Below are 57,671 nucleotides of genomic sequence, written 5' to 3' on the forward strand. Positions count from 1 at the left end.
CCCACCGCCGGCAACGGCACCTGCTACATCGACGCCGACGTACTGACCGCCGCAGGAATCACCGACCTATCCCACTACGCCCACGACAACGCCAGCGAGCAAGACCTCGCACCCGACCTATTCATCTAGGCGGCGTGGCCCCACGGGCGGCTCCACCTGGCTTGATCCGACTCGAGCTTGATTTTCGAAAATCGAGGATTATGGTGGTGATCTGAGTAACAGACGGAGACGGTGACGATAGTGATGCGAATCGGCGAAACGGGCGACGTCCAGACGATCGGTCTGACAGGCTGCAACCCTGGTATCGGTGTGGAGGAGCAAAACGGTGTTGATGGCTGATCCGGATGGCGCCACTGCCCGCGCGCTGCAGACGCGGGATCCCGTCGCGCAACGCATCCTGTCGGTTCTCGAAGCCTGTGCAGCACTGAAGCGCCCCATGACGATGATGGAGCTCGTCGATGCAACAGGGTTGGCGAAGACGACCGTGCATCGCATGTGCTGGAAGCTCGTCGAACTCGGACTGCTCGAGCACTCAGCAGATGGCTTCTCAATCGGCACAAAGATGTTCGCGCTGGCCAACGCCAACCCGATCATCAGAGAGATCCGCGCGGCGGCCATGCCGTACCTGCTCGACCTCCAGCGTGTCACTGGGGCGTCGGACTTGGCTGTTCTGAGCGGTGGAAAGGCATTGATAATCGACGGGCTGTTCACACAGGAATTGCGGTCAGTACCGCTTATCGGTGTTGCTGTCCCACTGCACTGCACCGCGGTCGGCAAGGCTATCGCGGCAAGTCTTGATCGTGAGCAACGCGAAAAGCTACTTGGGCCCGGTGTGCTGCCAGCAATTACGCGGCGGACGATCGTTCATCCCGCGTTGATCAGGCGCCACCTTGACGGTGTTGTGGCTCAGGGTGTGGCGGTCTCCCACGAGGAGTTCCATTTGGGCACCGCTGGGGTCGCCGCAGCCGTCAAGGTTCCCGGCGGTGTAACGGCCGCCATCGGCTGTGTCGGACCATGGAACAGCTCCGCGCTTAAGCGGTCGTCAGCTCAGGTCGCAGCGGCTGCCGCCGGCCTTCAACGCGCTTTGGCGGTCACTGCAAAGTCGGCCTGTTGACGCCTTCCGAACGATTTGGCCCCACCGACTTCGGCCAGCGATTCCTCCAGTTGTGAGGTAAGCAACCCGACCGCCAACCATCATTGAAGTGAGCGCGCTAGACGCCCTGCTGGGGCAACAGAACCACCTTTCCAACAATTGCTCGAGACTCAAAAGCCCGATGGGCATCCGCAATTTCGCTGAGGGGATAGGCATTGTCGACCCGGACGGTCAGCTCGCCGCGCTCAATCGCCGCGAAAAGTTCTTTCGCGCGGTGCAAAAGCTCCTCCCGCGATGCAATGAAATGAGTCAGGCCCGGGCGAACAAGATACACCGAGCCGGCGGTGAAGAACCGGCGTAGATCTACCGGCTCTAGGGGTCCGCCCGCGTTTCCGTAGACAACGAGCATCCCGCGGCGCCGAACGCAGGCAAGGCTCGTGTCGAACGTCGGTGCGCCAACACCGTCGAAGACGACGTCCACGCCGCCGCCCGTCATCTCCCCTACGGCGGCCTCGACCTCGGGATAACACACGGCACGTTCGGCTCCGGCAGCCAGCGCCGCCTCGGCCTTGGCCTCACTGGATATCGCCGCGATGACGCGTACACCCTTGGCGGCGAGCATTTGTGTGAGAAGCCGGCCCACACCTCCGGCGGCGGCCCAGACCAGCGCGCTGTCGCCGGCCGCCATTATGCGCAGGGAGTTCGCAAGATAGTGCGCGGTAAGTCCTTGCACACATACCGCAGCTGCGTCCGTCGCGCTTAACCATGGCGGAAGCGGCATGGTCTCCGCAGCCGGCACCTCGACCAGTTGCGCGTGACTTCCCGGAATATGTGCCCACATCACGCGATCCCCGACAGCCAGCTCTGGAACGTCGGCCGCCGCCGCGACCACCGTCCCCGCTCCTTCGACGCCGGCGCGCATCGGCGGCGGCGGCTGGTCCGGAAGGCGCCCTCGGCGTTCGATGATGTCCCAGAAGTTCAGGCCAGCCGCCTCGACCCTCACGAGGACATTGCCCGGCCGCGGTGTGGGGCTTTCCACATCGCGCACAACGAGGTTCTCTGGTCCGCCGTAGGCGGTAATGACTGCAGCCCGCATGACTCAGACTTCCTTGTGTTAGGCGCATCCTCGACACCCCTAGCTTGAGACCCGGTGGAGGATTCACGGGAAGCCGCGGGTCCGCCCAGCGGAACTATGGGCTCGCCTGCCCACCGTGGTGCGCGTAACAACAACGCATGCGTTGTGAGGAATGCCGCAGTTCGGTGAAGGACTGGCATCCCACCGCGAATCGAGTTGCTGATGTCTGCCCTGCCCACCGCGTGATCAGTTCACGCTCCGAAGATGGGAAGTCTGCGAATGTTGCCTCCGGTTGACCTGCGCCCACCGTTCAACATCACCCGGGCTAGCCACGTCCGGCTGGCGGTCGCCGACGTGTCGGAGAGTCGCAACTTCTACGCCAACGTCATGGGTCTGATCGTTACGGAAGAGGACGCCGACACTTGTTATCTGCGTGGCTTATCCGAGGTATGCCACCACAGCCTCGTCCTCGAGCAGTCCGAGGATGCCGGCACCTCGCGACGACTCGGTTTTCGGGTGTTCTTCGACGAGGACCTCGACGTCGCCTACCGCTACTTCGCGGAGCGGGGCCTGCCCGCCGAGTGGGTCGATAAGCCGCATCAAGATCGGACTTTGCATGTCAGCGATCCCGCCGGCACACCGCTAGAGCTGTGCGCAACGATGGAGACTCGGCCCCGGATGTACAACGAAGTCCGGCTGTTCCGGGGCGCCATGGCCCAGCAGTTCGATCATTTTCAGATCCTCGCGCCCGATCCCCTGCTGCTGGTCGAGTTCTACAGCGCCCTGGGCTTTCGAATCTCCGAATACATCGCTCACGGCGACGATTTGGCCGCGGTGTTCATGTATCGCAAGGGCACGACGCTGGACTTGGCGATCGTGAAGGGCACTGGGCCGCGCATGCATCATTTCGCCTACGTCGTGCCGGAATCCAGAGACATCTTCAACGCCTGCGATTGGGCGGGGCGGCTGAACTACAAGGAGTCGGTCGAGCGAGGGCCCGGCCGGCACGGTCCTGGTGGAATCTTGTTCGTGTACCTTCGCGACCCTGACGGACACCGGGTCGAGGGATTCATCAACCACGCCCAGTCGATCGACCTCGAAATCGAGCCGGTTCGCTGGGATGCGGCCTCCTTGAACACCGCCGACCGCTGGGGGCTACCCGCGTTGGAGAAATGGTACTTCGAGGCATCGCAGTTCACCGGTGTCGAGCTCATGGCGCCCGGCACCCCGCCACGGCCCATGACGCTCGAACGCTACGTCCTCGAACACTCGGCCCGCTGACCATCACCTGAATCACCGTGGAGCCGAAGCGATATGGGTGACCAACCCGTGTCGACGATTTCTTATCACTAACCGGCAAATTGCACGGCACACAGGTCAAGGAGGACGACGATGTCACGCACAATGCGCGCTGCGCGCCTGCACACGGTCGGCGAACCGTTGCGCATAGATGAGATCGAGGTGCCGGTCCCACGGCCCACTGATGTCCTGGTCGAAGTGAAAGCGTGCGGAATCGTGCCCAACCTGGGCAACGTGTTGAATCGCTTGTACGACTTTCCAATCCTCACCATGCCGAAACTGCCGGCGATTTTCGGCCTGGACACCACCGGTGTCGTTGTCGAGAAGGGCGCCCAAGCGCACGGCATCGACGTAGGAGATCGGGTGTACGTGAACCCCGCGCGGTATTGCGGCGGCTGCCGAGAGTGCCGGGTCGGCCAGCCGCTGTCCTGCTCTACGTTCACGTTCAATGGCTATTTCGGGTTCAGCAAGGACTCTCAGGTCTTGTTCGACGATTACCCGTACGGCGGACTGAGCGAGTTCATGACGGCTCCGATGTACAGCCTCGTCAAGCTGCCCGACAACGTCCCATACGAGACGGCAGCACGCTGGGGGTATCTGGGCACCGGCTATCGGGCCGTTCGCCGCGCCGGAGTAGGGCCCGGAAGCACCCTGCTGGTCAACGGCATCAGCGGAACGCTGGGGCTAGGAGTTGCCTTGTTCGCACTAGCGCTAGGTGCTCGGCGCATTCTCGGAACGGGGCGTGACCGCGCGCTGCTCGAGCGGGTCCGAGCCATTGATCCGGAGCGAATCGAGGTCCACTCCGTCGACAACGAGGAGCCTGTTGCGGACTGGGCGCGCAGGATCACCGACGGTGACGGAGTGTCCGCTGTCATTGACGCCCTCTACACGGGGACGCCGAAGGAGCCACTGCTTGCCGCAATGAGCACACTGCGCCGAGGCGGCATTCACGTCAACATCGGTGGGGTCACGGAGCACGTGCCGATCGATCTTTTCGCGGCGATGTCGAGGGACCATTCGTTCATCGGAAGCACATGGTTCACCACCGCAGATGGACAAGAGATGGCCGACATGGCCGCCACCGGGCAAGTTGACCTGTCGGTCTTCGAGCACGAGATCTTCAAACTCGCCGACGTGAACGACGCTTTGGCACTATTGAAGAACCGCCACGGCGGTTTCAGCAACTACGTCATCTGTCCCTGACTCCACATGCTCAGAAGGAAACCCACGATCATGACGCCAACCGAAGTGGTTCAGACGTTCATCGAGCGCTTGAACCAGAACCGCATTGACGATGCCGCCGAGTTGCTCGCCGAAGATGTCTTCTACCACAACATCCCCATGGAGCCCCTTCGTGGGCGTGAGGCCTGGCGCGTGTTCAACGACGAGTTCGGCATCGGCACTCGGCTTCGTGTCAACTGGGAGATACTGGCGATTGCCCAGTCAGACGACGTGGTGCTCACGGAACGAATCGACGAGTTCTACAACGCCGAGGGCAGACGCATCGCCATTCCCGTCATGGGCAGTTTCCGCGTGCGCGACGGCGTCATCGCCGAGTGGAGCGACTATTTCGACATGGGTGACCTCGTGACCGAGTTCGGCAAGCTCAACAATCCGACCGACCACCCCGGAATCGAACACCACGTCGGGCAACAGCTCCAAAGTCGCGATGAACCACCTCGCAGCTGAATCGCCGGTCTAAGCGCCGGCTTTAGCGTTGCATCAACGGTGTTGTGTCCCTGCTGCTTTGCAGCGTCTACTCGGGCTGGCCGTAGACGGCCACTACGACGGTTCGGTCCAGACTGTTCTCTGACCACACACCGATGGCCGTGTGCGCGCAGTCTTGCATGATGGCGAGGTAAGCAGGGTTGTAATACCACTGGTTGAGGATCTCGATCCCGCTGATCGCCAGTGCCGGGTTGATCGCCACGGTTTCGGCCACTTGGCCGCGGAAACCGGCAGCGTTGGCCCGGTCTTGCGGCGTTGACCCGTCCGAACCGAGGTCGCCGTCAAGGCTCCGGTTGTTCAGCACATCGAGGGTGTGCCATTGGGCGGCAAGTTGCAGTCGCGGGTCGATCTTGATCTTGGTAGTGCAGCCTGCCTGGTGCTGGATGGTGTAGACGTTGGTCACCACACTGTTGTTCAGCCGCTTGTTGTCGGCGTGTGCGGCTGGCATGGTTAGTACCGTCGCCGCGACCATGGCAAGCAGCGATGACGTCACCGCCGCGAGACGGTATCGGTGGATCATAGTGGCATCCTTTCGTTCTGCCCCTTACTGGTACTCAGGCCGCCACCGAACGCAAGCGCCACCGCGGAGGCGGCCCGAGTTAGATCGGCTCGAACTGTGAGACGAGCCATTTCTCACCGATTTTCTCGAGGGTGACGCGCACGCTAGATGCGGTGGCGCTCGGCGGATCGTTGCCAATGGTGGTCGTCTGGTCGACGAAAACCAAGACAACGGCGTGCTTTTCGGTGGCTGAAAGCGACGCGGCCGCCGGAACGGTCGCCACCGCGGAGATTCGCTTTTCCTTGGCGCCAGGTATTACCACTTCGTTGATGAGGCGTGTGTACGAATCGCGGAACGCGCCGGTCAAGCGGTCCATCGCCTTGGTCAGGTCTTTGTCGACACTATCGGGGCGATAGGACAGCATCGTGATCGTGTCCTCGGTTGCCGCACGCACCGATTGTGCGGCCGCCACTTGCGAGCCCCGGACACTGGAGTCCAGCCACTTCAGGTATCCCGATGCCGCTGCTAGCAATATCGCCACGGCCGGAAGAATGCCAAATGCGAGAACACGTTGCCACGATCGGCGCCGATCCCGCTGCGGCTCAACGGTTTCGACGTCCACAGCATCGTCGGATTTGCCGGCATCAGCTTCGTCGAAAGTCTTTGGATGCTCGCGGATTGTCGAGTCGGTTATCGGGGAGTCGTCATCGATTCGGACACCCACAGGCATCGCCTTCCCTGTTGTCATCGGTATCGGCATGCTCATGGCACGAACTGGACGTTAGAGACTTTCGCGCTGTCGCCGATCTTCTGCACTTCCACGCGCATCCGCCATGCCCGTGGTTGTTCCTGCGCCACACCGGCATTGGACATCTTCACCGAAACGACAACGAGCACCTGTGCTGTGTCGCCTTGCATCGATTCCAGGCCGGCCTCGGTGATCGAGCCCTCGGTGGTGGATTGCGCCTGCTTGACAACGTCGATGAACGGCTGCGAGCGATTGCGAAAATCATCGTGGAATCCCCCGGTCGACGAATCGAGGATTCGTTGCACATCGGCATCGACGTGCGTGTAATTGATCGTCGTTAGATTGAGCGCTGCTTGCCGACCGACCTGAAGGAACAATCCTCGTTTTTGCTGATCGTGTTGTGCCTGGCTTTGCCTGAATCCAAGCCAGCCAACGAGTCCGGCCAAGGCCGCAATGATCAGGAGGCCGACGAAGAGTCCCAGTCGCACAGTCGTGCGGGTGGCTTTTGTTGTCTCACTTGGCTTTTCCTGGAAAGGCAGTTCGGCACCGGGTTCGCCATCCTCTGCCGAAGTGTCGCACTCTGGTGCATCGGCGGGTACGGACTCGGTGTCGAGTGCCATACGTGCTCCTTGTGGTTTGGTCGGGTCCGCTGGACGCTCAGGGCGTCTGTGGCGGCACCAGCATGCTCTGCCATGTCTGGCTGTCGCGTGCACTCTGACTGAGGTTGCTCTGGGTGTAAATTCGCCCGTCGGGTCCGATGTAACGTCCGGTCGCCGGATCGTATTGGGCTGCCGCTATCGGCGGTGGTGCGGGACCGGAGCCGGCGCCTGCCGCAGGGGCGGGGGGGGTTTGGGCACCTGCCGACGCCTGCGCCGACTCCGGAGGCAATTGGGGGATGTCCTGGCCGGACAACGTGGCGTTCGGGTCGCCCTTCCAGTTGTAGCCGTCGTTGAGCGGCACATAGTTCTCGTCGCTCTCGCACATCTTCACCGTGGGAGCCCGCTTTCCCGGCCGCGTGATGCAGGGAAGGTTGCGCGCTCCGCGGACGTTCCACATCGAGTCCTGCGGGATTCTGCAGTACAAGTCACCCGCCGGACGGTCCGGGTGCTCAGTTACGCTGGGGGATAGCATTTGCTGCGGCGGTAGGAAGCCGGTGGAACACGGCCGCGGTAGGTTCAGGTTCTGGGTGAAGTTCAGCTGTAGGCCCGGGGAGCCGGTGTCCTTACCGGCCACAGTGGAGCCCTGCAGTTCCGCCACACTCATGGGCAGCAGGACCAACAACTGTTCGATGCTCGGCTGGTATGTGACCAGCACAGGCGCCACGCTGACGAGGTTGGCCAGTACGATCGGCAGGGTCGGCTGGAACCGATCGAGCAGCTGACGCGACTCGTCGGCTGCCCCTGGGCCGTTTTTGAGAATCCCCTGCACGTCGTTGTCGCGGGTTTGAAACTGGCTGGTGATGGTGGCCAGGTGTGCGGCCCAGGCCTGGACCGACTCCGATGTGTCGGTCTGGGTGTCCAGCAGCGGCGCGGAGTTGTCCGTCAGATTGATCAAGTCGCCCAGGTGCTTTCGGGCTTCGGTCGCCAGAGCGCTCGAACCTTTGACAAGCCGGGCGATTTCGGGACCCAACCCCCCGAAGGCGGTGTAGGACTCGTCGATCACGGTCTTGAGATTGTCCCCCGGGATGGCCTGCAGGCCCCGGTTGGTCGCATCGAGCAGCGAGTTGACATCCGGTGGCACCGATGTCCGATCCCGTGGGATCACATCACCGCTTTTCAGTGGCGGCGAGGTGTTATTGCGCGGCCGCAGCTCCACATACTGCTCACCAATCGCCGTCTGGCTGTGCACGTCGGCGTCGAGATCAGATGGAATCGCGACGTTTGACTGCAGCGACAGGACAGCCTGCACACCGTTGTCGGTGAGGCGGACGTCCTTCACTTCACCCACTTCGCTGCCCAGGTATGTGACGTTGCCCCGCGGGTACAGGCCGCCCGACTCGGGCAACTCCACGGTGACGTCATAGTGGCCGGCGTCGAACGCGAGATCAGGCAAGCGGATGTATCCCAGTGCCAGAATCGTCGAAGACGCCAGGGAGACAGCGACAAAGACCGCCAGCTGGACTGCGGTTCTCTTTCTTACATGCAATCTACGCATCTAGGGCCCCTGGTCGAAGTGGTAGGGAGCGACCAATGGATTACCGGCGGTGTAAGGGCTCGGTATCTGGCCGATGGTGCGGCCCCACTGCAATTCGAGCTTGGTGAGGTCGCCCTCGAAGCGGGTGCCAGTAAGTAAGTTCACGTCGAGCCGGCTGAGCGTCAGGTCGAAGACCGGGCTGAGGTTGGCCAAGTCGCCCCGGAACCAGTTTGCGACGGTCTCCTTCGGCCACGGGTACGTGGCGAACAAGCTCAGCGATCGAGTGAGCGCCGGGCCGGAGTCGGCCAGCGATTGCAGCACCGGTCCCAGCTGGTTGAGCTCCTTGACGATGCTGTCTTTGGTTTGGTTCACCGAGTCAGCGGTCAAGGCACTGAACTTGCCAACCGAGTCGAACGCCTCGGCCAGGTTTTGACGCTGGTCCTTGAGGACGGCTAGTGCATCGGGGATAGTCTTGAGCGCTTTGTCGAGAACCGGTTTTTGCTCAGCGATCTGGCCGGCCAGGTTGTTCAGGCTGTCGGTGGCGGCGATTATGTCATCGATCTGGTCGTTGACGTAGGCCGCGAACTTCTTCAGCTGCTCAATGAGGCTGCGCAGATCGTTCTCGCGGCCGGCGAACGCGGTACTCAGTGCCTGCGTGATGTCTTGGATCTGGCCGATCCCGCCGCCGTTGAACAACAGCGATACCGCGGCAAGGGTCTGTTCTGTTGTCGGATAGGCACTTCCGGACGACAACGGGATCAGCGACCCGGCGTGCAGCGTGCCCTCCGGAGAAGCATTCTTGGCCGGCTTGAGCTCGATGTGCTTGGACCCCAGTAGGCTGGTTTGCCCGATCGTGGCGGTGGAGTTGGCCGGAAGATGCACGTCACCGTTGATGGTCATCGTCACCAGCGCATGCCAGCCCTGCCGTTCGATTTTGGTCACGGTGCCGACGGTGACATCCCCGACCTGAACACGGGAATTGCGCTGAATGTTGTCGACGTCGGGCAGCTGCGCCTGAATCGTGTAGGAACCCGGGCCACGGCCCTCGGTCCCCGGTAACGGCAGCGTGTTCGCCCCGCGCCAGCCGCAGCCCGACAGCGCGAGAACGATCACCAGTCCGAGTGCGGCCACACCGGCTGCCGACCGCCGGATCATGATCCCGCTCCGGATGGAATCATCATGCCCTGCAAGCCATCCGCCGGATTGGTCTGGTGTGCCTCGGGAAATTGTTGCGCCTCCGCGGGTAGGGGTGGTGCGTCGGGTGGCGGTGGCATGTTGGCCGACTGCGCCGCGCCCGCCGGCTGGGGCGGGACATAATCGGGACGCAACCAGTCCTCGCTGTAGGTCAACTCGTTCGGACGCGCAGTCGCGCCGACAAACAGGTTGAAACCCAAAGGCGGGAAGTTGTACTGGCGGTTCTTGAAGATCGGCGCCAGATACTGTGCGCACAGCTTCGCTGACTGCTCGGCACCCATGCGCGACGCAGCCTGGATGGCGCCGCACAGGAACGTGATCGGGCTCGCAAAGGTATTCAGCACGGCTGCACCGTCTATGCCGGCCTCTGCCGGGTGATAGATGTTGATGAAATTCTGGGCCGTGTTCGGGGCGACGTGAAGCGTCTGCTTGATGTCGTCGAGGCTCTCCACCAGCGCGGTGCTCACCGACGCCAGCTTGTCTGACGTGGTCCCCAGCGTTTCCCTATTCGCGGCGACGAATTGCTGCACATCGCCGACCACGGCATTGATGTCGCGTACCGCATTGCCGATCTCGTTAGGACTGTTGGACAGAAGGGTCGTCGAGGTGGCCAGATTCACGTTCAGCTGACGGATGACGTCGGTGCTGCTCCGTAGCGCTGACACCAGGATCGATAGGTTCTTGATTGTGCTGAAGATGTCGTTGCTGTGATCACCCAACGCCGAAAATGCTTGTGACAGTTCAATGATGGTTTGTCGGATGTTGGCGCCTTGACCGCGCAGGTTATCCGCCGCGGTGTTGACGAAGGCGCCCAATGTGCTGACACCACCGGGTTGCGTCGGTTCGAGCGTCGCCGTGAGTTTTTGGAGTTGTGCGCGTAGGTCGTCCCATTCCACCGGAACCGCCGTGCGGTCCTGCGGGATCACGGCGCCCTCAGCCATCACGGGTCCGCCGGTATAGGCCGGAGTCAGTTGAATGGCGCGCGCAGGCACCAGCGCCGGCGACAGCACGACGGCTTTCGCGTCGGCCGGCACCTTCTGACTGCCGTCGTACCAAAACCCGATCTTGACGCGGGTGCCCTGGGGCTCGATCTGGTCGATCTTGCCCACGGGAATGCCGAGGATCCGCACGTCGTCGCCGACGAAAATGCCTGTGCTGTTGGCGAAGTACCCCGCCACGTGGATGCGATTGAACTCGCCACCTGGCCTCAGCACAACGAACAACCCGGCTATCAACGCCAGCACCAAAGCGGTGGCCAGACCGAATCTGAAGCGTCGTGTCCTCACTGTTGAGCTCCTTCAGGTGCCGGCGGCGCTAACGCGGGCGGCCCTGGCGGCGGTCCGCCAGGAGGCGGTGCGGGCAGCGGTTCCCGATAGGGATAGCAACCAGGACCGGGTAACGGCAAGCCGGGCAACCCGCACGGACGGTCGGCGGGGTTGCCGGTGATCGCATCTGGGATCGTCAACCGTGGCTCACCGCCCTGACCGGTCCGTGGATATGGCACCGGAAGTGCCGGCGTCGCTCGCTGGCCCACCTGCGGATCGGTGAGCTGCGAGGGCATCAGGACGTTGGGGTCCAAGCCGAGATCGGAGAACGCGGCATCGACAAACGGCTGCAAGAACTGCCCGGGCAGGAGATTGGCGATGTAGGCGTTGAAAAATGGCCCCGAGGACGCCGATTCGCCCAGCGACAACGTGTATGCATTCAGCATTTTGATGATCTTCTGCAGCACCGCTTTGCGGTTGTCGAGGATCGTGAGGACGCCGTTGAGTTTGTCGAAAGCAGGTTTGAAGGTGTCACGGTTTTCGGCAATGAAGCCTTTGATCTGGCCGGCAAACGCCGACACGTTGTTGGAGATCTGGTCTAGTGCCGCGCTTTGCTCTTGCAGGTCAGCCAAGAGTGCGTTCGTGTCAGCGACCAGGCTGACCACCTGATCACTGCGCTCAGCCAAAACCGCTGTTGTCTTGTTCGCATTGACCAACAGCTCGCGCAGCTGCTGGTCTCGACGGTTCAGGGTGTTCGAGAATTGGGTAACTCCTTGCAGCGCCACTTTCAGCGCGGGCGGGGTGTCTTTGAACGTCTCAGACAGCGTCGCCAGAGACTGGGACAACTGCTCGGTGTTGAGTCCGCTGATGGTCAGCGCCAGATCACCGAGGGCATCGGGCAGCTGATAGGGCGACTGTGTCCGGTCGAGCGGGATCGGTCCGGGCAGTTGGCCCTCGCCACGTGGGGTGAGCTCGACGATCTTGGCGCCCAGCACGGTGCGGGTCTTGATGGCCGCCTCGCTGCGGTCACCGAGCCGAATATCTTTGTCGACGTTGAATTTGACCAGAACCCGAGGCCCGTCCAGGCCCAGGCTCTCCACCTGACCCACACGCATCCCCGAAACCTGCACCGCCGCACCCGCATTCAAGCCGCCGGCTTCGGCGAAGTAGGCCGAGTACTGCTTCTCCTGGGTGATGAACGGCACTTTGTCGTAATTCAGCGCCGCCACGACGATAGCGGCCGTCAATCCAAGCCCGATCGCGCCGATGACGAAGGGGCTACGTTCAGAAAATGACTTCACTTCGGTGCGCACCGCCCACTCGGCTGACTGATGACCTTGATGATCACTGGCTGGCCCCCCTTGCCGTTGACTTTCAGCGATAGGTTGCACAGATAGAAGCCGAAGAAGTCTCCATACAGTCCCTGCCGACTGAGTGCCTGGTAGGCCTCGGGAAGCGTCGCGATGAGATTGTCGACATAGTCGTGATCGGCCACGACGATTCCTGAGCTGCGGTCGGTTTCATGGACGACCTTTTGCAGGGGCGGGCGCGACTGCGACAGCAGATCGGCGATGGAGCCCGCGGCGGCGTTGGTGTACGCCACCGAATTGCTGATGTCCTGCTTGCGCTCGGCCAGGGTGGAAACCAGGTGCGACAACGAGTCGACCGCCTTGGCGAACTGGGTGTTCTGGTCGCTTAGCGAGCCCAGCACCGTGTTCAGGTTGGTGATGACCTGTCCGATGAGCTGATCGCGGTTCGCGAGCTGGGTGGTCAGGGCGGCGGTCTGCTCGAAAAACCCGCTGATCGTTTCACCCTGGCCTTCGAAGGCATCGATCAGCTGGCCCGACAATGCGTTGACCTGATTGGGATCCAGCGCGCGGAACAGCGGCCGGAAGCCGCCGACCAGCGCATCTATGTCCAAGGCCGGTGAGGTGTTCGCGAGCGGGATGGTGGCACCGCGCTTGAGCGCGGCGGTACTGCCGGCGCCTTCCTCTAGCGCCAGGTAGCGCCCGCCGACCAGGTCGTCGTAGCGGATGACGGCCCGGGTGCCCGCCGTCAGCACCACAGAGTCGTCGGTACTGAACTGCACAGAGACCGATGTGTCTGGACGCAGCGAAAGGTGTTTGACTTTACCGACTTCCACGCCGGCGACGCGGACGAAGTTGCCCTCCTCAAGCCCGGACACATTGGAAAACTCTGCCGTGTACAGGGTTTCGCGCTGGAAGCGCAGCTGGGCGAATATCGCGAACATCGCGCCCAGGAAGAACAGACACACCGCAACGAAGATGCCCGCGCGCCACATGGCGCCTGCCAGTTTGTTTCTCATTACTGTTGCCCGCTCATTACTGGTGGCCCTTCACTAGCGCCCGGGTCTGATGCAAGTGGTGCTGGCTGCGACGGTGGCGGCGCCACCGGCGGTGCAGGCGGTTGCGCACCTGGGGGTGGGTGTGACGGATCCGGCGGCGGTGAATCCGAGGGCACCCCCGGTGGCAGGCCCGGAAACAGCGGTGTGCCGTCCGGCGCGTACCACGGAGCGCCGTAGGGCGGCCCGCCCGGGTAAGCCGGTGCCGGACCGGGCGCGGGGCCGCCGAGATAGCGGATGCTCGGCGGCTCAGGCACCGCGCGAGTGACCGGAAAATAATTCGCCCAGCCGGGAAAACCGATACCCGGGTTGGGCCGCCAATCCATCCCGGTACCAAAGCCGGTGTTGGTGACCAATTGGCGGACCGGAAAGTTCTTGGAGACATCGGGCAACGAACCACACCCCGGTTTGCCGCCCGGACCACCCTTGGCTCCGATGATCGGCAGATTGTCCGGGTACCGGTACGGGTCATGGCCCCACACGACGCTCGCCGAGGAGACCCCGGAGAACCCATTTCCTCCGGTGACGTCGTAGAGGTGGTAGTCGGTGAGGGATTTGTGAGCGCCCACCAACGTGCAGGTGTACTCGGGGTTGTACTTGAGCAGCAATGCCGTCGTGGGTTCAAGATCGTTGACCCCGTGGACGAAGTTGTCCTTGTTGGGGCCGAACAGGGTGATACCGCTGTGCGACAACCCAATGATATTGAGCAACAACGCATCCAGTTCAGCCGCATGGCTGGTGACGGTTGTACTGGTGGTGCTGGCGGCGTCGAGCACCGTCATGATGTTCTTGGCTGCGGCGCTGTAAGTGTCGCTGAAACCCTTCAACGATCGCCAGTCGCGCCGAATCGTCTCCGAGCGCGGGTTCAGCTCCAACAGAACCTGGTTCGCGTCGGTGATCGCCTCGCCGAGCGATTGTCCTTGCCCGCGCAGACCCTCAGAGAACGCCGCGAGGACGGCGTTGAGTTTGGCCGGGTCGATTTGTTTCAGTAAGCCAACGAGGTTTTGGAAGACGGTGTTCACCTCGCTCGTCACGTTTTGCGACTTGATGACCGCACCAGCGGCCAGGCGCTTGGGGCTGGGATCGTCGGGATAGATGAGGTCCACGTATTTTGCGCCGAATACGGTGGTGGCCCGGATCTGTGCCGCCACGTTGGCGGGGATGTACTTGAGTTGATCGGGGTAGATCTCGAGGTTGAGACGCACCGAGTCATCGGCGGAGCGAATGCGGCTGACCTTGCCTACTTGCACGCCCCGCAGCTTGACCTTCGCGTCGGGCTCCATCACGAGCCCTGCCCGATCCGAGGTCAACACGACCGGCACCATGGAGTCGAATGTGCCGGTAAACCGCGCCAGTGTGGCAAAGAGGAACACGGCCACCAGAGCAACGAGAAGCAGTGCCCACCACGCAGGGTGCAGCCGATGTCTTTTTGTCGTATTCATGCCGTCATCCCGAAAGGTGGAAGTTGCCGGTTGGGCCGTAAATGGCCAGCGAGACGAACAGCGTGACGGCAACCACCGCGACCAGTGAGGTGCGCACTGCGCGTCCCACGGCGTCGCCGACACCGGCCGGGCCGCCGGTGGCGGTGAACCCGTAGTAGGTGTGCACCAGCATCACGACGATGCCGAGGATCACCGCTTGCAGCAAAGACCAGAGAATGTCAGAAGGATTGAGAAACGTGTTGAAGTAGTGATCGTAGACGCCGGTTGATTGTCCGTAGATGGCCGTCGTCCCGACTCGGGTAGCGGTATAGGCCGCCAGCACCGCGACGCAATACAGCGGCGTGACCACGATGACCCCGGCCACCAGTCGGGTGGAACACAGATAGGAGACCGCCCGGATGCTCATCACCTCGAGCGCGTCGATCTCCTCGCTGATTCGCATGGCGCCCAATTGCGCCGTCGCGCCGGCGCCGATCGTGGCGGCCAGACCGATACCGGCCACCAATGGGCCGAGGTAGCGAGTGTTGAGCAGGGCCGAGGTGAACCCGGCCAAAGCATCGACACCGACGACCTGCAGCTGGGGGTAGAGCTGAATCGCGATCAGTGAACCCGTCGACAACGTCAGGAAGCCGATGATGACCGTTGCGCCACCGATCAACGCCAGCGCGCCGACTCCGAGGCTCATTTCGGCGATCAGCCGCAGCAATTCGCTCGGATAGTTGACGATCGCATGCCAACTACCGCGAATAGTCTCGGCGTAGAACCGGACCTGCGTGCCGAGCCGAATCCAGCCCTCAGCCAAGTTAACAACGGGCCTGCGAAGCCCGGGATGAAGTGTGCTCGGTGCTGATTGGGTCACATCGTTGCCTTCACTCCGACGGCCGTGGCGAGGACGTTGATCACGAACAGCGCCAGGAACGTGTAGACAACGGTCTCGTTTACGGCGTTACCGACTCCGGCCGGTCCGCCGCCCACCGACAGGCCCTTGTAACACCCGATCAGGCTGCCCGCCAGACCGAAGATCGCGGCCTTGATCAGGCATATGACCACCTCTGGCACACCGACGAGCACCGTCAGGCCCGCGACAAACGCCCCGGGGGTGATGTGCTGCAGGAAGACTGAGAAAAGGAATGCGCAGATGAGCCCGACCATGGTGACCACCGATGCGAGCAGAATCGAAACCAGCGTCGCGGCCAGTACGCGGGGAACGACCAGCGCTTGGATCGGGTTGATGCCCAGCACGCGCATCGCATCGAGCTCTTCACGAATAGTGCGGGCGCCAAGATCGGCGCACATCGCGGTCGCGGCCGCCCCGGAGATCACCAGAACTGTCACGATCGGGCCGCCCTGCGTCACCGCCCCCCACGCCAGACCCGCTCCGGAGAAGTCACCCGCGCCGAATTCGACGAGCAGAATGTTCAGCGTGTAGGACCCGAGCACGACGAATGGGATGGCCATCAGGATGGCCGGCGCGAAAGACACGCGGGCCACGAACCACGTCTGAAGGACGAACTCCCGCCACGCCCAAGGCGGCCGGAACATCAAGACAAAAGTGTCTAGACACATGGCGAAGAAGCCGCCGACCACACGGACCGGAGTCGCAATGCCGACGGGGATTGTCATGGCGTAACCCCCGACGCTGCGTACCTGACCGACGGTGTCCGAGCCGAACTCTGGCCGGCCCAGCGTGCGAACCGGTTGGGAGCAACCAACTTCGGTGATCGGGGCGCCTCGACGTCGGTCACCACCACTTCGTGGAGCGTCACTGCCCTACCTCCTTTTGGAAACGTCGTCTTCGCGCGACTTCGACCGCCAAGCCGATCGTTGGTCAGGCACCGGGTATGGGGTCGTCGCCGAGTTCGAGGATCAGGGTGACCCGCGTCGAGCCGTCTACGGCGCGCGTGATGTGGCCCTTGCCGGTGAGGTCCTCACCGAGCACGATCTGACCTGGCGCGATTGTGCGCCGTTCGCCCGTGCTGACCTCGATCTCTGCCGTACCCGACAGCGGTATCACCAGCTGGCGCGTTGGGGTCACGTGCGGTGTCGTGTTGGGATGGTCCTTTTCCACCCGGCGCCACACCATGTTTCGCACCGGAACAGATTCCGAGATCCAGGCAATCGCGGTCGAGACTGTGGACTGGCGAGCTGCGCCAGGCAGACTGATCTCGTCGAAATAGGTCTCACCTTCAGCGTCGCTGAAAACGCGGATGATGACGGGCTCTGTAACCGGCTCGGTCGTGGTGTTCTCGCTCATCGTCACCTTGCGGTCGAATTGGAAATACGTTGTGGTAGTGAAGGTTTACCGGAATCTGCGTATGTATCGGCCACCTGGCCAGCGCTCTGCACCTGTATGCCGGGATGGTTCAAGGCATGTTCGAGCACACGATGCAGCGCAGCCATACGTGCGGCATCGACACCGCTGACGAACGGATGGACGATCAAAGTGACCAGCCCGCCGCGCTCTGCGGCCGTGTCGATCAATTCGATCCAGTGCTCGGCGACGGTGTTCGGATTTCTAGGCCCCTCGGGTGGCGACACGTAGTGCCAGTAGTCGGCCATGTCGAAAGTCCAAGGGATCGAAAGGATCCCGCCTGGCAGCATTTCGAGCTGCGGGGTTTCACCCTCTGCGCCACTGTCGTTATCGATGCTGCTGTCGACGCGGTAACCCAGATCGCTGAGAACCTCCAATGTACGGCTTCCCCGGTACCCGCCCGGCGCGCGGAATGCCAGTGGATCGAAGCCGGCGAGCCGCAAGGCGGCAGTTCCGTCCCATAACAATTGCTCACGGGAGCGGTCGTCGAGGTTGTCGGCCCAGTGCTCGTGCAGCCATCCGTGCAGCCCGATCTCGTGGCCAGCCGCGGCAATCCGGTGCAGCACATCGCGATGATGCAGTGCGTTCCACCCCTCGACGAAGAATGTCGTTCTCAACGCAAGGCCGGCGAAAAGTTCCAGGAATGCCGGCACGCCCACTTGAAGACTCGTCTCCCCGGCGTCGGGGCGTGCCGCCCGGCCCCGGCCGACCGCGAGCGCATCGCCAAGGTTGTCGACGGTCAGGCAGAGCGTGCCCTTCTTGACTCCGGCATCCGTAGCCGTCACGCGCGCTCCTCCACCCCTGCCCGCAGGACGCGATGCTTGCTCATCCTGTCGCCATCTGCGTCGAGGATCTTGCGCACCAACCTTTGATTTCAGCAATCGCCGTGTTCCGCCCTGTGGAACCCGTCGTCGCTAGGCAAAATGTCTCCCTTGGTGCGTGTGCGAATGTGGCGGCACTCACTGTGCAGAGCAACCAGACCGTTGAGGTGTTCCGAATGCGAACACCGTAGACGTCCGCCTGTCGCCAATCCGTGTCTTCAGACAAGGTACTCGACACCGGCACGCCAGACTCGGCGTTGATACAAGGCCGTAGATGTCGCTTTAGCCGATGCGCTGCGACTACCTGTCCGGGAAGGCTGTGCGTCGCACCATTTCCGAGGTATAGCCACATCGATAAGCGCCGACAGCGCATTTGTAATACCGCTGCGGCGCCGCACTCCAACCTGAGTTGGCCGCTCACCCCACTAGGCGGTACGCGCGGGGTTCTCCGAGGGCAGGGCGATCTCAAACTCGGGCAGCCAGACGACGTCGAACAGAGCTTCAGTCTGATGCAAGCCCTCGGCGCTGGTCATGGTTTGCGGGTCTAGATGGTGGAAAATCCCCTCAAACCCGCCGGGAGCACACCACGAAAGGAATCGGGTGCTCTCCGCGGCGAAGGCCCATGAATGCGTCCAGCCCGGCGGAAGCAAACCGAAGTCACCCGGATGAAGGTCGCGTACTATCCGCGTCCCCTTCTGGTCGTCCTGCCACACACGCACGATTCCGTCCAGCACGTAGACCGCCTCCACCGTTTTGTTGTGATAGTGCGGCGCGGTCGGCGCAGCGGTATCACCCCCCAACAGCGCCACCCCGACATGCCCGTTCGTGTCTTCGGCGCGGGCGAGCAAAGACCGGAAGGAACCGCGCACCGGCCGGTGTTGACCTTGCCCCGCCTTCAATATGTACGGAGCTCCCCTGCCGATTTCATCAAGTGAGACGTATCCCCCAAGGTTCCTACCGATGTCAGACATCCGGTCCTCCGTTCCAAGGATCCGCACCTGGCTTGACGGATCAGGTTGTGCCCGTTGCTCAGCGTGGTCTCGGTTGGGCGACCGGCGAAAGATGCAGGTCCCGCCCACCGGAACTGGGCCGCTGGGCACCGGTAGCGAGGCACGCGTACCAACGACGCAAGAAAGCTCGGGCGCTTGACTCGGCTTCGATACCGCCACCGAGATCGGCCTATTAGTGGTCGCAGGCGGGGCTGCGGCGACCAGGTTGCCGTGGAACGCCATTCTTACACTGCCCGTGTTGTTTTCGGCCGGTATGGCGCTGCTGGATTCGCTCGACGGCTCGTTCATGAGCCATGCCTACGACTGGGCGTCCGCGAAGCCGGCACGAAAGATCTACTACAACCTCGTGATCACCGAACTGTCGGTAGCCGTCGCGTTGCTCATCGGGGGGCAAGAGATCGTGTCAATTGTCGCCGACAAGATGAACTTCGAGGCGGGATTCATCGGCTGGGTGGGCAATTTGGACGTCTCTGATCTCGGGTATGTCATCGTCGGAGTTTCCGTTATTACCTGGATGGGTGCTATCGCGTGGTGGCGGTTCACTGACGTCGAACAACGCTGGCAACGAAACTTGCCCGAACGGCTTGGCGGCTGAATGGAGTTGCACGACGACAGCGTCGCCATGGCTGTCGCCCACCGCTCGCTCGTCGACCTAAACCGTAGAGAACAACGGCCTTCTTGATGGTGTTCGCCGACAGCGTGGCTTGACTGCCTGCCGTCGGCTGACCGGTCCACCCAGTGGGATGCGACACATGAAAGCACGAACGTGATCGGTGTTACATGGCGTTGTCGGGGCCTATCACCGAGGAGAGCCTTATGGATTTCGGACTGTGTCTGCTGAATCAGCCTGGGTGCTGGGATGACGCCGCCTTTGCAGAGCAACACGGTTTCAACTCGGCGGGATTCGTCGACAGCCCGGTGATATGCGGCGATCCGTTCGTGGCCATGGCGCTGACCGCCAAGGCGACGTCGACCATGAAGCTCGGGACGCTCCTCAATATCCCGTCCATGCGAAGTGCTACCTCGACCGCCTCGGCGTTGACGTCGCTAAATCAGCTCGCTCCGGGACGGGTCTTCTTCGGAACCGGCACCGGCTACACCGGCCGCGGCGCAATGGGATTGCCTCCGATGGCCGCCTCGAGGGTCCGCGATTACATGTGTGAGGTCAAAGAGCTCATGGCAGGCCGGGAGGTCATGCACAATCACGACGGTCGTGAGACTGCTATCCGCATGACCGATTCCGACCAGATTCGCAACAACCTCGAGAACCCGGTTCCCGCCTACATGGCCGCGGATGGCCCGAAGGCACTGAAAACCGCCGGCGCCCATTCCGACGGATGGATCGCGACCTTGCAGCCGTGCAGCGTGATGGCTGACGCTCCAGAGGTGTTCGAAAGGTCGCTCACCGCGGTACGTGCCGCCGCGCACGAGCACGGCCGCAACTTCGACGACGCGTACACGATCTGGACGACCGCCATGTGCATTCTCGAGCCGGGTGAATCGGCCATTTCGCCACGCGCACTGCAACATACGGGGCCGATCGCGATGTTCGCGTTCCACTCGTATGCCTGTAACCCCGAAATCGCGCAGTTCTTCCCCCCACACGTGTGCGAACGGCTCGACGTCTACGAACGCGAGGTGCTCTCGCGCCTTGACGTCCCGCGCGAGCGCTTCTACCAGGCGGTGCACGCCGGGCATTTGGCCTACCTGCTCGACGGTGAGGCCGCCGTTCTCACCGAGCAGATTGTCCGCGACATCTCGCTCACCGGGACGGCTGACGAGATCGCCGACCGCCTGGGCCGGATGGAGGCCGCGGGTCTGAAGAACGTGAGCCTGTGCATCCCGCCCGGTGTCTTCCGCGAGAGCGTTCTCGCAGTCGAGGAGCAGCTCATGCCGCTGATGGCACCGGCAGTGGCCTGATCTAGAGCGTCCACCCAACGGAACGAGGCGCTGGCAGTAGGTCCGCGCGGATTGTTAGACAGCACACAGGGATCGCGCCCCGCGATTCGCCGAACAGGCAGCAGCGCCGCCGACATGAATCGGTGGTGGCTCGAGTAGTGGCCGGAGGAACACAATGCACACTGTCGAAACCGACGTCCTTGTAGTGGGTGCGGGTCCCGCGGGTCTGGCGGCCTCTGCTTTTCTCGGGATGCTCGGGGTACCGGCCATCACCATCTCGCGTCACCCGGGCACAGCGCCTCAGCCTCGCGCGACGATCACCAACCAGCGGACGGTCGAGGTCTTCCGTGACCTGGGTATCGAAGACCGGCTCCGCAAGGTTGGCATCCCGCTGAAAACGTTGGGCAACAACGTGCTCGCGACGAGCTTCGCGGGCCAGGAGATTTTCCGCTACCCCTCCTATGGGACAGGGGCGCGGATGGCCGACTACGCCGCAGCCAGCCCATGCGACGGCTACGACGCGGCCCAGCACCTGCTCGAGCCTGAGCTCGTCGAGGCGGCGGCCGAGCGCGGCGCTGACATCCGGTATTCCAATGAGCTCCTGGACGTGACGCAGTCTGAGGACTCGGTGCTGTCGCGAGTGCGGGGACCGCAGGGTGAGTACCTCGTTCGGTCGCGCTACGTGATCGGCGCGGACGGTGGCCGCTCGCGGATCGCCGAACAGCTGGGCTTCCGGTTCGAGGGGCAGTCGGCTCTCAAACACATGCTCAACATGTGGATCGAGGTCGACCTGGCGTCCTACACCGCGCACCGACCCTGCGTGATCTACCTGATCATGCAGCCTGGCAGTGACTCCTGGGTGGGCTCCGGGATGGCCCTTTGCGTTCGCCCGTGGAACGACTGGATGCTGACGCGTGAATACGACCCGTCGCAGGGTGAGCCCGACACTTCCGACGATGCGGTGGTGGACTTCGCCCGCACATTGATCGGCGACCCCGACGCGCAGGTACGCGTCAAGGGCACCAGCAAGTGGCAGGTCAACAACGTGGTCGCCAAGGAGTACCGCCGCGGACGGGTGTTCTTGATGGGCGACGCGGCCCACCGCCACCCGCCAGCCGGCGGCCTCGGCAGCAATACCTCGATTCAGGACGCGTACAACCTGGCCTGGAAACTGGCCTTCGTGCTGTCCGGGCGAGCCGGCGAGGACCTGCTCGACAGCTACCACGAAGAACGCCAGCCCATCGGCAAGCAGATCGTCGATCGGGCGATGAAGAGCGTCGAGAATCAGGCAGCCGCGATCGCCGCGCTGGGGCTGCGCCGCGGGCAATCACCCGAGGAGGGCTGGGCGTCGTTGAACGAGCTGGCCTCCGACGCACCGGGTGCCGCCGAACGGCGAGAGGCCCTGGCCGCCGCGGTCGCCCTGCAGCACTACCGGTCCAACGCAAACGGCGTCGAACTCGGTCAGCGCTACACCTCCAGCGCGGTGATCGACGACGGCACACCATTTCCGGAACCGACGCGCGACCCCGAGCTGTACTACCACCCGACCACACACCCCGGCGGCTACCTGCCGCACGCCTGGGTCGAACACCAACACCGCAAGATCTCCACACTCGATCTGGCCGGCCACGGCCGCTTCTGCCTGATCGTCGGCATCGGCGGTCAACCCTGGACCGAAGCAGCAGCAACCGTGAGCGCCGAACTCGGCATCGAACTTCCGGTGTATTCGGTGGGATATCGCTGCGAATACGACGACGTCCTCGGCGACTGGGCAGCAGTACGCGAAATCGACGACCGCGGCGCACTACTAGTACGCCCCGATCGCCACATCGCCTGGCGATCCCACACCCGACCCGACCATCCCGAAGACACACTCCGCGCCGCCGTCCGCCAAGCCCTCGCCTTGGAGGACCCGACAACCAATCCCGAGCAGATCAACAAGCCGGCCCCAAGTGCCCCCCAAGAAGTCGTCGCACACGCGGCCAACTGAGGTGACATCATTCATGCGCACGATCGAAACTGACGTCCTCATCGTGGGAGCCGGTGTAACCGGCCTCACCGCGTCGATCCTCCTCGCGGACTACGGCGTTCGCGCGATCACGATCGCCCGCCACCCCGGGGTCGCGCCCCAGCCGCGCTCGCACATCACCAACCAGCGCACCGTCGAGATCTTCCGTGATCTCGACATCGAGGAGCGGGTGCGTGCGGTCGGTGTTCCACTGCGCACCGTCAACCACAATGTCCTGGCGACAAGCTTCACTGGGATGGAGATCTACCGGTATCGGTCGTATGGCACTGGTCCACGTGCCGCGGATTACGCAGCGTCCAGCCCGTGTGAGCTGGTCAATGCGCCGCAGCACGTGCTCGAGCCCGTGCTGCTGACCGCGGCGGTCGAGCGGGGTGCCGACGTCCGGTTCTCCCATGAGCTGCTCCAGATCGAGCAGTCCAGGCACGCTGTGCTGGCTCGCGTGCGCGAACTGGCGACGGGTGAGGAGTACTTCGTCCGCGCTCGGTATGCGATCGGCGCGGACGGCGGCCGTTCACGAGTAGCCGACCAGCTCGGAATCGCTTTCGACGGCCAGGCCGCGCTCAAGCACATGGTCAACATGTGGATCGAGGTCGACCTGGCCGAGCACGCCGCCTACCGGCCCGGAGTGATCTACACGATGCTGCAGCCCGGCGCGGATTCCTGGGTGGGCTCTGGCACCTTCATCTGTGTCCGCCCGTTCAGCGACTGGGTGCTGGTGCGTGAGTACGACCCGTCGCAGGGTGAGCCCGACACTTCCGACGATGCGGTGGTGAACTTCGCCCGCACGTTGATCGGCGATCCGAGCGCCCAAATCAAACTGAAGGGCGTGAGCAAGTGGCAGGTCAATAACGTGGTGGCCAAGGAATATCGCCTCGGACGGGTGTTTTTGGCCGGCGACGCGGCGCATCGCCATCCGCCGGCCGGCGGGCTCGGGAGTAATACCTCGATTCAGGACGCCTACAACCTGGCCTGGAAACTGGCCCTTGTGCTGTCGGGGCGCGCCGGCGAGGGCCTGCTCGACAGCTACCACGAAGAACGCCAGCCCATCGGTAAGCAGATCGTCGATCGGGCGATACAGAACCTGAAGAACCAAGGCGCTGCCGTGGAGGCGCTCGAGCTGCGGCGGGAACAATCGCGCGAGACAGCCTGGGCGTCGTTAAACGAGCTGGCCTCCGACGCACCGGGCGCCGCCGAGCGGCGAGAGGGCCTGGCCGCCGCGGTCGCCCTGCAGCACTACCGGTCCAACGCAAACGGCGTCGAGCTCGGTCAGCGCTACACCTCCAGCGCGGTGGTCGACGACGGCACACCGTTCCCGGAACCGACGCGCGACCCGGTGTTGTATTACCACCCGACCACGCACCCGGGCGGTTATCTGCCGCACGCCTGGGTCGAACACCAGCACCGCAAGATCTCCACACTCGATCTGGCCGGCCACGGCCGCTTCTGCGTGATCGTCGGCATCGGCGGTGAGCCGTGGGCCCAGGCCGCCGCCACGGTGAGCGCCGAACTCGGCATCGAACTTCCGGTGTATTCGGTGGGATATCGCTGCGAATACGACGACGTTCTCGGCGAGTGGGCAGCGCTGCGCGAAATCGACGACCGCGGCGCACTACTCGTACGCCCCGACCGCCACATCGCCTGGCGATCCCACACCCGACCCGACCATCCCGAGGACGCACTTCGCGCCGCTGTTCGCCAAGCCCTGGCCTTGAACAACGACACAACTCGCTCCGCGCATCTCGACAAGTCAGCACCGAAAAGCGCGAAGCAACTGGTAGCACACACCGATTGAGGTGACATCGCATCACGCATGCAAACGATCGAGGTTGGCGACCTCATTGTGGGTGTTGGGGGCTCTGGCCTCGCGGTAACGAATCCGCCTCGCCGACTGCGGCGTTCGCGCTATGACCGTCCGCTAGCACGCCGGCGGGCGCCCCAGCCGAGCTCCCACACCACCGATCACCCCGCCGTCTAGCACTCGAGCACGGCGATGACCTGGTCGATCTTCACCCGCGTGTCCGCCTCAACGAGAAGCTCGACCAGTTTTCCGGCAACGGGTGCCGGCACTTCCACGTTCGCCTTGTCGGTCATCACCTCGACGAGCCCCTCCCCCTCCTCGACGTGCTCGCCGACCTCTTTGAGCCACATAACGACGAAACCGTCGGTGACGCCCTCACCCAGCTCAGGCACGGTAATCTCTTGACGCACAATCGTTTTCCTTCCTAAGACGCCGACCGCAAGGCAGCACATAGATCGGTGAGGAACGACGCCATTGCCGCACCGTTGACGATGCGATGGTCGACGGTGAGGCTAACTGGCAGCACCGGCCCGGCGGTGACGACGCCGTCGCGCACGATCGGCTTGTCGGTCACCCCGGACACGAGGACGACGGCCGTCTGGCCGGGGGGAACGATCGGAGTGCCGACGACGTCGTCGATCAGCATTCCAACGCTCGACAACGTCACCGCCGCCCCGGTGATGTCCTGGGGACGTAGGCCGCGCCCTTGCGCTCGGTGCTGCAGATCGGTAATACGCTCGCCGAGTTCCGGTTCGTCGCAACGGTCCGCGCCGGCCACCACGCCTACTACGAGATCCCGGCCGCCGACCGAGATTGCGACCCCCAGGTTGACCTGGGTCCACGACACCAGCTCCTCACCGTCAAGCCGGCAGTTGACCGACGGATGGCGGGCCAGGACGCGCGCAAGTCGAGCCGCCACGATCGCAGTGATCCCCGCACGACGGCCGGACTCGGCCAACTGATTGCGGCGGGCCAGAAGACCACTCGCATCGATCTCGGTCATCAGCGTGGCGGGCACCACGGTTTGCCAACCGCGCTGCAGCCGTTCGGCAGTCATCTGCTGTATCGGTCGAAGCCGCTCACGGTGCTCCCCCGCCGGCCACGGCGACACCACCGCCGTCACCTCAGCACCTGCCGGATCGCATCGACCACCCGGCCGACAGTCGGGAGCGTCGCATCACGCAGGCCCGATGCCCACGGGATCGGGATAGAGGGCGCACCCACCCGCACAGGCGGTCGAGCGAGCGCCTCGAAACACTCTGACGTGACCCGCGCGACGATCTCGGCACCGAGTCCGCCGGTCTCCCATGCCTCATGCGCGACGACGAGTCGTCCGGTGCGCTGCACAGAATCCATGACGAGGCTCTCGTCCCAGGGATACAGGGTGCGCAGGTCGATGACCTCAACCGCAACCCCATCCTGGGCGAGCACCTCAGCGGCTTGCACCGCGCTGCGTACCGAACGGCCGTAACCGACGACAGTGACCGTGTCACCGGGACGCACGATATCGGCCCGACCGATCTCGACGGAGACGTCCCCGACGGGGACGGGATCGCGAAAGGCATTGTAAAGAAAGATGTTCTCGATGAAGATGACCGGATCGTCGCTGCGGATCGCGCTCTGAATGAGCCCCTTGGCGTCGCGCGGGTTGCTCGGCTGAACGATTGTCAGGCCCGGTGAGTGCGCGAACAACGCTTCATAGTTCTGTGGATGCGAGCGGTAGGGGCCGTCGCCGCCGCGGGTGCGGACAACCAGCGGAGCCGTCAGCGCACCGTCAGTGAAGTAGCGCAGGCTGGCGGCCGTCTGGATCAGCGGAACGGCGACAAGCGGCAGCATGTCGGAGAACATCAGATCGACCACCGGTCGCAGGCCCGACGCGGCCGCACCGACAGCCATGGACATCATCGATGACTCGCAGATCGGGGTCTGCACCATTCGGTCCACCCCGAACTCGGCGAGCAGTCCGGCCGTGCATTGCAGTGGCCCGCCGAACTCGCCGATGTCTTGGCCGATCAGGATGATCGACGGGTCTGAGCGCATTTCGGCCGCGATGCCCGAGATCACCGCCTCGCGGATGGTCAGCTGTTCCTCGTTTACAGGCGCATCGGGCGCAGCCGGGCGCGTTCCTGCGGCGGTCATCGGGCGTACACTCCCGTCAAATTGAGGTCATCAGCGGTCAGCTCACGATCGCCGAGGGCCTCTTCTAGGGCGTTGGCGACATGCTCTTGCGCCTCACGCGCGACGGTGTCCAGCGCCTCAGATTCGAATTCCAGCCGCTGCGTCAAGAACTCGGCGAGACCAGCGATCGGGTCGGCAGCTTCTGCTCGATGCAGTTCCTCGGGGTCGCGGTAACGCGCCGGATCCGCCGCGAAGTGACCGGTCCGGCGGTAGGTGCTGAGTTCGACGAAGCTGGGCCCCCCGGACTCCCGGGTGTGTGCGACCGCGGCACGAACCGCCTCGATAACAGCGAGGACGTCGTTGCCGTCGACCAGCGCGGATGGGATGCCGTACCCGCTGGCCCAGTCGTGGATCGGCGCGGCCAATGCCTTGGCAGCGTGGGTGGAAATGGAGAACTGATTGTTCTGGCAGACGAACACAGTGGGCAATCGCAGAACCGCGGCCATATTCAGCGTTTCATGAAAGTCGCCCGTGCCGGACGTACCGTCACCGAATGCGCAGATCGAGATCGCGCTGCTACCAAGGTGTTTGAGCGCCAGACCGGTTCCGGCGGCCATCGCAATGTTCGGCCCGAGCATGATGCTCGCGAACGGCATGACGAGTCCGGCCGGGTGCCCGTCGAACGGCGGCGCGTGCCTGCCACGCGATGCTGCGCCATGGCGGTGCAGCATCACCCGGAAAATGTCCTCGAGCGGTCGGCCCCGCATCCACTGCACGACCAGCGATCCTCGGTAGTGCGGATAGAGGACATCGTCAGGCTCTGCACACCAATACGTGCCGACGATGGCTGCTTCCTCGCCAATCGCCGGGTACCAAAGTCCCGACAACTCGGCACATTTCAGCTCGATCGCCCTCGAGATCCACATCGTGTGGTACAGCTTCAGCGCCTCGTCCCGCCGCACGACAGTCACGTCGAACTCCTTGCGTCTTTGTTGGTATCGCTCGCCGACCAGACCACCGCGTCTCTGAAGGCGGAGTACGGTATCCCCTACGCTGTCAGGAACTTCTCGACAACTGTCAGCGTCTCTTCCAGCTTCTCCGCCTGCGGAACGTGCCCGCAGTCATCGATGATCGCGATCCGGACGTCGGCCAATTCCTTCTTCCACTCTTCGGCGTAGTCAGCAGGAATGAGGTTGTCATGACGACCCCACACGACCAGTACTGGCGCAGTCACCCGGTGCAGGCGGGCCCGTAGGCCCCGCTCCGGTATCGGAAAGACGAACTTGCCGGTGGATCCGATCGCCCACGTTTGCGCCGCAATCGCCGCTGCTGCGATATCGGGGTCCTCGGGTGGCGTGAGCATGGCCTGGGCCACCGGGCCCGTCGGGTCATGGAACAACAAGGCGGGCATCTCCGTTGGAGCAGTCGCGAGCCAGTTTGCAATTGGCAAGTCCTCCCGCCAAAGGCCGAGTGGGTCGAGCAAGACGACCCTGCTGGCAATGTCCGGGTAAGCAGCGACGAGTTCTGCGGCGAGCATCCCGCCGAACGACTGCCCAATGATCACCGGTCGGATCAGTCCGAGTGTGCGCAGAACTTCCTCATAGATCAGCACCACATCAGACAGCCGATCGACGAGGTGGATTGCGTACGGGTCTCCGGTGCTGGTGCCGGGAAACTCGATCGCGTACACGGTGTGGTCGTGCGCTATATGGGATAGGAAGGGATCCCACCGGAGGCCTCCGGCCGGGTGAAGGTAAACCACCGGCGCCCCCGCGCCGGCCACCTTGACGCGGATGGTCAACCTGCCGTTCCAAACCGGGACCGCTTCCTCGGTGATGACCGGACCCTGTTCTTCAGTCGTTGTCATCAGACTGCAACCTCACTCTTTGTCGTCTTCGGCTGTGCCGCAGAGCTCTCCGATGCGCTGATCCCGGACGTGACGGGCGTCGGGTCACCTCCGAGGCGTTGAGGCCACCAATGATTCGCATACTCGGTATCGGTCCATAGATCACGCAGGTAAGGCGCGACCTCCTCGGCGAACAGTTGGATGTTCTTCATCGCGAGATCCCGCGGCAGCGACCCGAAGCCCAGCATCGCATGCAGGACGCCGATGCCGTACTGGCTGCAAAAGTCGCGTATCTGCTCGCGCACGGTCGCCGGACTACCGCAAATGACCGCACCCGAATCGACGAGGTCACGGAAGGGGGCCGCACTCGTGTATTGGTAGATACCAAAATCTCCCGGATCTTTGACTATGGCCTCCACACCACGGATATCGATGCCACCCGGCATGGCGATCTTGTGCAGTGGGACGCTTCCCAGACCCGTATGGAAGCAATACTCCACATGCTTGGCATACTCAATTTCCGCTCGCTCGTCGGTTTCTGCCACGGCGATGGTCTGAAGGAATCCCAGCCGGTAGGGATTTCGCGGCACACCGACTTGGTCGGCGATGTCCCAGAGGCGGTCGAAGATCCGCTTTCCTGTCAGCTTGGCACCAAACCAACTCAAGTAGTTGAAGCCAAAGTTGCGCTCAAGACACATCTGCATGGTGCGCGGGTTGCCAATCCCGGTGATCCACACCGGGACATTCTGCTGCAGCGGGCGAGGCCAGATGTTCACCTGCGGATACTGACTGAACCGTCCGTTGTGCGCGAAGGGTTCCGGGTCGTTCCATGCACGCAGGATCAGCTCGAGATTCTCGTCGAAGCGCGGACGAATCTCGATGGGCGCAATGCCATTACAGAGCGCGGCGTCGTAATGCAGCCCGATCGGAAAGCCCGCGACCAAGCGCCCACCGGAAAGAACGTCGAGTAATGCATATTCCTCGGCTACCCGAACAGGTTCGCGCGCCTTACCCAGGACCCGGCCCATCGGGAAAATCGCAACGTCTAGACCCTCGGTTTCGGTCATATACCCCAGTGCACTGAGCATCAGATCAGGGTTAGGGGTTAAGTCATACGAAGACTGGGCATGCTCGGTCATCGTGATTCCATCGAATCCCGACCTAGCGCCGAGCATCAGCTCGTCCATGAAATCCCGCATCGACGAGTACACACCGTCAGGGGTGGTCAACGAGTACGGCGTGGTGTTCACCGACTCGTAGTGCTGCGCGAAATCATCAGGCATGTACCGGTACGGGGCCTGCTCGAAAAGCGTTATCTTCATTTACTTTCCGCTTTCTAATTGTTCTGCGGATGGTCGCCGGTGTAACGAACGCCGGCCTTGTTGACGACGGCATCGCCGGTTGGCCTGACACAACAGGCCAGGCGCAGCCGATCCCGCAATCGGTTCAGTTGTAGTGCTAGTCGAAGTTGCAGGGTTACCAGCTCATCTCGATCGGGCTGGCCGAGATTGTCCAGCCCCTCGATGACCTCAACGGAACACTGAGTGCACCGGGCCTTTCCCTGGCAAATCGTTGGCCAGTAATAGCCTTGACGCCATGCCGCCTCAATGAGTGTCTCGCCGTCGAGCACGTCCAAAACGGCACCGAGGGGCTCCACGCGTACCGCGACCATTGGACATCCTTCCTGTTGAAGGTCTTTTGTTACCTCGGTTATTGGGGAGACGCGCGTAGCCGCCGGGCATGGCCGTGAAGCCGGACTACATCAATCAGCCGGCTCCGTCGCGGTCACATAGCCATACGCCCTGAGACGTCTGGCCGCAGCATTGGCCTCAGCCTCTGTCGAGAAGACCGTCCGCCGAAAGCCAGGAATGATGCCGTCCGGAGCTTCGACCCACGATTCCGAGGCTGGATCGAGGAGAAGCGCGAACCGATCTGCCCAACGCTCCATCTCCTCTCCCACGACTACCTTCCACCGTTCTGTCATCGTCCCTTTTCTTCCTCTGTCAAATTCCTGCATCGGGGAAACTGCTATTCGCTGGTCAGATATTTGTCGATCGCGACATGACCATTGGCAATGAAATCGTCCTTGACTCCGAGCCGCATGAACTTTTGCGTAGGATTGTGCAGGCCCCGCTGCATATATTTTGTGTTCCCGAGATCCTGCAACAAGAAGCGACCCCAATTCTTCTCGTTGTCACTAAAGTCGGCATAAAATTCTGGCTTCATTCGGTGCTTCTTCGCCGCTTCGCTATCCGCCGCAAGCCCCACGAACCACTCCTCGAAGATGCAAGTGTCGGGATCCGTGCCGTTTGGACGGAAGGTAAAGAAATCGCCGCCCGTCACCCCACAGTTTGCGACCCAGATGTTGGGGAAAATGGTGCCCCACCGTGTGGTCAGTAGCTCAGTGTCCGTGAAGCTCGAAAGGTCCAGCCCTCTTGGTGCTTGCTGTTTCCGCGTCAGATCAGCCCACCAGGCGAGGCGGTCTGCGTCGGTGCCATCGATGGGGTATTGCTTACTCAGCTCGACGGCCATGGCATCGACCACGTCTTGATTACCCATACCGAAGAAGTCGTCGATTTCGACCAACATCGCCATCATGCCGCGGAGCGTTTCCTCCACGTCAGCTCTTGGGTCTGCGGCAGCGCCAAGACGCGGGCTGATCCGCGGTATGAGCGCCGCGAGGGCCTCCCCCGGTTCCCCCAGGTCCGGCCCCAACCAACCGTGGCCCTTCGGATAGAGAGTGAGCTTATAGCTCGCGGCCTCTTCCTCAGTGGTCGGTAGATCGGAGGCAAACAACTGGCTTTGTGAGTGGACGCTCGGAAGGTGGTAAATATCGCGGAAAGCGTCGATGCCCGTCTTCCAGTTGCAGTGCATGATGGTCGTGCGACGCCGCAGCGTCGACCAATCCGCCATTCCGGTGAGGAAGCCAAGCCACCGCGGAACAGGATCGAGGAATTCCATCAGTGGCGCCGCATTGGGATCTAGGTTGATAAATACCCATCCGGCCCACGTATCGATCTTGTACTCCGGCAGCTGGAGGCAAGCCGGCTCCATGAGGCCTGGTTCGAAATCCTCGGAGTCGACCGCTTCCTTGATGGAGCCATCGAGGTTGTACCGCCACGAATGAGCGGCGCAACGGATTTCCTTGGCGTTACCCCGGCCTTCCCGTAGCTGCCTGCCCCGGTGGAGGCAGGTGTTACTCAAGGCCTTAATGGTGTTCGCGTCGCTACGAATGACAAGGACGGTGTAGTCACCGATGGCATATTCAAGGTAATCACCGACCTTGGGAATCTCATCTTCCCGACACACAAGTTGCCAGACATACGGCCACAGTTTCCGGTTCTCAAGTTCGAGGAATTCTCGCGAGGTGAAGCGTGACGTTGGCAGTGTGGTTGGCCCATATTTGCCCACCCGGTACTCGTCGAAGTCGAAACCGACGTCGCCTCTCAGAGTCGCTGTCATTGGGGATCCTTTCCATCCATACGATTGACACCACTTTCGTCACGTTTGTGGCCGGGGTCTCGCGAATGCGTGCCAACTATGTCTTCGCTCGGTGCCAAAACTGCCGGGTGTCCGCCAGGATTGACGCGGGTCGCTCAAACGGTCCGTCGACACCTCGACGACTTCTTGCCACAGGCGTCGCATGTGGTCACGCTGACAGCGCCGGGTAATCGAGACGGATTGCTGGACAACGAGTTGGGTCTCGTCCGCGCCCGGAGGGTGGTGTGATCACCGGTGCCGGTGTCGATCCATCTCCAGGCGGGGAACCTCGAATTAGCTTGCTGCTGACGGCATCTCGACGACACCATCACGCGTCGGAGTTGATCGGCTCGCCGACTGCAATTCAGAGTGCCCAAGGCCGGCCAGATCGTGAGAGTCGGCTGGGCGGTAACACCTCGTGACGCCGCCGCCGACAGCGATGGAGGGCGCAATCCGCCGCCACGCAGCCCTGACCGAGCGCACGAAACACGATGCGCGTCCCGTTCGCGTAGACGACGACAGCGCCGGTGCTCAGTCCGGTGCGCACGTCCTTTAGAAGCCGATGGAGTACCGCGAGTCCTCGTAAGGTGTTGATAGGGCCGGAGGTTCGGCAGTTGTCCGGCTCTGGACGACTGTGCGAGCGGTTTCCAAGAATTGGCGAATCAAGGGCGTGACGTTGGACTCACGGTAAGCCAGCGCCAGCGAGACCGTGACCCCAGGTGCACGAAGCGGTCGAAATGTTGCACCACTGATCGCAAAATGGCGCATTGACGCCGGAACCAGCGCAATCCCCATATCGCCGGCTACGAGTGCCACCAGGGCTGTGCTGTCAGAGACCGTTTGGCGAATTTTTGGAACAAAGCCTGCCGCACGGCAAGCAGTCAACATGAGCGAATACATTGTGGCAGGCGGGTTGTCGGGAAGCGAGATAAACCATTCGTCCCTCAGGTCTGCTAGGTCGATGTCCCGATCAACCGTTCTGTGGTGCCGATTGGCGAGCAGCACGACCACCGGCTCATGTCGGATGGTTTCGACCGCGAGACCGTTCGCCACCACCGGCGGTCGCAGAACGCCGACCGCCAATTCGCCAGTCAGCAACTGCTCGACCTGTACCGGGGTGGTGAGATCGCTACGGACATCGAGTGTGACATCGGGGTACCGGTCTGCATACGCGCGGACCAACGGCGGCAGCAGTTCATGGGTTGCCGAGCCCGTGAACCCTATGGACAACTGGCCCAAATGGCCGCGGGCAGCCTTGCGGCTCGCTTCCACTGCGTCATCGGCCAACGCGAGCAGTTCAGCGACCCGCTTGTAGAGCACTTCACCGGGATAGGTCATCGAGACGGTGCGTGTTGTGCGGGTGAACAACGACACGCCGATCTCGCGCTCCAGGGCGCGGATCTGCTGGGACAGTGGTGACTGCGCCATGTTCAGCCGGCGGGCGGCGCGGGTGAAGTTCCGCTCTTCGGCAACGGCCATGAAGGCGCGCATATGGCGTACTTCCATCGCTTCTCCGGATGCTTCTACCGCAATTTAGATGTGCAGTGTCTGAATAGAGGGACAATCTAGTCTTTCACACACCGTATTTCACCGTGTAAGACTCTTCACGTTCGCTAAGAGGAGGTCGACGAGTGAACCGGACAGAGCCATCACGAGCACGGCCCGCAGTGGTTGCGTCGCCGGGCGACATGGGCGCGCGGGAGTTTCGGCGCTGCCTGGGACGGTTCAGCACCGGCGTCACAGTCGTGACGTATCAGGCCGACGACGGTCCCCGCGGGGCCACCGTCAACTCCTTCTCGTCGGTCTCGATTGATCCGCCGTTGATCCTCGTGTCCCTAGCCCGCGAAGCGCAGATCTGCGCTGCTTTGGAGAACCGACCGTTCGCGGTCAATGTCTTGCGCTCTGATCAAACCGACATCGCCTCCCAGTTCGCTGGTCGCCCAATGCCGGGTTGCCTGCTCCGTTGGCAGATCGCAGAGCATGGCGAGGGCGTGCCGACCCTGGCGGACTCCGTAGCGCTCTTCGTATGCCGGCCATGGCGCCGCTATGACGGCGGCGACCACGTTCTGCAGCTGGGCGAAGTCGTCGGCGCCGAAGCCCGTGCGGGGGCGCCGCTGGTATTCACCGATGGCCGATTCATGTCGACCGGCCTGCCGTTGCTGGACGGCCCAATGGTCGATAGCCTCGACGGCCCCCCGATGCCGAAATGGGTGGGCGCCGCACGCCGGATCTTCGACCACGTTGAGGTGGGGTGACCCGAGGATTTTCGCACCTCGGAACACCGACGCTGGCTTTAGGTTTATCCCTCACAGGCCGTGAGGCCGACCGGCCCGTCGCCGCCGGCGACCCGCGAGGGGCGAAAGCAGGTTGCCGTGCGTCATATTTTTGCGAGGTGACACGACCACGTCTCATGCCGAGGCCGTGCGTCGGCGTGCCAATCCTGTTGCGCTCAGAGCTGTCCAGCCAGTTCGGGCGCTAGGAGCTGGCGCCGGAACTGCGACGGGGCTTCGCCAAACGTTCGGCGGAACAACTGCCCGAATCGGGAAGGGTCGATCAGTCCCCATCGCGCTGCCACTTCACTGACGGTCAGCCGTGCGAGTTCGGGATTCGCGAGGTCCTCGCGGATGCCTTCGAGCCTGCGGCGGCGGATGTACGCGGTCACGGTCTCCGGTTCGCCCTCGAAGAGTCGATGAAGAAAGCGCAGCGAGATGTGCATCCCGGCGGCAACAGTCGGTGGACTCAATGCCGGGTCGGCCAGACGGCGGTCTATGTACATCTTGACTCTGTCGATCATCCCGGACTCCTCATGGCTGCGCTCCGCGTGCAGTTGGCGCACGAGCGCGGCCGCAAGACTCACGAGGGTGGAACCGCAATCGGCACTCTGGTCGATGGTCATTTCCGAACGCATGACAAGTAACGATTGGGCGAGGTCACGAATGATGTCCACGAGCTCGCCACGTAATGCGGTCGCAACGACGTCGACCAGCTCCGCGGTGCTGAAGTGGACAAGGTTACGGGGAATCTCGATCGCCATTGCTCGACACCCGGGGGACAGTCGGGCGCAAGCGGGCTGCTGTAGCCCCATCACCGCAGTTTGGCCGGGCCGCAGTGTCGCCGAGCGACCCATCTGCTGGACCTGAATATCGCCCTCGATCGCGGATGCGACATAGACGGATGGTGGCCCGACGGGGTCGACATAGCGGTCGGAGCGCAAGTAGCACGTGGCGTTGGTCGTCATTTCGCTCACGCGGACAGGCCCGAGTTCACGAATGGCGACGGTGGCGGAGAAGGGCTCCTTGACCACCTGGAACCCGGTATGAGGGAACGCCTCGGACATCAGCGTGATCCACTGACGGGCACCGCCCGGTGCATGAAAAGACATTGTCTGCACAGTGGTCATTAGCGCTCCCCTAGATGTGCGCCACGTATCGAACCCCGTCGTCGGCAAACCGTCCATCGCAAGGGTTCGAGCTCCATTATGGGCGCGCGAGGTGGAATGTTCGGTTGGCTCGAGGGATTACTCAGCGGGAGCGTGTCGAAATCCTGGAAGGTTCCTGGCAAGCCCGAACGTGGACCTGCCTGCTGTTTTACTACGGCTGCTCGGGTCCATCACAGAAAACCACTCCTTTTTCCTCGACAGCATCGCCATCCCCGGATGCGAGCGCTGACTCGCTAGGTGACAGTGGCACTTTGGGTTGTGAACAGCAAGACTCAACATACAGTGAGCCGTTACTCGCGTAGTGGGAATCCGCAGACTGAGGCGACGGTGTTGTGCTCAAGCGCGACGGTTACGGGGACCGGTTAGGCATCAGGAGCGGGCGTCAACCGTGACATCACAAGCGCTGCCTGCTCACGTCGAAGCGCCTCGGGTGCGATGGTGTCGTGCAGTGCCCATGATTTAAGGGCTGGTAAATGCCCCAGAAAAATGATGTCCATCGCAAGGATGGAGGCGTCGACGGGCCGGAACGCCCGTCGACGGACTCCTGAGCGGATCAAATCGGTGAAGACGTTCGCGATCGCGAGTTCTTGCTGCTTGTATTCCTGCTGCGCCGCGCGTGGCAGTGATCGGTACTCCCTATACATCATCGCAATCTCCTCGCGCTTTTCTTGACAAGACTTCAGGTAGACCTCGATGCTGCGGGCCAGCTTCTCTTCGACGGGTTCGGGTCCGGCAGCCAAATCGCCGAGCTCGTCGCGAAGCCCTCCATAAATGTCTTGACACACCATGACGAGCAAGTCGGTCTTCGTACTGATGTAGCGGTACATCCCGCCCACGCTGATTCCCACGGCTGCCGCGAGATCGTTGACGGAGAGATTTTCAAATCCGCGCTCGATGATCTGTTGAGTCGCAACGGCGGCGATACGGCCTCGCCGCTTCGCGGATCGCTCGGCACGCGAGCCCAAACGCTCAACGCTGTCAGTAATCTTGGTCCCCCGTCTCGAACCCTGTGCGAGCACCCGCTCGCGATATCGCTCAGACCCAGTCTGGCATACGGTCGTTGCACCGGTCGAGGCCGCGCATACAGAAGCGCGCGCCTGGCCGACTCCTCGAACCCGCTGTCTGGGTGGCTTGCATATTGATGCTGACTCGCGCGTTTAAACACGCGAGTCGTGATTGTCCGCTCTTCGCCCGAGCGCTCATCGCCGCCGACCAACGCCTCAACCGGGCTGGATGTCGCGTACTCAATGCACTTCCGCTGGGGCTCGTTGCGAGCGGCTAGTCGCACTCTGCACCGTTGACAGCGGACAAATCCATCTGCAAAAATCGTCGGTGTGCGAGCAGTTGCTCGCAATTTGGACGACCAGTGGTGTCTGTCGGTGCTGCGGAACCTCGACGGACCGCCTGAGCTGCGACGGAATGGGAAGCGACAACAATGACTCAGATTGCCGACAGGCCGATCAGCGCACGTTCGGAATCCGGCGGCGACCGGCGGCTGACTGGCGGGCGCGCTGCAGCAAAGGCGTTGATCGACAATGGCGTCACCAATCTGTTCGGCGTGCACGGCTACATCAACCCGGTGATCGAAGAGGCCTGCAGGCTCGGGGCCCAGATGTGGCACTTCAGGCATGAACAAGCGGCGGGTTTTGCGGCCGAAGCCTACGGTCGTGCCACGCGTACGCCCGGCGTGTTCTTCGCGTCCGCGTCGGCGGGAATGGCCAACTGCCTGTCCTCGCTGTCCCAGGGCATCGGAACGCACAGCCCGATGCTGCTGCTCGTCGGCCAGCATGGGACGGCCGGCGACCGTTTGGAGACGCTGCAAGAGGGCTACGCCGCAGATGCATTCGAGTCCGTCGCGAAATGGACGAAGCGGGTCACCGACTGGGAGTTGAACTCCTACTGGATTCGCAAGGCACTCGTCGATTCGATGACCTACCCCGCCGGCCCGGTAGTGCTGGAGTTCCCGCTGAACAACCAATGGAGCTTCGGCGATGCGGCACAGCGCAAGTACGTTCCCTCGCTGGGCCTTCCGACAATTCCGGCCACCCAGGCCGATCCCGTCCGTATCGATGAGGTTGCGGCGATTCTCGCCAACGCCCAACGCCCGCTGATCGTCGCGGGCGACGGCGTCTACTGGTCGGATGGATGCAACGAGCTAGTGGCGCTGGCCGAAATGCTGAATGCCCCGACAGCGGCGCGTCGCACTGCCCGCGGCGCCATCAGCGAGAAGCATCCGTTGGCGGTTCACTCGGGCTATCGTGGACCGCTCGTGCGCGAGGCGGACGTGGTGATGATCATCGGTTTACGCGCAGGAGAACTGGAGTCCTGGTTCGAGCCGCCGGACTGGCCTTCGTCCGACGCGACGACCTACATCCAGATCCAAGACAGCGCCGACGAGCTGTGGCTCGGGCTTGACAGCAAGGTCAACGTTCTGGGCTCGAGCAAATTGGTACTTGCACAAATCATTGAGGCACTTCGCAAGCGCACGGCAGGACGAGCTGTCATCGAGCGTCCGGAGTGGACTGAGCGTCTGGAACAAGCGCGTGCCTCGCATGTGCGGCGCCGCTCTGACACGCTGACGGCGGTGAGCGGCCGCCATCCGATCCACACCTACGAGCTGGCTCAGGCGATCGTGGACGAGGTCGACGATGACGCGACATTCATCTATGACTCCTATCAGGGCTCGCTATATCTCACCGACGCGGTCAAGGCCACGTTCCCGGGACAGATTCTTGACGCGGGCCCTCGGGTCGCACTCGGCCAGGGAATCGGTATGTGCTTCGGCGCCGGTATCGCGCGACCCGGAAAACAGATCGTGACTCTTGTCGGCGACGGCGGAATCGGTTTGGCCGGCATGGACATCGAAACCTTGACGCGCTACGAAGTGCCGGCCCTGATCGTGATTCTGAATAACAGCTCTTGGGGTGGAAACTCCCTCGTACACGACGACATTCAGCCCGACATCGGCTCTTGGGACATGCTGCCCGATTTGCGCTACGACGAGGCATTCGAACCTTTCGGCTGTCACGTCGAGTACGTCGCCGACAGCGAAGAGCTTCGGCCCGCGCTGCGTAGGGCGCTCGACTCGGGGAAGGTGGCGGTGGTCAACGTCATCGCAGATACCGACGGGCCCGAAGCGTCGATCCCCTGGCTTCGGCTCAAGACGGGCGAGTTCTACAGCCGCGGCGTACACGATCTGCCTGAGAGCACGCTTCGGTACTTCCGCGGGCTCTCCCCGATCGAAACCCTCCGTCTGCACAAGACCGCCCTCGACAATGGGACTCGGATTCCCATGTCGTTCATGGCGGATCTGACCGGCAACGATGAGGCCAACCTCCGGGAGTTGGCGGACAAGACCGGTTACCGGTTCTGACACAGCCGAACACAGCGACCGGCGCCGTCCAGCCCGCTGAGAGTCCTTTCGTCTGGACAGTCACTGCGATCGTCAGCGGCAACGGGCTGCATGGTGATCAGACACGAGGCCTGCCATTCGACAGAGCTGGTGAATTCGGCCTCCACAGCGGCAATGACCTCGGTGTGTTGCTGGTTTCAGATCGCTTGTCGCACAGGCATATCCGTGGCTCGTCGACCGGATCAGCATTTGGGCACTTGTATCCCCGATGACGGCTTAGAGAAAGAATTCCGCCGGCGCTTTCCCCGCTGTGGTCGCACGCATTCGGCTCCGCGAGCACGCGATCGTCATCAATCCGAATGCTCACGCCTATGCGCATCCGCCACGCACGCGACTCCTGCTGCGCTGCAGCGGCATTAGAGGTCTTGACCGACTCCGCGGCCAAGACCGGGGCGCACTATCCCACCCGCGCGCGTCGGTATGCGGAAAGTCCGTGTCCCACGTCATGCGCACCCCTTTGTGGGATGGTCCGACTATCGCGCGTTCACGGAGTCTGCGGCGGGATCAGCATGCTCTGCCAGGTTCTCTCCGGCGGGGCGCTTTGACTGAGGTTGCCCTGGGTGTACACCCGGCCGTCGGGCCCGGTGTAGCGGCCTGAAGCCGTGTCGTAATAAGCGGTGGCGATCGGCGGCAGCGGCGGCGGTGGTGGTGCTGCCGAGCCTGGCGGTAGCTGCGGGATGCCTTGGCCGGACAGCGTAGCGTTTGGGTCGCCCTTCCAGTTGAAGCCGTCGTTGAGCGGCACATAGTTCTCGTCGCTCTCGCACATCTTGGCCGTGGGAGCTCGCTTTCCCGGGCGCGTTTCGCACGGGATGTTGCGGGCGCCGCGAACGTATAACGGTGAGTCCTGCGGGATTCTGCAGTACAGGTCGCCCTCTGGACGATCCGGGTAGTCCTGCACACTCGGGGATAGCATTTGCTGCGGGGGTAGGAAGCCGGTGGTGCACGGCGGGGGTAGGTTCAGATTGAAACTGAAATTCAGCCGGATGCCCTTGTACGTGCTGTCCGTCGGGGCGTCGGCTAGCAGCGCCCCTTGCTGCAGATGCACACCCATGGGCAGCAGTACCAATATCTGTTCGAGGTCCGCCTGGTAGGTCACCAGCACAGGCGCCACGCTGACGAGGTTTGCCAGTACGATCGGCAGCGTCGGCTGAAGCCGATCGAGCAGCTGACGCGCCTCGTCGGCTGCCCCCGGCCCGTTTTTGAGAATCCCCTGCACGTCGTTGTCGTGGGTCTGCAACTGGCTGGTGACGGTGGCCAGGTGTGCGGCCCAGGCCTTGACCGACTCCGATGTGTCGGTCTGGGTGTCCAGCAGCGGCGCGGAGTTATCCGCCAGATTGGTCAAGTCGCCCAGGTGCTTTCGAGCGTCGATGGCAAGTACGGTCGACCCTTTGACAAGCCGAAGGATTTCGGGACCCAGGCCGGCGAAAGCCTTGTAGGACTCGTCGATCACGGTCTTGAGGTTGTCGCCCGGGATGGCCTGCAAGCCCCGGTTGGTCGCATCGAGCAGCGAGTTGACATCCGGTGGCACCGATGTCCGATCCCGAGAGATCACATCACCGCCCTTCAGTGGCGGCGAGGTGTCGTTACGCGGCACCAGCTCCACGTACTGCTCGCCGACGGCTGTCTGGCTGTGCACCTCCGCGTCGAGATCAGACGGAATCGGGATGTCCGACTTCAACGACAGTGCAGCCTCCACACCGTTTTTGGTGAGGCGAACGTCTTTGACTTGGCCCACTTCAACGCCTAGGTACGTGACGTTGCTGCGTTCGTACAGGCCGCCCGACCGGGGCAAATGAACGGTAACGTCATAGCGGCCGGCGTCCAAGAGGTTGGGCAGGCGGATGTAGTCCAGTGCCAGGATCAGCAACGCGGTCGGGGCAATGATAGAGAAGACCACCAACTGAATGACGGTTCGCCTTCTCAGATGCAATCCGAACATCTCACCGTCCCTGGTCGAAACGGTAGGGAGCGAGCAACGGGTTGCCGGCGGTGTACGGGCTGGGAAGTTGGCCGATCGTGCGGCCCCACTGCAATTCCAGCTTGGTGAGGTCGCCCTCGAAGCGGGTGCCGGTCAACAACCCCGAATCCATCCGACTCAGCGTCAGATCGAACACCGCGTTGAAGTTGCCCAGGTCGCCCCGGAACCACTTCGTGACGTTTTCCTTGACCCACGGGAACGTGCTGAAGGAACTCAGCGAGCGAGTGAGCGCCGGGCCGGCGTCGGCCAGTGATTGCAGCACCGGCCCCAGCTGGTTGAGTTCCTTGACGATGCTGTCTTTGGTTCGGTTCACCGAGTCAGCGGTCACGGCACTGAACTTGCCAACCGAGTCGAACACGTCGGCGAGGTTCTTGCGTCGGTCCTTGAGCACCGATAGTGCATCGGGAATGGTCTTGAGCGCCTCGTCGAGAACCGGTTTCTGCTCAGCGATCTGGCCGGCCAGGTTGTTCAGGCTGTCGGTGGCGGCGATGATGTCATCAACCTGATCGTTGAGGTAGAAGATGAACTTGTCCAATTGTTCGATGAGGCTGCGCAGATCGTTCTCACGGCCGGCGAACGCGGTACTCAGCGCCTGCGTGATGTCTTGGATCTGACCGATCCCGCCGCCGTTGAGCAACATCGACACCGCCGCAAGGGTCTGTTCTGTTGTCGGATAGGCACTTCCGGACGACAACGGGATCAGCGACCCGGCGTGCAGCCTGCCCTCCGGAGCCACATTCTTCGCGGGCGCAAGCTCGACGTGTTTGGACCCCAGTAGGCTCGTTTGACCGATCGTGGCCGTGGAGTTGGCCGGAAGGTGCACGTCACCGTTGATGGTCATCGTCACCAGCGCATGCCAGCCCTGCCGTTCGATTCCGGTCACGGTGCCGACGGTGACATCCCCGACCCGGACGCGGGAATTGCGTTGAATGTTGTCGAGGTCCGGTAGTTGCGCCTGAATCGTGTAGGAACCCGGGCCACGGCCCTCGGTCCCCGGTAACGGCAGCGTGTTCGCCCCGCGCCAGCCGCAGCCCGACAGCCCGAGAACGATCACCAGTCCGAGTGCGGCCACACCGGCTGCCGACCGCCGGATCATGATCCCGCTCCGGATGGAATCATCATGCCCTGCAAGCCATCCGCCGGATTGGTCTGGTGCGCCTCGGCGGCCAGTGGAGCTCCGTCGGGAGGCAGCGCCGTGCTGGGCGGCGGTGCGCTCGGCGCGGGCTGGGGCGGAACATAGTCAGGGCGCAACCAGTCCTCGCTGTAGGTCAACTCGTTCGGACGCGCAGTCGCACCGACAATCGGGTTGAAACCCAAAGGCGGGAAGTTGTACTGGCGGTTCTTGACGATCGGAGCCAGGTACTGCGCGCACAGCTTCGCTGACTGCTCGGCGTTCAAGCGCGACGCGGCTTGGATGGCACCGCACAGGAACGTGATCGGGCTCGTAAAACTGTTCAGCACTGCTACACCGGATGCTGCGGCCTGGGCGGGGTGATAGACGTTGATGAAGTTCTGGATCGTGTTCGGAAACAGGTGAAGTGTCTGCTTGATGTCGTCGAGGCTCTCCACCACCGCGGTGCTCACCGACGCCAGCTTGTCTGACGTGGTCCCCAGCGTTTCCCGATTCGTGGCGACGAATTGCTGCACATCACCGACCACGGCATTGACATCGTGTACCGCATTGCCGATCTCGTCGGCGTCATTGGACAGCAGCGCCGTCGCGGCGGCCAGGTTCACATTCAACTCTCGGATGACGTCGGCGCTGTTCTCCAGCGCCGACACTACGATCGACAGATTCCTGACGCTGCTGAAGATGTCATTGCTGTGATCACCCAACGCCGAAAACGCCTGTGCCAGTTCGATGACGGTCTGCCTGAGATTCAAGCCTTGACCGCGCACGTTATCCGCCGCGGTGTTGACCAAGGCGCCCAATGTGCTGACACCACCGGGTTGCGTCGGTTCCAGTGTCGCGGTGAGCCTTTCGAATTGCTTGCGCAAATCGTCCCATTCCACCGGAACCGCCGTGCGGTCCTGCGGGATCACGGCGCCCTCAGCCATCACGGGTCCGCCGGTGTAGGCCGGAGTCAGTTGAATGGCGCGCGCAGGCACCAGCGCCGGCGACAGCACGACGGCTTTCGCGTCGGCCGGCACCTTCTGACTGCCGTCGTACCAAAACCCGATCTTGACGCGGGTGCCCTTGGCCTCGATCTGGTCGATCTTGCCCACGGGAATGCCGAGGATCTTCACATCGTCGCCGACGAAAACGCCTGTGCTGTTGGCGAAATACCCCACCACGTGGATGCGTTTGAACTCGCCACCTGGCCTCAGCACAACGAACACCCCCGCTATCAGCACCAGCACCAAAGCGGTAGCCAGACCGACCCTTAAGCGTCGTGTCCTCACTGTTGACCCCCTTCGTGCGCCGGTGGTGCGGTCGCGGTGGCTGATGGGAACAACACCGGTGAGGGCGTGGGCTGCGGTGTGGACTGCATGCCGGGCGGCGCAAGCGCGGGTGGCCCTGGCGGCGGTCCGCCGGGAGGCGGCGCGGGAAGCGGGGGACGGTACGGGTAGCGGGGGTCACCCGGATTGCCCGTGATTGCGTCGGGCAGGGTCAGATTCGGCGGACCGCCCTGACCAGTCCGTGGATATGGCACCGGAAGTGCCGGCGTGCCCGGCTGGCCCACCTGCGGATCGGTGAGCTGCGAGGGCAGCAGAACGTTGGGGTCCAAGCCGAGATCGGAGAACGCGGCATCGACGAACGGCTGCAAGAACTGCCCGGGCAGAAGATTGGCGATGTAGGACATGAAGAACGGGCCCGCCGCCGCCGATTCGCCCAGCGACATGACATACGCGTTGAGCAGCTTGACGGACTTCTGCACCTGCTCTTTGCGGTTGTCGACGATCGTGAGGACGCCGTTCAGTTTGTCGAGTGCAGGTTTGAAGGTGTCACGGTTTTCAGCGATGAAACCTTTGACCTGGCTGGCAAGCGCCGACACGTTGGTGGAGATCTGGTCTAGTGCCGCGCTTTGCTCTTGCAGCGCAGCCAGCAGGGCATTGGTGTCAGCGACCAGTCCGACCACTTGATCGCTGCGCTCCGCCAAGACCGCGGTGGTCTTGTTCGCGTTGGCCAACAGATTGCGTAGCTGCTCGTCTCGTCGGTTCACGGTTTCGGAGAACCGGGTAATTCCCTGCAGCGCCACCTTCAACGCGGGCGGGGTGTCTTTGAACGTCTCAGACAGCGTTGCCAGAGATTGGGACAGCTGGTCGGTTTTGAGTCCGCTGATGGTCAGCGCCAGATCGCCGAGGGCATCGGGCAGCTGATAGGGCGACTGTGTCCGGTCGAGGGGGATCGGTCCGGGCAGTCGGCCCTCGCCGCGCGGGGTGAGCTCGAGGATCTTCGCGCCCAGCACGGTGCGGGTCTTGATGGCCGCCTCGCTGCGGTCACCGAGCCGAATGTCTTTGTCGACGTTGAACGTGACCACCACCCGCGCGCCGTCCAGGCGCAGGCTGTCCACCTGACCCACTCGCATCCCCGAAACCTGCACCGCCGCACCCGGAATCAAGCCGCCGGCTTCGGCGAAGTAGGCCGAGTAATGCTTGTCCTGGTTGACAAACGGCACCTTGTCGTAATTCAGCGCCGCCACGACGGCGGCGATCGTCAATCCGACCCCGACCGCCCCGATCATCAGCGAGTTGCGTTCCGCAAATGACTTCACTTGGGTGTGCACCGTCCGCTCCGCTGACCGACGACCTTGATGACCACGGGCTGGCCCCCTTTGCCATTGACTTTCAGGAGTAGGTCGCAGAGATAGAAGCCGAAGAAGCCGCCATAAAGCCCCTGCCTGGCGAGTGCTTGGTAGGCCTCGGGCAGCGTTGCGAGGAGATTGTCCATATATTCGTGATCGGCCACCACGATCCCCGCGCTGCGGTCGGTTTCATGGACGACCTTTTGCAGGGGTGCACGGGCCTGGGCCAGCAAGTCGGCGATGGAGCCCGCGGCGGCGTTGGTGTACGCCACCGAATTGCTGATGTCCTGCTTGTGCTCGGCCAGGGTGGAAACCAGTTGCGACAACGAGTCGACCGCCTTGGCGAACTGCGTGTTCTGGTCGCTCAGTGACCCCAGCACCGTGTTCAGGTTGGTGATGACCGCTCCGATGAGCTGATCACGGTCAGCGAGCATGTTCGTCAGGGTGGCGGTCTGCTCGAAAAACGAGCCGATCGCTTCACCTTGACCCTCGAAGGCATCGATCAGCTGGCCCGATAATGCGTTGATCTGATCGGGATCCAGCGCACGGAACAACGGCCGGAAGCCACCGATCAACGCATCCAAATCGAGGGCGGGCGACGTGTTCGCGAGCGGGATGGTGTCACCGGGCTTGAGTTTGTCGGTACCGCCCGTACCCTCTTCTAGCGCCAGGTAGCGTCCGCCGACCAAGTCGTCGTAGCGGATGACGGCCCGGCTGCCCGCCGTCAGCACCACCGAATCGTCCGTGCCGAACTCCACCGACACTGTGGTGTCCGGCTGCAGCGAAAGGTGTTTGACCTTGCCGACTTCCACGCCGGCGATGCGGACGAAGTTGCCCTCCTCAAGCCCGGACACGTTGGAAAACTCTGCCGTGTACAGGGTTTCGCGCTGGAAGCGCAGCTGGGCGAATATCGCGAACACCGCACCCATGAAGAACAGGCAAACCGTAACGAAGACGCCCACCCGCCAGATGATTCCTGCCAGTTTGTTTCTCATCACTGTTGCCCGCTCACTACTGGTGGCCCTTCACTTGCGCCCGGGTCTGATGCAAGTGGTGCCGGCTGTGACGGTGGCGGCGCCACCGGCGGTGCAAACGGTTCCGCGCCTGGGGGTGGGTGTGACGGATCCGGCGGTGGCGAATCCGAGGGCACCCCCGGCGGCAGACCCGGGAACAAGGGTGTGCCGTCCGGCGCGTACCACGGAGCGCGGTAGGGCGGCCCACCCGGGTAAGCCGGTGCCGGACCGGGCGCGGGACCACCCGGGTAGCGAATACTCGGCGGCTCAGGCACCGCGCGAGTGACCGGAAAATAGTTGGCCCAGCCGGGAAAACCGATGCCGGGGTTGGGCCGCCAATCCATCCCGGTACCAAAGCCGGTGTTGGTGACCAGTTGCCGCACCGGCCAGTTCTTGGCGACATCGGGCAACGAACCACACCCCGGTTTGCCGTCCGGACCACCCTTGGCTCCGATGATCGGCAGGTTGTCCGGGTATCGGTATGGGTCGTGGCCCCACTCAATTCCGGCGGAAGAGATTGCCGCATAACCGTTCTGGCCCCCGGCGACGTTGTCCACCCGGTATTTGGTCAGTGTCGTATAACCTCCCACCAACGCGCAGGTGTACTCGGGGTTGTACTTGAGCAGCAATGCCGTCGTCGGCTCGAGATCGTTGACCCCGCGGACGAAGTTGTCCTCGTTGGGGCCAAGCAAGTTGATACCGCTGTGTGACAACCCAATGACGTTGATCAGCAGCGCATCCAGTTCAGCAGCATGGCTGGTGACGGTCCTGCTGGTCGTGCTGGCGGTGTTCAGTACCGTCATGATGTTCTGGGCTGCTGCGCTGTAGGTGTCGCTGAAACCCTTCAACGATCGCCAGTCGCGCCGGATCGTCTCGGCACGCGGATTCAGCTCCAACAGAACCTGATTCGCATCGGTGATCGCCTCGCCGAGCGATTGTCCTTGCCCGCGCAGACCCTCAGACAGGGCCGCCAGGACGGCGTTGAGTTTGGCCGGGTCGATTTGCTTCAGCAAGCCGACCAGGTTCTGGAAGACAGTGTTCACCTCGGTCGACACGTTCTGCGACGGGATGACCGCACCAGCAGCGAGTGGCTTGGGACTGGGGTCATCGGGGAAGATCAGGTCAACGTATTTTGCGCCGAATACGGTGGTGGCCCGGATCTGTGCCGCCACGTTGGCGGGGATGTACTCGAGTTGATCGGGGTAGATCTCGAGGTTGAGACGCACCGAGTCATACGCGTTGCGAATCTGGCTGACCTTGCCTACCTGGACGCCGCGCAACTTCACCTTGGCGTCTGGCTCCATCACCAGACCTGCCCGATCCGAGGTCACCACAACCGGCACCATGGAGTCGAATGTGCCGGTGAACCGCGCCATCGTGGCAAGCACGAACACCACCATCAGCGCAATCAGGGTGATTCCCCACCAGGTGGGGTGCAACCGGCGTTTCTTTCTCGTTTCCACGCCGCTATCCCGAGAGATTGAAGTTGCCGGATGGGCCGTAAATGGCCAGCGAGACGAGCAACAAAACGGCGACCATCGTGACGAGTGAGGTGCGCACCGCGCGTCCGACGGCTTCGCCCACACCAGCGGGACCGCCGGAGGCGGTGAACCCGTAATAGGTGTGCACCAGCATCACGACGATGCCGAGCACCACTGCCTGCACCAACGACCAGAGGAGATCAATGGGATTGAGAAACGTATAGAAGTAGTGATCGTAAACGCCGGTCGATTGGCCGTATATCGTCGTCGTCCCGACTCGGGTGGCGATATACGCCCCCAGTACCCCGACGGCATACAGCGGAATCACCACGATGACCCCGGCCACCAATCGGATCGAGCACAGGTATGGGACCGCCCGGATGCTCATCACCTCGAGCGCGTCGATCTCCTCGCTGATTCGCATGGCGCCCAATTGCGCCGTCGCGCCGGCGCCGATCGTGGCGGCCAGACCGATACCGGCCACCAACGGCCCCAGGACCCGGGTGTTGAGGATGGCCGACGTGAACCCGGCCAAGGCATCCACACCGACCTGCTGTAGCTGCGGGTAAAGCTGAATCGCGATCAGTGAACCCGTCGACAACGTCAGCAACCCGAGGATGACGATCGCGCCACCGAGCAACGCCAGCGCGCCGACTCCGAGACTCATTTCGGCGATCAGCCGCAGCAGCTCGCCGGGATACCTGACGATTGCATACCCACAGCCTCGAATCGTCTCGGCGTAAAACTGGGCCTGCCGGGAGAACCGGTTCCAGCCTTGCCCTGTGTCGACAACCGCCCGCCGCAGTCCGGGATGAAGAGTGCTTGGCGCTGCTTGCGTCACATCGTTGCCTTCACTCCGACAGCCGTGGCGATCACGTTGATCACGAACAGCGCCAGGAACGTGTACACCACGGTTTCGTTCACCGCGTTGCCGACTCCGGCCGGTCCGCCACCCACCGACAGGCCCTTGTAGCAGGCGATCAGACTTGCTGTCAGACCGAAGATCGCCGCCTTGATCAGGCCGGTGACCACCTCCGCTGCACCCACGAGCAGCGGCAGGCCGGCGACAAACGCTCCAGGTGTGATGTGCTGCAAGAAGACTGAGAAAAGAAACGCACCGATGATCCCGACCATCGTCACCACCGACACCAGCAAGATCGAAACCAGCGCCGTAGCCAGCACCCGGGGAACCACAAGCGCTTGAATCGGGTTGATGCCGAGCACGCGCATCGCATCGATCTCCTCGCGGATGGTACGTGCGCCGAGATCGGCGCACATCGCGGTCGCGGCCGCGCCCGAGATCACCAGAACGGTCACGACTGGGCCGCCCTGCGTCACCGCGCCAAGCGCAACACCCGTGCCGGAGAAGTCGGCCGCCCCGAACTCAACGAGGAGGACGTTCAGCGTGTACGTCGCGAGCACGACAAGTGGGAAAGCCATGAATATCGTCGGCACGATCGATACTCGTGCCACGAACCAGGTCTGATACAGGAACTCCCGCCACGCCCACGGTGGCCGGAACATCATGACGACGGTGTCGAGGCACAACGCGAAAAAGTCGCCAACGGCACGGACCGGAGTACCAACGCCGCTCGGAGCTGTCACGGTGTGACTTCCGCGCCCGCGTAGGCGAATGATGCGCCCATTTCTTCATGCACGCACTCCGGAAGCGGCGCGCTCACCGCGCGTCGGCGGTGCGGCGCCGATCGAGCTCCAGTTGCTCCAGCACTTCGTGGTGGACCTTCAAGCGGACCACTGGCCCCTCGTTGTATCGGGATTTCTGGATCAAGTCGGTCGATTCCCTTTTGATCCCAGCGCCGAATGCGCAGCATTTGACTCGCTTCCCTCGATGTGACCTAACCCACTTTCCGTCGGGTTCGTGGCTGGAGTCTCGCCAATGCGTGCCACGAATGTCTTCGCTGAGTGCCAACCTGCTGCAAGCCACCACGAGCGCTGACACGCACGAACCCGACCCGAGGCTCGTTCCGACCGTCCGCTCAAATCCCACGCGAGCTGCTGGAATGTCGCAGGTCGGCTGCTGAGCATGTAGGTGACCGACGTCAGCCCGCCGGATCCCGCCCGTCAGTGCCGGCGATTGGATCGGTCAGCACATATTGCGACTTCGCCGGCCCGCTGGGCGTTTCCACGAGCCCGCCCGGTCGGGGCCTTAGGAAGGCAACTGACTGTGCGTCAATGGATTTGGGTACCCGATCCGCGGCGACGCGCATGCCAGCGAGGGCGAAAGGCTCGTCGAAGTGGTGGCCGACAAGGCGAATGTCGAAGTGCCGCCCTGACTTCGAACCGCTCACTCGCACCAAGTGGGCCAGACGCGGGGATCCCAATGCACTGGTGGGTGAATCGAGGGCGCGGCCCCGCTTTAACCCCAAGGCACACTTGGCAATCGCGCAGCTATGCGGTTTAGCCAGTACCGCATTGACTGTGGTGCGCCGCGGAACCGGGTGTGAGGATGAGCTTTTACCTCGCGCCCGTCGGCTAGACGCGGTTGCCCGCACCCGCGGTATTGCTTTGGCGTAGCACGACAACGCAGGGCCCAATCGTTGGCACGCCGGGACGCAGACCTGGCCCCCGAGCCCGGTTAGCGTCACCAGTGCCCCACGCCGAGAACTCGCTTGTCGTCAGATCTGGAGTTGCAGTGGAACCTTTCTGGGTGCCGGCCGCCGACGTATCCGACACGGTCATCGATCGCTTCGCCGTGTTCGCGTCACGCCGATATGGTGTGGCCGCCGGCAGCTACCGCGAGCTTTGGGCGTGGTCGGTGCACAGCCCCCAACAGTTCTGGCCGGCGGTGTCTGAATTCTTCGAGGTGGACTTCGGCAGCCGCGATCAGGAAATCCACTACGGCCGAGACTTATTGGAGACCCAATGGTTTCCCGGGGCGACCGTGAATTACACACGCCAAATCTTGAGCGGTGCGCACGCCGGATCATGCGGCCAGGCAGTGGTCTCAGTCACCGAGGACGGACAGACCACGGCGCTGAGCTGGGACCAGCTACGTCAGTCGGTGGCCGGTTTCGCGGCGTGGCTGCGCCGCCACGACGTCCGTCAAGGGGATCGGGTCGTCGGTTATCTCCCGAACGGCTTGCATGCCATCGTTGCGTGCTTGGCCACGGTGGGCCTCGGTGCGGTGTGGTCGGCGTGCGGACAGGAGCTGGCCGCACGAGGCGCCGCAGACCGCTTCGCCCAGTTGGAACCTGCAATCCTGATCGCCGCCGATGGCCATCACTGGAATGGCCGAGCACGTAATCGCACAGCAGAAAGCATGGCGCTCAAGGAGATGCTGCCCTCCGTGCGCGCTGCAGCCTTTGCGCCACACCTGGGTTCTACGGTTCCTGAACCTGAATGGCACCCCTGGCCCGAGCCGGCCGAGGCGGCCATGGAGTGGCCATGGTTGCCATTCGATGCGGCATTGTGGATGTTGTTCTCGTCGGGAACAACCGGTGCGCCCAAGGCGATCGTGCACGGCCACGGCGGGGTGGTCCTAGAACACCTCAAAATCCTGGGACTGCATTTCGACTTGGGTTCCACCGACCGGTTCATGTGGCACACCACAACCAGCTGGATGCTGTGGAATCTGGTGCTGTCAGCACTGGCCACCGGGGCGACGATCGTAGTTTTCGACGGCAATCCCAGCTATCCGACGCCCGACAGGCTGTGGCAACTGGCCGCCGAGCAACGCGTCACCGTCCTCGGCACCAGCCCCGGATACTTGATGCAATGCGCCAAGGCAGGTGTGACTCCGGGCCGGGACCATGACTTGTCGGCGCTGCGCATTCTTGGCTCGACCGGCTCGCCGCTACCGGCACAAAGCTATCAATGGGTACGCGATCAGGTCAGCCCCACAGTGCAGGTCAACTCTGCGGCCGGTGGCACGGATATCGTCAGCGCGCTGGCGCTTGCCGCCCCGACTACTCCCGTGTGGGCAGGCGAAATATCCGCGCCCGCGCTGGGGGCCGCAGTCGAATCCTGGCTGCCCGACGGGCGAGCTGCCGCCCGCGGCGAAGTGGGCGAACTCGTACTGACCCGGCCGCTGCCGTCGATGCCGTTGCGGTTTTGGAATGACCCCGACGATGTGAAACTGCGCGAGACCTACTTCTCCCACTTTCCCGGCGTGTGGCGCCACGGCGACCTTGTCACCGTCACCGACCGGGACACCCTGGTGATCAGCGGGCGATCGGATGCCACCCTGAACCGGAACGGGGTCAGGTTGGGCACCGCCGAAATCTACGCCGCCGTCGAGCGGCTACCGCAAGTCAGCGAGGCCCTGGCCGTCGGAGTTGAACTGGCCGACGGCCGGTATTGGCTGCCGCTGTTTGTGGTGCTGACGCCCGAGGCGGCGCACACGACGACTCTCACCGAGACGATCAAGGCGGCCATCTGCGGCTACGCCTCGCCACGCCACCTGCCAGACGACATCATCGTGGTGCCCGCACTGCCCCACACCAAGACAGGTAAGAAGCTCGAGGTGCCCGTCAAGCGACTGCTGCAAGGCCGGCCCGCCGCTGAAGTCGCCAACCTGGAAACCGTCGATGACCCCGGCGCGCTGCGGTACTTCGAGAGATTTCGACCAGAACTCAGAGAAACATCACATGCCGACCACCTTGGCATGCCGTGACTATAAGTAGCTGCGGTCTTGGCACGCAGACACAACGCCAACGGCTGATGCCGGCGGTAGCATCATTTCTCCCTCGGGTAGCGAGAGGTGCCGCGGCGACCGTGGTCCGACGGGATGGTGTGCAATGAGGCTTGTAACGTTCCGCATCGGCGGCCGCGAGCGGCTGGGCGCTCAGCTCGACGACACTGCGGTACTGGACTTGGCGGCCGCCGCCGAACTGCACGACGGGCATATCCCTGAAGCATTCGCGGCCATGCAGGACTTCATCGACGCCGGGGCGGCGGCGCTCGAGTCGGCGGCTCGGCACCTGGCCAGCCCACCTGACGATGCGGTGCTGGCAATATCGTTGCTGCAGCTGTGCGCCCCGCTGCCTCGGCCCCGAAAAATCCGCGACTTCTCGTGCTTTGAAAAGCACCTCAGGCAGGCCGCCGAGGGCGCTGCCCGCCTGCTGGCCGCCCAAACTGGCGACCCCGACGGCGAGTACCAACGGATCCGGCACGACCACGGCTTAGACCGCATGCCCCCACCCGGGTGGTACGAGCTGCCGGTGTACTACTACTCCGACGTCACCACGGTCGTCGGCCCCGATGTGGCCGTTCAATGGCCCGCGTACTCCGACTGGGTTGACTACGAGATCGAGCTTGCCGCGGTGATCGGGAGGGCCGGCAAGGACATCGGCCACGCTGACGCCCTGGACCACGTTTTCGGCTACACCATTTTCAACGATCTCAGTGCCCGCGACGCTCAGCTCAAAGCGATGGGTACCGGGCTGGGCCCGGCGAAAGGCAAGGATTTCGACGGCTCCAACGTTCTGGGGCCCTGCATCGTCACCGCCGACGAAATCAACCCGTACGAGCTGACGATGACCGCGCGGGTCAACGGCGAGGAGCTTTCCCGCGGCTGTTCGTCGGAGATGTACTGGCGTTTCGAGGATTGCATCCACTACGCCGCTCAATCACAGACAATTCATCCCGGAGAAATCTTCTGCTCAGGAACAGTCGGCAACGGCTCGGCTATTGAACATGGACGCGCGATCAGCCGCGGCGACATCGTAGAAATCGAGATATCCGGAATCGGCGTGCTGCGCACATCGATTTTCTAGACCCAACCAACACGAGAGGACACTTCAGTGCCGCCAGTTAGAACCGCGCCCGGGACCATACCCCATATCCCACTTGCCGAATACCGAGATAAGTTCGCCGAGTTTTTCATCCTGGAGCGAAGCGATTCCGGGGTTCTAATGGCGCGGATGCATACGGACGGCGACTCTCTGGTCTGGGACTATCCGGTGCACCGCGCGATTCATCAGCTCACCACCTATGCCGGCCAAGACGTGGAGAACGAGGTATTCATCCTGGCGGGCAGCGGCCATAACTGGATGGCCGAAATTCGCCCCAGCGTGGAAGAGAACGCCCACAACAGGGCCTGGATGGCCTACGAGCACAACTACTACGACGGTGCCAACATGTGCGAGGGTTTGGTCTTCGACCTGGAAATACCGACGATCGGTGTCATCAACGGTCCCGGATTTCACACCGAGCTGGCGCTGTTGTGCGATCTGACCATCGCCTCAAACGACGCGGTCATCGTCGACCCGCACATCGCGATGAACTGGGTCCCCGGCGACGGCATCCAAATCGCATTGCGCGAAGCGATGGGCACCAAACGAGCCAACTACGCGATGCTCACCGCCGAACGTATCGACGCACAGAAGGCACTGCAGTACGGGTTGGTCAACGAGGTGGTCGACAAGACCGCAATCTATGACCGCGCTTGGGAACTCGGCGAACAACTGGCCAAGACCTCGCGAGTTGTGCGCCGAGTGACGACACAAGTCCTCCGCGCCCCGCTCAAGAATGTTGTCGCAAGCGAACTGCGACACGCCTTCGGAGCCGAGATGTTCGCTGCGCTGTCGACAGCGGCAATTCACGACGAGCGACTCGTAGACCAGATCATGACCGAAACCGGAGCGGAGATCAGCCGTGGGTCTCGCCGTTGACATTCGCGACGAGCGGATGCCGGACTCTGGCGTGCGTTGGCAGGTTGCACAGCGGCGGCGATCAGCAGCGCCCCGTCGAGAATTGCGCGACACGTGGGGGCCAGGTTGGCCCAATCACCCTGTGCCCGCCCGTTTTCAATAGAACGACCAAAGGAGCGTCATGACGTCCTCAACGATTGCCAGCAACGCAGGGGTACGGCCCGACCCTGTTTCACTGCAGGGTGAAATCTACTGGGCTGGACTCGACGGCATCGTCCCCCCGTGGCCGACCGATCTGACCGCGCTGGAACAGCTCGTCAAAGCCGAGCTGCCTGCTAAGGCATTTTGGTATGTGGCCGGAGGCGCCGGCACCGGAGGGACGATGCGCGCCAATCGGGAGGCCTTCGATCGGTGGCGAATCAGGCCGCGCATGCTGCGCGAAGCGACGCGACGCAAACTGGCGACCGAGATCTTGGGCACCCCCGCGGCAGCGCCGGTCCTTCTTGCCCCGGTGGGCGTGCTGTCGATTGTCCATCCCGATGCTGAGCTTGCCGTGGCGAGGGCAAGCGCATCGCTGGGATTGCCGATGATCCTGTCAACTGCCTCTTCCCACACCATTGAGGAGGTGGCCGAAGCATCCGATCAGGGTGGCGGTCAACGGTGGTTCCAGCTGTACTGGCCCAACGAGGACGCCGTCACCCTGAGCATCCTGCAGCGGGCGCGCCGCTCGGGCTACCGGACGCTGGTCGTCACCTTGGATACCTGGCAGTTGGGTTATCGGCCGCATGACCTCGACAGCGCGTACCTGCCATTCCTGTTGGGACAAGGCACCGCGATCCCATTCACCGACCCCGCTTTTTGCGCGGGTCTGCAACACCCGGTCGACGAGGACCTGCTGGCCGCCGTGCGCCGTTGGGTCCCCATGTTCACCGGCACCTCACTGGTCTGGGAAAAGTTGCCGTTCCTGCTCGACAACTGGGATGGACCCGTGGTCGTCAAGGGCGTCCAGCACCCCGAGGACGCGGCACGGGCGGTCGAAGCCGGGGTGGCCGGAGTGATCGTTTCCAACCACGGCGGTCGTCAGATCGACGGCGCGATGGCCTCTTTGGATGCCCTGCCGGGCATCGTCAGCGAGATCGGCGACAAGGCGGCGGTGATGTTCGACTCAGGGATCCGCACCGGCGCTGACGCCGTCAAGGCCCTTGCCCTGGGTGCCGATGCTGTTCTCGTCGGCAGACCCTACGTCTACGGGCTCGGGCTGGGCGGCGAAGCGGGCGTGCGCCACGTGCTGCGTTGCCTGCTCGCCGAAATCGACATCACGCTGGGTCTGGCAGGAATCAGCGCGGTGGCCGACCTCGACACGTCGCTGCTGATCCACACATGAGCCGCGAGAGGACTACGCCGTGGCGAACACCGGGCAGCAAGGGCACCTGACGCCGCCGGATGAAAACCACTCGCTCGCCGCTGACACTACAGCCGAGGGGCGAAGCCTGGCGGGTCCTGCCCTGGTCGACGAGTTCACCGACGCGAGTCTGCAACTGGCACAGGCGGATTCGATAGAAGCGCTATTACAGGCGTTGACATCGAGTACTCGCGAGCTGGTGGGCGCCGATTGCGGATATGCCTGCGTGGTCCAGGATGCAGCGCTGAGAATCGTTGCGCACGTAGGCATCCGCAACGCCGGAATGGTCGCCAACTGGCGACTACCCGTCGGGCAGGGCATCGGCGGTCGAGTCGTCACCAGCGGCACGACCCACGTGATCCGCGATTACCGCCGCGATCCCCGCCGCCTGCGGGGGGTGAAGTCGCTTGTCGATGCCGAACGCCTGATATCGGGGGTGGTGATTCCCATCGCCGCCAATGGTGAGCCCGTAGGCGCACTGTTTCTGGGTAACCGCTACCTGTGCGATCCGACACGGTGGCCGACCGAGTTGCTGGAAGCCCTTGTCGCACAAGCCGGATTCATGTTCGCACGATTGCAGAGTCAACACGATGAGGAAGCGGCTCATGCGCTGCTAGCTGAACAACACCAGCAGACGCAGTGGACCGAAATGGTCAGTCGTCAAATCTTGTCCTCGGCTGCCACCAGCGGCGGCCTGTCGGGGGCTGTGACGATGCTCGCCGAGCATCTGCACGCCTCCTGCGTCTTGCTCAACGACCGTGGACAGCCATTGGCCACGGCTGGTCAGGCCTACTCAGGCGACAGGGAGACGGTCGTCGAGATATGCGCCGACGATCGGTTCTTCGGAACGCTGCGGGCGCGAGGTAGCAGTGAACTCGGCCCCGCGGCCCGGCACCTACTCGAGCACATCGGCCCGGTGTTGGCTCTGGCGATTGAACGTGAACGCGCCGTCTATGACGCCGAACGCCGCCTCGGGGCAAGGCTTTTCGAAGACTTGATGTCTGAACGTGCGATTGACGAACCCACCGTGCGCCGACGCGCCCACCTGCTTGAGATCGACCTAACCGCTCCACGGGCGGTGATGGCGCTCGGCTTACACGCCCCTGGTATGCCGGCGGAAGGCACCGACCTGGCGGTCACGCCCGCAATCATTCGCTCAGTCGAGCAGGCCGTTGGACAAACAGGCGCCGCCATCACCGTGGAGCTGGAGGGCCGCGCCCTCGTTGTGGTGGTGGATATCGGCTCGCGCGATGAAGCTGACTTGGCCGGGTTGGCCCAACAGATTTTGTCCAGATCAACGGCACTGAGCGCCGGCCACACCCTGGTCGCCGGCCTGGGACGGCCGTGTCACCAGCTATTGGACTATCGACGCTCACGTGCTGACGCGGTCAGAGCGCTCGAGCTGGCGCGGGCACGGTCCGCGTGCGGACTGGTCGCATATGACCAACTGGGTCTGTTCGGTTTGCTCACCCCGGGCCTGGACGCGCGGGAACTGATTGCGATGTCACAACGGGTTCTGGCGCCTCTCTGGCAGGCCGACAATACCGGCGCCTACGTTGAGACGCTTTCGGCTTTCTTGGCGAACAACCGCAATCTGAAACCGACCGCCGCTGCCTTGCATGTGCACCCCAATACCGTGCGGTACCGCATAAGCCGTATTTCAAAACTGTTGGGTATCAGTCTGTCCGACGTAGACAGGCGGTTCACACTGGAGCTTGCGCTACGACTGCAGGATGCACTCAACGGGCTGGCCTCCCAGCCCGTTGAGCCGCCGCCATCGGGCAGCCACGGTGGCTGACCCGCAGCTATTCAGTGGTTTGCATCGGCCCGTAGAGCTCCAGAATCAGGCCCCACGGGTCGTAGAAGAAGCCCACTCGATAGCCGCCGGCCGGATGATCGGGAATGTCTTGATCGATGGGCTCGCGTTTGATCCGCACGCCGGCTTGCTTCAACCGCGCGAACTCAGCGTCAACGTCCTTGACGTGCCACGAAATGTGGTTGAGCCCCTGCCGGTGGATTTCGAAATCGCTTGTGGGTCCGGGCGGGTCGTACTGGTGGAACTCTATGCGACTGCCGCCCGGGACGATCAGTTGAGACACCCACACCGTGGAGCCCGGTATCCCAGAATGCGCATCAACAAGCGGACCTGACATGGCGTCAAGGCGCCATGCCTCTTTGAATCCCAGCACACCGACATAGAAGTCGCGGGCTTTATCAATGTCGGTTACACATATCCCGACGTGGTAGCCGATGAGCGATTCCCCTTCACCGGCCAGCGCCAAGCCGGTGTCAACGCTCTGGTGTGTCGATGCCATCATTTCTCCTCGTCAAGTGCTGTTTGGGGCTTACCGATTGAACTGTCATCCGACCCGTGGGGGAGCTTCTCCTTCCCAGTCGGGCACCCGCACTAGCAGGTTGAAAGCGGTGAACTGATCGTGG

General features: G+C 62.9%; 50 protein-coding genes and 1 pseudogene (1 of these 51 running past the window's edge). 15 read left to right on the forward strand and 36 right to left on the reverse strand.

What is annotated here, in order from left to right; all coding sequences use genetic code 11:
- Positions 1–331 precede the first annotated feature (331 nt).
- Complete coding sequence (locus VJV41_RS18730; RefSeq protein ID WP_325336368.1) at positions 332–1,114, forward strand: IclR family transcriptional regulator; 783 nt, start codon at positions 332–334, stop codon at positions 1,112–1,114.
- Between the two features lie 97 nt (positions 1,115–1,211).
- Here VJV41_RS18730 and VJV41_RS18735 read toward each other — a convergent pair whose 3' ends face one another.
- Positions 1,212–2,189: a quinone oxidoreductase gene (locus VJV41_RS18735; RefSeq protein ID WP_325336370.1), complete on the reverse strand. Its 978-nt coding sequence runs from the start codon at positions 2,187–2,189 to the stop codon at positions 1,212–1,214.
- Positions 2,190–2,432: 243 nt separating this feature from the next.
- Between VJV41_RS18735 and VJV41_RS18740 the strand changes: the two genes are divergently transcribed.
- The 3 genes from VJV41_RS18740 (at position 2,433) to VJV41_RS18750 (ending at position 5,156) form a co-directional block, all read left to right on the forward strand.
- Positions 2,433–3,449, forward strand: coding sequence for a VOC family protein (locus VJV41_RS18740; protein WP_325336372.1), 1,017 nt, complete (start codon positions 2,433–2,435; stop codon positions 3,447–3,449).
- 111 nt (positions 3,450–3,560) lie between these two features.
- Positions 3,561–4,670 carry an alcohol dehydrogenase catalytic domain-containing protein gene (locus VJV41_RS18745; protein ID WP_325336374.1) on the forward strand — a complete coding sequence of 370 codons (1,110 nt, stop codon included), beginning with the start codon at positions 3,561–3,563 and terminating at the stop codon, positions 4,668–4,670.
- 30 nt (positions 4,671–4,700) lie between these two features.
- Positions 4,701–5,156, forward strand: a complete 456-nt coding sequence (locus tag VJV41_RS18750) for a limonene-1,2-epoxide hydrolase family protein (protein WP_325336376.1) — start codon at positions 4,701–4,703, stop codon at positions 5,154–5,156.
- 67 nt (positions 5,157–5,223) lie between these two features.
- On the opposite strand, the gene VJV41_RS18755 is transcribed toward VJV41_RS18750, so the two are convergent.
- From VJV41_RS18755 to VJV41_RS18820, 14 genes are all read right to left on the reverse strand, one after another.
- Entirely contained in the window at positions 5,224–5,667 is a 444-nt protein-coding gene (locus VJV41_RS18755; protein WP_414684998.1) for a CAP domain-containing protein, read from the reverse strand.
- A 127-nt stretch (positions 5,668–5,794) separates the two neighbouring features.
- Positions 5,795–6,460, reverse strand: coding sequence for a hypothetical protein (locus VJV41_RS18760; RefSeq protein WP_325336379.1), 666 nt, complete (start codon positions 6,458–6,460; stop codon positions 5,795–5,797).
- Complete coding sequence (locus VJV41_RS18765) at positions 6,457–7,062, reverse strand: mammalian cell entry protein (protein WP_325336381.1); 606 nt, start codon at positions 7,060–7,062, stop codon at positions 6,457–6,459. The genes VJV41_RS18760 and VJV41_RS18765 overlap by 4 nt, the downstream gene beginning before the upstream one ends.
- 37 nt (positions 7,063–7,099) lie before the next feature.
- Positions 7,100–8,587 carry an MlaD family protein gene (locus VJV41_RS18770; protein ID WP_325336492.1) on the reverse strand — a complete coding sequence of 496 codons (1,488 nt, stop codon included), beginning with the start codon at positions 8,585–8,587 and terminating at the stop codon, positions 7,100–7,102.
- Positions 8,588–8,596: 9 nt separating this feature from the next.
- Complete coding sequence (locus tag VJV41_RS18775; RefSeq protein WP_325336383.1) at positions 8,597–9,730, reverse strand: virulence factor Mce family protein; 1,134 nt, start codon at positions 9,728–9,730, stop codon at positions 8,597–8,599.
- Positions 9,727–11,055, reverse strand: coding sequence for an MCE family protein (locus VJV41_RS18780; RefSeq protein WP_325336385.1), 1,329 nt, complete (start codon positions 11,053–11,055; stop codon positions 9,727–9,729). The genes VJV41_RS18775 and VJV41_RS18780 overlap by 4 nt, the downstream gene beginning before the upstream one ends.
- Complete coding sequence (locus tag VJV41_RS18785) at positions 11,052–12,335, reverse strand: MCE family protein (protein WP_325336387.1); 1,284 nt, start codon at positions 12,333–12,335, stop codon at positions 11,052–11,054. The genes VJV41_RS18780 and VJV41_RS18785 overlap by 4 nt, the downstream gene beginning before the upstream one ends.
- Positions 12,332–13,360: a virulence factor Mce family protein gene (locus VJV41_RS18790; protein WP_325336389.1), complete on the reverse strand. Its 1,029-nt coding sequence runs from the start codon at positions 13,358–13,360 to the stop codon at positions 12,332–12,334. The genes VJV41_RS18785 and VJV41_RS18790 overlap by 4 nt, the downstream gene beginning before the upstream one ends.
- Positions 13,360–14,838 carry an MCE family protein gene (locus VJV41_RS18795; protein ID WP_325336391.1) on the reverse strand — a complete coding sequence of 493 codons (1,479 nt, stop codon included), beginning with the start codon at positions 14,836–14,838 and terminating at the stop codon, positions 13,360–13,362. The genes VJV41_RS18790 and VJV41_RS18795 overlap by 1 nt, the downstream gene beginning before the upstream one ends.
- A 4-nt stretch (positions 14,839–14,842) precedes the next feature.
- Complete coding sequence (locus tag VJV41_RS18800; RefSeq protein WP_325336393.1) at positions 14,843–15,697, reverse strand: ABC transporter permease; 855 nt, start codon at positions 15,695–15,697, stop codon at positions 14,843–14,845.
- On the reverse strand, positions 15,694–16,461 hold the full coding sequence (locus tag VJV41_RS18805) for an ABC transporter permease (RefSeq protein ID WP_325336395.1): 768 nt from the start codon (positions 16,459–16,461) through the stop codon (positions 15,694–15,696). Before VJV41_RS18805 ends, VJV41_RS18800 begins: the two co-directional genes overlap by 4 nt.
- 205 nt (positions 16,462–16,666) lie before the next feature.
- Positions 16,667–17,092 (reverse strand): hypothetical protein, encoded by a 426-nt coding sequence (locus VJV41_RS18810; RefSeq protein WP_325336397.1) that lies wholly within the window; start codon positions 17,090–17,092, stop codon positions 16,667–16,669.
- A gap of 2 nt (positions 17,093–17,094) precedes the next feature.
- On the reverse strand, positions 17,095–17,808 hold the full coding sequence (locus VJV41_RS18815) for a polysaccharide deacetylase family protein (protein WP_325336399.1): 714 nt from the start codon (positions 17,806–17,808) through the stop codon (positions 17,095–17,097).
- 587 nt (positions 17,809–18,395) lie between these two features.
- Positions 18,396–18,941, reverse strand: coding sequence for a quercetin 2,3-dioxygenase (locus tag VJV41_RS18820; protein ID WP_325336401.1), 546 nt, complete (start codon positions 18,939–18,941; stop codon positions 18,396–18,398).
- 178 nt (positions 18,942–19,119) lie between these two features.
- Here VJV41_RS18820 and VJV41_RS18825 point away from each other — a divergent pair.
- The 4 genes and pseudogenes from VJV41_RS18825 to VJV41_RS18840 all read left to right on the forward strand — a co-directional run.
- A pseudogene (locus VJV41_RS18825) lies at positions 19,120–19,575 on the forward strand (HoxN/HupN/NixA family nickel/cobalt transporter); the annotation flags it as partial.
- Positions 19,576–19,796: 221 nt separating this feature from the next.
- Positions 19,797–20,900, forward strand: a complete 1,104-nt coding sequence (locus tag VJV41_RS18830; RefSeq protein WP_325336403.1) for an LLM class flavin-dependent oxidoreductase — start codon at positions 19,797–19,799, stop codon at positions 20,898–20,900.
- 154 nt (positions 20,901–21,054) lie between these two features.
- On the forward strand, positions 21,055–22,869 hold the full coding sequence (locus VJV41_RS18835; protein ID WP_325336405.1) for an FAD-dependent monooxygenase: 1,815 nt from the start codon (positions 21,055–21,057) through the stop codon (positions 22,867–22,869).
- 13 nt (positions 22,870–22,882) lie between these two features.
- Complete coding sequence (locus tag VJV41_RS18840; protein WP_325336407.1) at positions 22,883–24,700, forward strand: FAD-dependent monooxygenase; 1,818 nt, start codon at positions 22,883–22,885, stop codon at positions 24,698–24,700.
- A 179-nt stretch (positions 24,701–24,879) separates the two neighbouring features.
- Here the strand turns inward: VJV41_RS18840 and VJV41_RS18845 are convergent, their stop codons facing one another.
- The 9 genes from VJV41_RS18845 to VJV41_RS18885 form a co-directional block, all read right to left on the reverse strand.
- The gene (locus VJV41_RS18845; protein ID WP_325336409.1) at positions 24,880–25,116 is read right to left on the reverse strand and encodes a biotin/lipoyl-containing protein; all 237 of its coding nucleotides are present in this window, start codon (positions 25,114–25,116) and stop codon (positions 24,880–24,882) included.
- Between the two features lie 14 nt (positions 25,117–25,130).
- Entirely contained in the window at positions 25,131–25,829 is a 699-nt protein-coding gene (locus VJV41_RS18850) for a 2-oxo acid dehydrogenase subunit E2 (RefSeq protein WP_325336411.1), read from the reverse strand.
- Positions 25,826–26,845, reverse strand: a complete 1,020-nt coding sequence (locus VJV41_RS18855) for an alpha-ketoacid dehydrogenase subunit beta (RefSeq protein WP_325336413.1) — start codon at positions 26,843–26,845, stop codon at positions 25,826–25,828. The genes VJV41_RS18850 and VJV41_RS18855 overlap by 4 nt, the downstream gene beginning before the upstream one ends.
- Positions 26,842–27,795, reverse strand: coding sequence for a thiamine pyrophosphate-dependent dehydrogenase E1 component subunit alpha (locus tag VJV41_RS18860; protein ID WP_325336415.1), 954 nt, complete (start codon positions 27,793–27,795; stop codon positions 26,842–26,844). Before VJV41_RS18860 ends, VJV41_RS18855 begins: the two co-directional genes overlap by 4 nt.
- A 77-nt stretch (positions 27,796–27,872) precedes the next feature.
- Positions 27,873–28,691: an alpha/beta hydrolase gene (locus VJV41_RS18865; RefSeq protein ID WP_325336417.1), complete on the reverse strand. Its 819-nt coding sequence runs from the start codon at positions 28,689–28,691 to the stop codon at positions 27,873–27,875.
- Positions 28,691–29,992: an LLM class flavin-dependent oxidoreductase gene (locus VJV41_RS18870; protein WP_325336419.1), complete on the reverse strand. Its 1,302-nt coding sequence runs from the start codon at positions 29,990–29,992 to the stop codon at positions 28,691–28,693. Before VJV41_RS18870 ends, VJV41_RS18865 begins: the two co-directional genes overlap by 1 nt.
- A 14-nt stretch (positions 29,993–30,006) precedes the next feature.
- Positions 30,007–30,342, reverse strand: coding sequence for a 2Fe-2S iron-sulfur cluster-binding protein (locus VJV41_RS18875; RefSeq protein WP_325336421.1), 336 nt, complete (start codon positions 30,340–30,342; stop codon positions 30,007–30,009).
- A 356-nt stretch (positions 30,343–30,698) separates the two neighbouring features.
- Complete coding sequence (locus VJV41_RS18880) at positions 30,699–32,132, reverse strand: aromatic ring-hydroxylating dioxygenase subunit alpha (RefSeq protein ID WP_325336423.1); 1,434 nt, start codon at positions 32,130–32,132, stop codon at positions 30,699–30,701.
- A gap of 570 nt (positions 32,133–32,702) precedes the next feature.
- Entirely contained in the window at positions 32,703–33,656 is a 954-nt protein-coding gene (locus VJV41_RS18885; RefSeq protein ID WP_325336425.1) for a LysR family transcriptional regulator, read from the reverse strand.
- Between the two features lie 125 nt (positions 33,657–33,781).
- On the opposite strand from VJV41_RS18885, the gene VJV41_RS18890 reads away from it, so the two are divergent.
- Positions 33,782–34,405 carry a flavin reductase family protein gene (locus tag VJV41_RS18890; protein WP_325336427.1) on the forward strand — a complete coding sequence of 208 codons (624 nt, stop codon included), beginning with the start codon at positions 33,782–33,784 and terminating at the stop codon, positions 34,403–34,405.
- A 194-nt stretch (positions 34,406–34,599) separates the two neighbouring features.
- Here the strand turns inward: VJV41_RS18890 and VJV41_RS18895 are convergent, their stop codons facing one another.
- Positions 34,600–35,550 (reverse strand): helix-turn-helix domain-containing protein, encoded by a 951-nt coding sequence (locus tag VJV41_RS18895; RefSeq protein WP_325336429.1) that lies wholly within the window; start codon positions 35,548–35,550, stop codon positions 34,600–34,602.
- A gap of 401 nt (positions 35,551–35,951) precedes the next feature.
- Positions 35,952–36,554: a TetR/AcrR family transcriptional regulator gene (locus VJV41_RS18900; RefSeq protein ID WP_325336431.1), complete on the reverse strand. Its 603-nt coding sequence runs from the start codon at positions 36,552–36,554 to the stop codon at positions 35,952–35,954.
- 470 nt (positions 36,555–37,024) lie between these two features.
- Between VJV41_RS18900 and VJV41_RS18905 the strand changes: the two genes are divergently transcribed.
- Entirely contained in the window at positions 37,025–38,962 is a 1,938-nt protein-coding gene (locus VJV41_RS18905) for a thiamine pyrophosphate-binding protein (RefSeq protein ID WP_325336433.1), read from the forward strand.
- A 523-nt stretch (positions 38,963–39,485) separates the two neighbouring features.
- On the opposite strand, the gene VJV41_RS18910 is transcribed toward VJV41_RS18905, so the two are convergent.
- From VJV41_RS18910 to VJV41_RS18945, 8 genes are read right to left on the reverse strand one after another with little or no spacing between them, the layout of a single operon-like run.
- Positions 39,486–40,931 (reverse strand): MlaD family protein, encoded by a 1,446-nt coding sequence (locus VJV41_RS18910; RefSeq protein WP_325336494.1) that lies wholly within the window; start codon positions 40,929–40,931, stop codon positions 39,486–39,488.
- A 10-nt stretch (positions 40,932–40,941) separates the two neighbouring features.
- Complete coding sequence (locus VJV41_RS18915) at positions 40,942–42,075, reverse strand: virulence factor Mce family protein (protein ID WP_325336435.1); 1,134 nt, start codon at positions 42,073–42,075, stop codon at positions 40,942–40,944.
- A complete protein-coding gene (locus VJV41_RS18920) occupies positions 42,072–43,382 on the reverse strand; it encodes an MCE family protein (protein WP_325336438.1) in 1,311 nt (436 codons plus the stop codon). The genes VJV41_RS18915 and VJV41_RS18920 overlap by 4 nt, the downstream gene beginning before the upstream one ends.
- Positions 43,379–44,695 carry an MCE family protein gene (locus VJV41_RS18925; RefSeq protein WP_325336440.1) on the reverse strand — a complete coding sequence of 439 codons (1,317 nt, stop codon included), beginning with the start codon at positions 44,693–44,695 and terminating at the stop codon, positions 43,379–43,381. Before VJV41_RS18925 ends, VJV41_RS18920 begins: the two co-directional genes overlap by 4 nt.
- A complete protein-coding gene (locus VJV41_RS18930; protein WP_325336442.1) occupies positions 44,692–45,720 on the reverse strand; it encodes a virulence factor Mce family protein in 1,029 nt (342 codons plus the stop codon). The genes VJV41_RS18925 and VJV41_RS18930 overlap by 4 nt, the downstream gene beginning before the upstream one ends.
- The gene (locus tag VJV41_RS18935; RefSeq protein ID WP_325336444.1) at positions 45,720–47,201 is read right to left on the reverse strand and encodes an MCE family protein; all 1,482 of its coding nucleotides are present in this window, start codon (positions 47,199–47,201) and stop codon (positions 45,720–45,722) included. The genes VJV41_RS18930 and VJV41_RS18935 overlap by 1 nt, the downstream gene beginning before the upstream one ends.
- 4 nt (positions 47,202–47,205) lie before the next feature.
- Positions 47,206–48,060, reverse strand: a complete 855-nt coding sequence (locus VJV41_RS18940) for an ABC transporter permease (RefSeq protein ID WP_325336446.1) — start codon at positions 48,058–48,060, stop codon at positions 47,206–47,208.
- Entirely contained in the window at positions 48,057–48,824 is a 768-nt protein-coding gene (locus VJV41_RS18945) for an ABC transporter permease (RefSeq protein ID WP_325336447.1), read from the reverse strand. The genes VJV41_RS18940 and VJV41_RS18945 overlap by 4 nt, the downstream gene beginning before the upstream one ends.
- Before the next feature lie 1,048 nt (positions 48,825–49,872).
- Between VJV41_RS18945 and VJV41_RS18950 the strand changes: the two genes are divergently transcribed.
- The 5 genes from VJV41_RS18950 (at position 49,873) to VJV41_RS18970 (ending at position 57,030) form a co-directional block, all read left to right on the forward strand.
- Complete coding sequence (locus tag VJV41_RS18950) at positions 49,873–51,852, forward strand: acetoacetate--CoA ligase (protein ID WP_325336449.1); 1,980 nt, start codon at positions 49,873–49,875, stop codon at positions 51,850–51,852.
- Positions 51,853–51,976: 124 nt separating this feature from the next.
- A complete protein-coding gene (locus VJV41_RS18955) occupies positions 51,977–52,954 on the forward strand; it encodes a fumarylacetoacetate hydrolase family protein (RefSeq protein WP_325336451.1) in 978 nt (325 codons plus the stop codon).
- Positions 52,955–53,101: 147 nt separating this feature from the next.
- A complete protein-coding gene (locus VJV41_RS18960) occupies positions 53,102–53,851 on the forward strand; it encodes an enoyl-CoA hydratase/isomerase family protein (protein WP_325336453.1) in 750 nt (249 codons plus the stop codon).
- Between the two features lie 160 nt (positions 53,852–54,011).
- Entirely contained in the window at positions 54,012–55,214 is a 1,203-nt protein-coding gene (locus VJV41_RS18965) for an alpha-hydroxy-acid oxidizing protein (protein WP_325336455.1), read from the forward strand.
- Between the two features lie 19 nt (positions 55,215–55,233).
- On the forward strand, positions 55,234–57,030 hold the full coding sequence (locus tag VJV41_RS18970) for a helix-turn-helix domain-containing protein (protein WP_325336457.1): 1,797 nt from the start codon (positions 55,234–55,236) through the stop codon (positions 57,028–57,030).
- A 7-nt stretch (positions 57,031–57,037) separates the two neighbouring features.
- Here the strand turns inward: VJV41_RS18970 and VJV41_RS18975 are convergent, their stop codons facing one another.
- Positions 57,038–57,547, reverse strand: a complete 510-nt coding sequence (locus tag VJV41_RS18975) for a VOC family protein (protein ID WP_325336459.1) — start codon at positions 57,545–57,547, stop codon at positions 57,038–57,040.
- A gap of 45 nt (positions 57,548–57,592) precedes the next feature.
- Positions 57,593–57,671: the final stretch of an NADPH-dependent F420 reductase gene (locus tag VJV41_RS18980; protein WP_325336461.1), read on the reverse strand. 587 nt of this gene lie beyond the right edge of the window; the window shows 79 of its 666 coding nt (coding positions 588–666); its start codon lies beyond the right edge, outside the window; the stop codon is at positions 57,593–57,595.

Source organism: Mycobacterium sp., assembly GCF_035274705.1.
Classification (GTDB): domain Bacteria; phylum Actinomycetota; class Actinomycetes; order Mycobacteriales; family Mycobacteriaceae; genus Mycobacterium.

What these genes read in the sequence shown, in the direction of transcription:
- VJV41_RS18730 (WP_325336368.1), top strand. Translation starts at nt 332, where the DNA reads ATGGCTGATCCGGATGGCGCCACTGCCCGCGCGCTGCAGACGCGGGAT.
- VJV41_RS18735 (WP_325336370.1), bottom strand. Translation starts at nt 2,189, where the DNA reads ATGCGGGCTGCAGTCATTACCGCCTACGGCGGACCAGAGAACCTCGTT.
- VJV41_RS18740 (WP_325336372.1), top strand. Translation starts at nt 2,433, where the DNA reads ATGGGAAGTCTGCGAATGTTGCCTCCGGTTGACCTGCGCCCACCGTTC.
- VJV41_RS18745 (WP_325336374.1), top strand. Translation starts at nt 3,561, where the DNA reads ATGTCACGCACAATGCGCGCTGCGCGCCTGCACACGGTCGGCGAACCG.
- VJV41_RS18750 (WP_325336376.1), top strand. Translation starts at nt 4,701, where the DNA reads ATGACGCCAACCGAAGTGGTTCAGACGTTCATCGAGCGCTTGAACCAG.
- VJV41_RS18755 (WP_414684998.1), bottom strand. Translation starts at nt 5,667, where the DNA reads ATGGTCGCGGCGACGGTACTAACCATGCCAGCCGCACACGCCGACAAC.
- VJV41_RS18760 (WP_325336379.1), bottom strand. Translation starts at nt 6,460, where the DNA reads ATGAGCATGCCGATACCGATGACAACAGGGAAGGCGATGCCTGTGGGT.
- VJV41_RS18765 (WP_325336381.1), bottom strand. Translation starts at nt 7,062, where the DNA reads ATGGCACTCGACACCGAGTCCGTACCCGCCGATGCACCAGAGTGCGAC.
- VJV41_RS18775 (WP_325336383.1), bottom strand. Translation starts at nt 9,730, where the DNA reads ATGATCCGGCGGTCGGCAGCCGGTGTGGCCGCACTCGGACTGGTGATC.
- VJV41_RS18790 (WP_325336389.1), bottom strand. Translation starts at nt 13,360, where the DNA reads ATGAGAAACAAACTGGCAGGCGCCATGTGGCGCGCGGGCATCTTCGTT.
- VJV41_RS18795 (WP_325336391.1), bottom strand. Translation starts at nt 14,838, where the DNA reads ATGAATACGACAAAAAGACATCGGCTGCACCCTGCGTGGTGGGCACTG.
- VJV41_RS18805 (WP_325336395.1), bottom strand. Translation starts at nt 16,461, where the DNA reads ATGACAATCCCCGTCGGCATTGCGACTCCGGTCCGTGTGGTCGGCGGC.
- VJV41_RS18810 (WP_325336397.1), bottom strand. Translation starts at nt 17,092, where the DNA reads ATGAGCGAGAACACCACGACCGAGCCGGTTACAGAGCCCGTCATCATC.
- VJV41_RS18820 (WP_325336401.1), bottom strand. Translation starts at nt 18,941, where the DNA reads ATGTCTGACATCGGTAGGAACCTTGGGGGATACGTCTCACTTGATGAA.
- VJV41_RS18830 (WP_325336403.1), top strand. Translation starts at nt 19,797, where the DNA reads ATGGATTTCGGACTGTGTCTGCTGAATCAGCCTGGGTGCTGGGATGAC.
- VJV41_RS18835 (WP_325336405.1), top strand. Translation starts at nt 21,055, where the DNA reads ATGCACACTGTCGAAACCGACGTCCTTGTAGTGGGTGCGGGTCCCGCG.
- VJV41_RS18840 (WP_325336407.1), top strand. Translation starts at nt 22,883, where the DNA reads ATGCGCACGATCGAAACTGACGTCCTCATCGTGGGAGCCGGTGTAACC.
- VJV41_RS18855 (WP_325336413.1), bottom strand. Translation starts at nt 26,845, where the DNA reads ATGACCGCCGCAGGAACGCGCCCGGCTGCGCCCGATGCGCCTGTAAAC.
- VJV41_RS18865 (WP_325336417.1), bottom strand. Translation starts at nt 28,691, where the DNA reads ATGACAACGACTGAAGAACAGGGTCCGGTCATCACCGAGGAAGCGGTC.
- VJV41_RS18870 (WP_325336419.1), bottom strand. Translation starts at nt 29,992, where the DNA reads ATGAAGATAACGCTTTTCGAGCAGGCCCCGTACCGGTACATGCCTGAT.
- VJV41_RS18875 (WP_325336421.1), bottom strand. Translation starts at nt 30,342, where the DNA reads ATGGTCGCGGTACGCGTGGAGCCCCTCGGTGCCGTTTTGGACGTGCTC.
- VJV41_RS18880 (WP_325336423.1), bottom strand. Translation starts at nt 32,132, where the DNA reads ATGACAGCGACTCTGAGAGGCGACGTCGGTTTCGACTTCGACGAGTAC.
- VJV41_RS18885 (WP_325336425.1), bottom strand. Translation starts at nt 33,656, where the DNA reads ATGGAAGTACGCCATATGCGCGCCTTCATGGCCGTTGCCGAAGAGCGG.
- VJV41_RS18895 (WP_325336429.1), bottom strand. Translation starts at nt 35,550, where the DNA reads ATGACCACTGTGCAGACAATGTCTTTTCATGCACCGGGCGGTGCCCGT.
- VJV41_RS18905 (WP_325336433.1), top strand. Translation starts at nt 37,025, where the DNA reads ATGACTCAGATTGCCGACAGGCCGATCAGCGCACGTTCGGAATCCGGC.
- VJV41_RS18915 (WP_325336435.1), bottom strand. Translation starts at nt 42,075, where the DNA reads ATGATCCGGCGGTCGGCAGCCGGTGTGGCCGCACTCGGACTGGTGATC.
- VJV41_RS18930 (WP_325336442.1), bottom strand. Translation starts at nt 45,720, where the DNA reads ATGAGAAACAAACTGGCAGGAATCATCTGGCGGGTGGGCGTCTTCGTT.
- VJV41_RS18955 (WP_325336451.1), top strand. Translation starts at nt 51,977, where the DNA reads ATGAGGCTTGTAACGTTCCGCATCGGCGGCCGCGAGCGGCTGGGCGCT.
- VJV41_RS18960 (WP_325336453.1), top strand. Translation starts at nt 53,102, where the DNA reads ATGCATACGGACGGCGACTCTCTGGTCTGGGACTATCCGGTGCACCGC.
- VJV41_RS18965 (WP_325336455.1), top strand. Translation starts at nt 54,012, where the DNA reads ATGACGTCCTCAACGATTGCCAGCAACGCAGGGGTACGGCCCGACCCT.
- VJV41_RS18975 (WP_325336459.1), bottom strand. Translation starts at nt 57,547, where the DNA reads ATGGCATCGACACACCAGAGCGTTGACACCGGCTTGGCGCTGGCCGGT.